This window comes from Aeromicrobium sp. 50.2.37, from assembly GCF_024655735.1.
Classification (GTDB): domain Bacteria; phylum Actinomycetota; class Actinomycetes; order Propionibacteriales; family Nocardioidaceae; genus Aeromicrobium.
In genome coordinates, this window is the sequence record NZ_JANLGG010000017.1 from 29,201 (window position 1) to 83,748 (window position 54,548).

Annotated in this window: 60 protein-coding genes and 1 riboswitch (1 of these 61 cut by a window edge); of the genes, 40 read left to right on the top strand and 20 right to left on the bottom strand. The window is 72.0% G+C overall.

Annotation, left to right across the window (positions count from 1 at the left end):
- Positions 1-175 precede the first annotated feature (175 nt).
- Positions 176-1,390 carry an acetyl-CoA C-acyltransferase gene (locus tag NUV38_RS10580; RefSeq protein ID WP_257729089.1) on the bottom strand — a complete coding sequence of 405 codons (1,215 nt, stop codon included), beginning with the start codon at positions 1,388-1,390 and terminating at the stop codon, positions 176-178.
- Positions 1,391-1,525: 135 nt separating this feature from the next.
- On the opposite strand from NUV38_RS10580, the gene NUV38_RS10585 reads away from it, so the two are divergent.
- The 13 genes from NUV38_RS10585 to NUV38_RS10645 all read left to right on the top strand — a co-directional run bounded on the left by NUV38_RS10585 (position 1,526) and on the right by NUV38_RS10645 (position 14,155).
- Positions 1,526-3,028 (top strand): AMP-binding protein, encoded by a 1,503-nt coding sequence (locus tag NUV38_RS10585; protein ID WP_257729090.1) that lies wholly within the window; start codon positions 1,526-1,528, stop codon positions 3,026-3,028.
- Positions 3,025-3,834, top strand: coding sequence for an SDR family oxidoreductase (locus NUV38_RS10590; RefSeq protein ID WP_257729091.1), 810 nt, complete (start codon positions 3,025-3,027; stop codon positions 3,832-3,834). The genes NUV38_RS10585 and NUV38_RS10590 overlap by 4 nt, the downstream gene beginning before the upstream one ends.
- The gene (locus NUV38_RS10595; RefSeq protein ID WP_257729092.1) at positions 3,831-4,484 is read left to right on the top strand and encodes an HAD family phosphatase; all 654 of its coding nucleotides are present in this window, start codon (positions 3,831-3,833) and stop codon (positions 4,482-4,484) included. Before NUV38_RS10590 ends, NUV38_RS10595 begins: the two co-directional genes overlap by 4 nt.
- Before the next feature lie 91 nt (positions 4,485-4,575).
- Positions 4,576-5,550: a sugar ABC transporter substrate-binding protein gene (locus NUV38_RS10600; protein ID WP_056556274.1), complete on the top strand. Its 975-nt coding sequence runs from the start codon at positions 4,576-4,578 to the stop codon at positions 5,548-5,550.
- 51 nt (positions 5,551-5,601) lie between these two features.
- Entirely contained in the window at positions 5,602-7,158 is a 1,557-nt protein-coding gene (locus NUV38_RS10605; protein ID WP_257729093.1) for a sugar ABC transporter ATP-binding protein, read from the top strand.
- A complete protein-coding gene (locus tag NUV38_RS10610; RefSeq protein WP_257729094.1) occupies positions 7,155-8,159 on the top strand; it encodes an ABC transporter permease in 1,005 nt (334 codons plus the stop codon). Before NUV38_RS10605 ends, NUV38_RS10610 begins: the two co-directional genes overlap by 4 nt.
- 54 nt (positions 8,160-8,213) lie before the next feature.
- A complete protein-coding gene (locus NUV38_RS10615; protein ID WP_257729095.1) occupies positions 8,214-9,029 on the top strand; it encodes an enoyl-CoA hydratase-related protein in 816 nt (271 codons plus the stop codon).
- Positions 9,029-10,264 carry an acyl-CoA dehydrogenase family protein gene (locus tag NUV38_RS10620; RefSeq protein ID WP_257729096.1) on the top strand — a complete coding sequence of 412 codons (1,236 nt, stop codon included), beginning with the start codon at positions 9,029-9,031 and terminating at the stop codon, positions 10,262-10,264. Before NUV38_RS10615 ends, NUV38_RS10620 begins: the two co-directional genes overlap by 1 nt.
- On the top strand, positions 10,261-11,043 hold the full coding sequence (locus tag NUV38_RS10625) for an SDR family oxidoreductase (RefSeq protein ID WP_056579817.1): 783 nt from the start codon (positions 10,261-10,263) through the stop codon (positions 11,041-11,043). Before NUV38_RS10620 ends, NUV38_RS10625 begins: the two co-directional genes overlap by 4 nt.
- Before the next feature lie 3 nt (positions 11,044-11,046).
- Positions 11,047-12,105, top strand: coding sequence for a phosphotransferase family protein (locus NUV38_RS10630; RefSeq protein ID WP_257729097.1), 1,059 nt, complete (start codon positions 11,047-11,049; stop codon positions 12,103-12,105).
- Positions 12,106-12,157: 52 nt separating this feature from the next.
- Positions 12,158-13,114, top strand: a complete 957-nt coding sequence (locus NUV38_RS10635; protein ID WP_257729098.1) for a cyclase family protein — start codon at positions 12,158-12,160, stop codon at positions 13,112-13,114.
- On the top strand, positions 13,111-13,419 hold the full coding sequence (locus tag NUV38_RS10640; RefSeq protein ID WP_257729099.1) for a putative quinol monooxygenase: 309 nt from the start codon (positions 13,111-13,113) through the stop codon (positions 13,417-13,419). The genes NUV38_RS10635 and NUV38_RS10640 overlap by 4 nt, the downstream gene beginning before the upstream one ends.
- A gap of 67 nt (positions 13,420-13,486) precedes the next feature.
- Complete coding sequence (locus NUV38_RS10645) at positions 13,487-14,155, top strand: TetR/AcrR family transcriptional regulator (RefSeq protein ID WP_257729100.1); 669 nt, start codon at positions 13,487-13,489, stop codon at positions 14,153-14,155.
- A 27-nt stretch (positions 14,156-14,182) separates the two neighbouring features.
- On the opposite strand, the gene NUV38_RS10650 is transcribed toward NUV38_RS10645, so the two are convergent.
- Positions 14,183-15,187 (bottom strand): NADP-dependent oxidoreductase, encoded by a 1,005-nt coding sequence (locus NUV38_RS10650; RefSeq protein WP_257729101.1) that lies wholly within the window; start codon positions 15,185-15,187, stop codon positions 14,183-14,185.
- Positions 15,188-15,189: 2 nt separating this feature from the next.
- Positions 15,190-15,714: a MaoC family dehydratase gene (locus NUV38_RS10655; RefSeq protein WP_257729102.1), complete on the bottom strand. Its 525-nt coding sequence runs from the start codon at positions 15,712-15,714 to the stop codon at positions 15,190-15,192.
- A gap of 57 nt (positions 15,715-15,771) precedes the next feature.
- Between NUV38_RS10655 and NUV38_RS10660 the strand changes: the two genes are divergently transcribed.
- The 10 genes from NUV38_RS10660 (at position 15,772) to NUV38_RS10705 (ending at position 26,459) form a co-directional block, all read left to right on the top strand.
- Positions 15,772-16,617, top strand: a complete 846-nt coding sequence (locus tag NUV38_RS10660) for an alpha/beta fold hydrolase (RefSeq protein WP_257729103.1) — start codon at positions 15,772-15,774, stop codon at positions 16,615-16,617.
- Positions 16,614-17,402, top strand: a complete 789-nt coding sequence (locus tag NUV38_RS10665; RefSeq protein WP_257729104.1) for an alpha/beta fold hydrolase — start codon at positions 16,614-16,616, stop codon at positions 17,400-17,402. The genes NUV38_RS10660 and NUV38_RS10665 overlap by 4 nt, the downstream gene beginning before the upstream one ends.
- A 90-nt stretch (positions 17,403-17,492) precedes the next feature.
- The gene (locus NUV38_RS10670; RefSeq protein ID WP_257729105.1) at positions 17,493-18,452 is read left to right on the top strand and encodes a phosphotriesterase; all 960 of its coding nucleotides are present in this window, start codon (positions 17,493-17,495) and stop codon (positions 18,450-18,452) included.
- A gap of 134 nt (positions 18,453-18,586) precedes the next feature.
- On the top strand, positions 18,587-19,786 hold the full coding sequence (locus tag NUV38_RS10675) for a diguanylate cyclase (RefSeq protein ID WP_257729106.1): 1,200 nt from the start codon (positions 18,587-18,589) through the stop codon (positions 19,784-19,786).
- Between the two features lie 85 nt (positions 19,787-19,871).
- Entirely contained in the window at positions 19,872-21,230 is a 1,359-nt protein-coding gene (locus NUV38_RS10680) for a hemolysin family protein (RefSeq protein ID WP_257729107.1), read from the top strand.
- The gene (locus NUV38_RS10685) at positions 21,227-22,636 is read left to right on the top strand and encodes an FAD-binding oxidoreductase (protein ID WP_257729108.1); all 1,410 of its coding nucleotides are present in this window, start codon (positions 21,227-21,229) and stop codon (positions 22,634-22,636) included. The genes NUV38_RS10680 and NUV38_RS10685 overlap by 4 nt, the downstream gene beginning before the upstream one ends.
- Before the next feature lie 93 nt (positions 22,637-22,729).
- Positions 22,730-24,025, top strand: a complete 1,296-nt coding sequence (locus NUV38_RS10690) for a glycosyltransferase family 4 protein (RefSeq protein ID WP_257729109.1) — start codon at positions 22,730-22,732, stop codon at positions 24,023-24,025.
- A gap of 1 nt (position 24,026) precedes the next feature.
- Positions 24,027-24,746, top strand: a complete 720-nt coding sequence (locus NUV38_RS10695) for a bifunctional 2-polyprenyl-6-hydroxyphenol methylase/3-demethylubiquinol 3-O-methyltransferase UbiG (RefSeq protein WP_257729110.1) — start codon at positions 24,027-24,029, stop codon at positions 24,744-24,746.
- 7 nt (positions 24,747-24,753) lie between these two features.
- Positions 24,754-25,836, top strand: a complete 1,083-nt coding sequence (locus NUV38_RS10700; RefSeq protein WP_257729111.1) for a prenyltransferase — start codon at positions 24,754-24,756, stop codon at positions 25,834-25,836.
- The gene (locus NUV38_RS10705; protein WP_257729112.1) at positions 25,833-26,459 is read left to right on the top strand and encodes a class I SAM-dependent methyltransferase; all 627 of its coding nucleotides are present in this window, start codon (positions 25,833-25,835) and stop codon (positions 26,457-26,459) included. The genes NUV38_RS10700 and NUV38_RS10705 overlap by 4 nt, the downstream gene beginning before the upstream one ends.
- A 109-nt stretch (positions 26,460-26,568) precedes the next feature.
- Here the strand turns inward: NUV38_RS10705 and NUV38_RS10710 are convergent, their stop codons facing one another.
- On the bottom strand, positions 26,569-28,287 hold the full coding sequence (locus NUV38_RS10710) for an ATP-dependent endonuclease (protein ID WP_257729113.1): 1,719 nt from the start codon (positions 28,285-28,287) through the stop codon (positions 26,569-26,571).
- 156 nt (positions 28,288-28,443) lie between these two features.
- On the opposite strand from NUV38_RS10710, the gene NUV38_RS10715 reads away from it, so the two are divergent.
- Positions 28,444-29,229, top strand: coding sequence for a TSUP family transporter (locus NUV38_RS10715; RefSeq protein WP_257729114.1), 786 nt, complete (start codon positions 28,444-28,446; stop codon positions 29,227-29,229).
- 137 nt (positions 29,230-29,366) lie between these two features.
- Here the strand turns inward: NUV38_RS10715 and ykgO are convergent, their stop codons facing one another.
- The 4 genes from ykgO to NUV38_RS10735 form a co-directional block, all read right to left on the bottom strand.
- Positions 29,367-29,489: a type B 50S ribosomal protein L36 gene (ykgO, locus tag NUV38_RS10720; protein WP_023645249.1), complete on the bottom strand. Its 123-nt coding sequence runs from the start codon at positions 29,487-29,489 to the stop codon at positions 29,367-29,369.
- Between the two features lie 81 nt (positions 29,490-29,570).
- Entirely contained in the window at positions 29,571-29,744 is a 174-nt protein-coding gene (gene rpmF / locus NUV38_RS10725) for a 50S ribosomal protein L32 (protein ID WP_257729115.1), read from the bottom strand.
- Between the two features lie 48 nt (positions 29,745-29,792).
- A complete protein-coding gene (locus NUV38_RS10730; RefSeq protein ID WP_257729116.1) occupies positions 29,793-30,923 on the bottom strand; it encodes a GTP-binding protein in 1,131 nt (376 codons plus the stop codon).
- Positions 30,920-31,183: a type B 50S ribosomal protein L31 gene (locus NUV38_RS10735; protein ID WP_257729117.1), complete on the bottom strand. Its 264-nt coding sequence runs from the start codon at positions 31,181-31,183 to the stop codon at positions 30,920-30,922. The genes NUV38_RS10730 and NUV38_RS10735 overlap by 4 nt, the downstream gene beginning before the upstream one ends.
- A 55-nt stretch (positions 31,184-31,238) precedes the next feature.
- Between NUV38_RS10735 and rpmB the strand changes: the two genes are divergently transcribed.
- The 3 genes from rpmB to rpsN are packed head-to-tail and all read left to right on the top strand — an operon-like array spanning position 31,239 to position 31,962.
- On the top strand, positions 31,239-31,475 hold the full coding sequence (gene rpmB, locus NUV38_RS10740; protein WP_257729118.1) for a 50S ribosomal protein L28: 237 nt from the start codon (positions 31,239-31,241) through the stop codon (positions 31,473-31,475).
- Complete coding sequence (gene rpmG, locus NUV38_RS10745; RefSeq protein WP_257729119.1) at positions 31,475-31,657, top strand: 50S ribosomal protein L33; 183 nt, start codon at positions 31,475-31,477, stop codon at positions 31,655-31,657. Before rpmB ends, rpmG begins: the two co-directional genes overlap by 1 nt.
- Positions 31,657-31,962: a 30S ribosomal protein S14 gene (gene rpsN, locus NUV38_RS10750; protein ID WP_257729120.1), complete on the top strand. Its 306-nt coding sequence runs from the start codon at positions 31,657-31,659 to the stop codon at positions 31,960-31,962. The genes rpmG and rpsN overlap by 1 nt, the downstream gene beginning before the upstream one ends.
- Position 31,963: 1 nt before the next feature.
- On the opposite strand, the gene NUV38_RS10755 is transcribed toward rpsN, so the two are convergent.
- The 3 genes from NUV38_RS10755 to NUV38_RS10765 are packed head-to-tail and all read right to left on the bottom strand — an operon-like array spanning position 31,964 to position 34,650.
- Complete coding sequence (locus NUV38_RS10755; RefSeq protein WP_257729121.1) at positions 31,964-32,857, bottom strand: glucosyl-3-phosphoglycerate synthase; 894 nt, start codon at positions 32,855-32,857, stop codon at positions 31,964-31,966.
- On the bottom strand, positions 32,850-33,716 hold the full coding sequence (folP, locus tag NUV38_RS10760; protein WP_257729122.1) for a dihydropteroate synthase: 867 nt from the start codon (positions 33,714-33,716) through the stop codon (positions 32,850-32,852). Before folP ends, NUV38_RS10755 begins: the two co-directional genes overlap by 8 nt.
- Before the next feature lie 37 nt (positions 33,717-33,753).
- Positions 33,754-34,650: a MerR family transcriptional regulator gene (locus NUV38_RS10765; RefSeq protein ID WP_257729123.1), complete on the bottom strand. Its 897-nt coding sequence runs from the start codon at positions 34,648-34,650 to the stop codon at positions 33,754-33,756.
- Between the two features lie 116 nt (positions 34,651-34,766).
- On the opposite strand from NUV38_RS10765, the gene NUV38_RS10770 reads away from it, so the two are divergent.
- Positions 34,767-35,057, top strand: coding sequence for a WhiB family transcriptional regulator (locus NUV38_RS10770; RefSeq protein WP_257729124.1), 291 nt, complete (start codon positions 34,767-34,769; stop codon positions 35,055-35,057).
- A gap of 124 nt (positions 35,058-35,181) precedes the next feature.
- On the opposite strand, the gene NUV38_RS10775 is transcribed toward NUV38_RS10770, so the two are convergent.
- Positions 35,182-36,333 carry an AI-2E family transporter gene (locus tag NUV38_RS10775; RefSeq protein ID WP_257729125.1) on the bottom strand — a complete coding sequence of 384 codons (1,152 nt, stop codon included), beginning with the start codon at positions 36,331-36,333 and terminating at the stop codon, positions 35,182-35,184.
- A complete protein-coding gene (locus NUV38_RS10780) occupies positions 36,330-37,040 on the bottom strand; it encodes a uracil-DNA glycosylase (protein WP_257729126.1) in 711 nt (236 codons plus the stop codon). The genes NUV38_RS10775 and NUV38_RS10780 overlap by 4 nt, the downstream gene beginning before the upstream one ends.
- A 99-nt stretch (positions 37,041-37,139) precedes the next feature.
- Between NUV38_RS10780 and NUV38_RS10785 the strand changes: the two genes are divergently transcribed.
- The gene (locus NUV38_RS10785; protein ID WP_257729127.1) at positions 37,140-38,348 is read left to right on the top strand and encodes an MFS transporter; all 1,209 of its coding nucleotides are present in this window, start codon (positions 37,140-37,142) and stop codon (positions 38,346-38,348) included.
- Between the two features lie 241 nt (positions 38,349-38,589).
- On the top strand, positions 38,590-39,735 hold the full coding sequence (locus NUV38_RS10790) for an ice-binding family protein (RefSeq protein WP_257729128.1): 1,146 nt from the start codon (positions 38,590-38,592) through the stop codon (positions 39,733-39,735).
- A 49-nt stretch (positions 39,736-39,784) separates the two neighbouring features.
- On the opposite strand, the gene NUV38_RS10795 is transcribed toward NUV38_RS10790, so the two are convergent.
- Both NUV38_RS10795 and NUV38_RS10800 read right to left on the bottom strand, forming a co-directional pair.
- Positions 39,785-41,254, bottom strand: coding sequence for an aspartate aminotransferase family protein (locus tag NUV38_RS10795; RefSeq protein WP_257729129.1), 1,470 nt, complete (start codon positions 41,252-41,254; stop codon positions 39,785-39,787).
- On the bottom strand, positions 41,247-42,578 hold the full coding sequence (locus NUV38_RS10800; protein ID WP_257729130.1) for an MFS transporter: 1,332 nt from the start codon (positions 42,576-42,578) through the stop codon (positions 41,247-41,249). The genes NUV38_RS10795 and NUV38_RS10800 overlap by 8 nt, the downstream gene beginning before the upstream one ends.
- 277 nt (positions 42,579-42,855) lie before the next feature.
- Here NUV38_RS10800 and NUV38_RS10805 point away from each other — a divergent pair, with 277 nt between their 5' ends.
- A complete protein-coding gene (locus NUV38_RS10805; RefSeq protein ID WP_257729131.1) occupies positions 42,856-43,566 on the top strand; it encodes a GAP family protein in 711 nt (236 codons plus the stop codon).
- A gap of 12 nt (positions 43,567-43,578) precedes the next feature.
- Here the strand turns inward: NUV38_RS10805 and NUV38_RS10810 are convergent, their stop codons facing one another.
- On the bottom strand, positions 43,579-45,036 hold the full coding sequence (locus tag NUV38_RS10810; RefSeq protein WP_257729132.1) for a trehalose-6-phosphate synthase: 1,458 nt from the start codon (positions 45,034-45,036) through the stop codon (positions 43,579-43,581).
- 86 nt (positions 45,037-45,122) lie between these two features.
- The gene (locus NUV38_RS10815; protein WP_257729133.1) at positions 45,123-46,184 is read right to left on the bottom strand and encodes a Gfo/Idh/MocA family protein; all 1,062 of its coding nucleotides are present in this window, start codon (positions 46,182-46,184) and stop codon (positions 45,123-45,125) included.
- A gap of 74 nt (positions 46,185-46,258) precedes the next feature.
- Between NUV38_RS10815 and NUV38_RS10820 the strand changes: the two genes are divergently transcribed.
- The 4 genes from NUV38_RS10820 to NUV38_RS10835 are packed head-to-tail and all read left to right on the top strand — an operon-like array spanning position 46,259 to position 48,454.
- Positions 46,259-46,555, top strand: a complete 297-nt coding sequence (locus tag NUV38_RS10820) for a DUF3263 domain-containing protein (RefSeq protein ID WP_257729134.1) — start codon at positions 46,259-46,261, stop codon at positions 46,553-46,555.
- Between the two features lie 34 nt (positions 46,556-46,589).
- Positions 46,590-47,129, top strand: coding sequence for a LytR C-terminal domain-containing protein (locus NUV38_RS10825; RefSeq protein ID WP_257729135.1), 540 nt, complete (start codon positions 46,590-46,592; stop codon positions 47,127-47,129).
- 30 nt (positions 47,130-47,159) lie between these two features.
- Positions 47,160-47,975: a trehalose-phosphatase gene (gene otsB / locus NUV38_RS10830; RefSeq protein ID WP_257729136.1), complete on the top strand. Its 816-nt coding sequence runs from the start codon at positions 47,160-47,162 to the stop codon at positions 47,973-47,975.
- A gap of 29 nt (positions 47,976-48,004) precedes the next feature.
- On the top strand, positions 48,005-48,454 hold the full coding sequence (locus NUV38_RS10835) for a hypothetical protein (protein WP_257729137.1): 450 nt from the start codon (positions 48,005-48,007) through the stop codon (positions 48,452-48,454).
- A gap of 7 nt (positions 48,455-48,461) precedes the next feature.
- On the opposite strand, the gene NUV38_RS10840 is transcribed toward NUV38_RS10835, so the two are convergent.
- Entirely contained in the window at positions 48,462-49,934 is a 1,473-nt protein-coding gene (locus tag NUV38_RS10840) for an MFS transporter (protein WP_257729138.1), read from the bottom strand.
- 91 nt (positions 49,935-50,025) lie between these two features.
- Here NUV38_RS10840 and NUV38_RS10845 point away from each other — a divergent pair, with 91 nt between their 5' ends.
- Entirely contained in the window at positions 50,026-50,610 is a 585-nt protein-coding gene (locus NUV38_RS10845; RefSeq protein WP_257729139.1) for a TetR/AcrR family transcriptional regulator, read from the top strand.
- Positions 50,611-50,652: 42 nt separating this feature from the next.
- On the opposite strand, the gene NUV38_RS10850 is transcribed toward NUV38_RS10845, so the two are convergent.
- Positions 50,653-51,027 carry a hypothetical protein gene (locus tag NUV38_RS10850; RefSeq protein WP_257729140.1) on the bottom strand — a complete coding sequence of 125 codons (375 nt, stop codon included), beginning with the start codon at positions 51,025-51,027 and terminating at the stop codon, positions 50,653-50,655.
- A gap of 216 nt (positions 51,028-51,243) precedes the next feature.
- A riboswitch (SAM riboswitch) is annotated at positions 51,244-51,369 on the top strand.
- A 118-nt stretch (positions 51,370-51,487) separates the two neighbouring features.
- Here NUV38_RS10850 and thrC point away from each other — a divergent pair.
- Both thrC and NUV38_RS10860 read left to right on the top strand, forming a co-directional pair.
- The gene (gene thrC, locus NUV38_RS10855) at positions 51,488-52,723 is read left to right on the top strand and encodes a threonine synthase (RefSeq protein ID WP_308219685.1); all 1,236 of its coding nucleotides are present in this window, start codon (positions 51,488-51,490) and stop codon (positions 52,721-52,723) included.
- Positions 52,724-52,771: 48 nt separating this feature from the next.
- Positions 52,772-53,053 carry a ubiquitin-like small modifier protein 1 gene (locus NUV38_RS10860; protein WP_257729141.1) on the top strand — a complete coding sequence of 94 codons (282 nt, stop codon included), beginning with the start codon at positions 52,772-52,774 and terminating at the stop codon, positions 53,051-53,053.
- A gap of 352 nt (positions 53,054-53,405) precedes the next feature.
- Here NUV38_RS10860 and NUV38_RS10865 read toward each other — a convergent pair whose 3' ends face one another.
- Positions 53,406-53,810, bottom strand: a complete 405-nt coding sequence (locus NUV38_RS10865; protein ID WP_055963566.1) for a DUF4870 domain-containing protein — start codon at positions 53,808-53,810, stop codon at positions 53,406-53,408.
- Between the two features lie 286 nt (positions 53,811-54,096).
- Here NUV38_RS10865 and NUV38_RS10870 point away from each other — a divergent pair, with 286 nt between their 5' ends.
- Together NUV38_RS10870 and NUV38_RS10875 are read left to right on the top strand one after the other, a co-directional pair.
- Complete coding sequence (locus NUV38_RS10870) at positions 54,097-54,297, top strand: cold shock domain-containing protein (protein ID WP_055963570.1); 201 nt, start codon at positions 54,097-54,099, stop codon at positions 54,295-54,297.
- A gap of 130 nt (positions 54,298-54,427) precedes the next feature.
- Positions 54,428-54,548: the start of a hypothetical protein gene (locus tag NUV38_RS10875; RefSeq protein ID WP_257729142.1), read on the top strand. 1,760 nt of this gene lie beyond the right edge of the window; 121 of the gene's 1,881 nt are visible here — the first part of the coding sequence; its start codon is at positions 54,428-54,430; its stop codon lies beyond the right edge, outside the window.

A 54,548-nucleotide genomic window follows, 5' to 3' on the forward strand; every position in this document is an offset into this window, starting at 1 on the left:
ATGTCGCGGGTTCGACTCCTGTCGGAGGCTCTGGTCGGAGCGTGGATATGGGTGCGCCCCACGTGTCATGAGGATGTCGCGGGTTCGACTCCTGTCGGAGGCTCTGGTCGGAGCGTGGATATGGGTGCGCCCCACGTGTCATGAGGAGGTCGCGGGTTCGACGCCCGCGGGCTGGCTACACCGCGACCTCGAAGAGGCCGGCAGCCCCCATCCCTCCGCCGACGCACATCGACACGACGACGTAGCGCGCACCGAGCCGGCGCCCCGCGAGGAGCGCGTGGCCCACGCCGCGTGCCCCGGTCATGCCGTAGGGGTGGCCGAGGGCGATGGCTCCGCCGTCGACGTTCATCCGGGCAGGATCGATGCCCAGGACGTCCCGGCAGTGGACGGCCTGCGAGGCGAAGGCCTCGTTGAGCTCCCACACCCCGATGTCGTCCACGGTGAGTCCGTGCTGCTCGAGCAGCCGGGGGACCGCCGTGACCGGACCGACGCCCATCTCGTCCGGCTCGCAGCCGGTCACCGCGATGCCGACGTAGTAGCCGAGCGGGGCGATGCCGCGGGCCTCGGCGAGCGCGGCGTCCATCAGCACGTTGGCCGAGGCGCCGTCGCTCAGCTGCGAGGCGTTGCCGGCCGTCACGGTCGGGTGGGCCGTGACCTCGCCAGGCTCGAGCACGGTGCGCAGGCCGGCGAGGCCCTCGGCGGTGGTGCCGGCGCGCACGCCCTCGTCCGCGGAGACCGTCTGCTCGACCTCGCTCGTCTCTCCCGAGGCCTTGTCGAGCACGAGCGTCCGCACGGTGATGGGAGCGATCTCGTCGTCGAAGTGACCGGCCGCCTGGGCAGCCGCCGCGCGCTGCACCGACTGCAGGCCCATCTCGTCCTGGCGCTCACGGCTCACGCCGTACCGCGCCGCCACGTTCTCGGCGGTGTGCAGCATCGGCATGTACAGGCCCGGCACGTGCTCACGCAGCCAGGGGTCGCCGGCGCGGTGGGTGTTCATGTGCTCGTTCTGGACCAGGGAGATCGACTCGACGCCGCCGCCGACGGCGACCCGCTGGCCGTCGACGAGGATCTGCTTCGCGGCGATGGCCACGGCCATGAGGCCGGACGAGCACTGTCGGTCGACGGTCGAGCCCGGCACCGTCACCGGCAGCCCGGCCCGCAGGGCCGCCTGGCGCGCGACGTTGAACCCGGACGATCCCTCGGGGAGGGCGCAGCCGAGGATCACGTCCTCGATCTCATCGGGTGAGACGCCGGCCCTCTCCACGGCGTGCGAGATCGCGTGGCCCGCCAGCTCCGCCGCCGGGGTGTTGTTGAAGGCGCCGCGGTACGCCTTTCCGATGGGGGTGCGGGCGGTCGAGACGATCGCGGCACGGGGGGCTGGACGGCTCACGGGAGCGCTCCTGGGATCGGTGGGAGGAGATTTTTCCGCAACCTACTTGAACCTGAACCCGGATTCAACTAGCGTCCATCGCGTGAGTCAGGTCACACCGATCCCGACCGAGGAAAGTGGCAGCGCATGGTGAACGTGGCAGCAGACGTCTGGTCCATCGCGGATCGCGACCCCGAGCGGGTCGCACTCCGTTCCCCGCGGGGAGGGCTCACCTACGGCGAGCTCAAGGAGGCCAGCGCCCGGTTCGCCGGCGCCGTCGTGGCGGCCGGGCTGCGACCGCTCGACCGGGTCGTGCTGATCGCCCCGAGCATCGTCGAGTTCCCGGTCGCCTACCTGGGACTGCACGCTGCCGGCATCAGCGTCATCACCATGAACACGATGGCGACGGGCCCGGAGATCGGCTACGTCCTCGACGACTCCGAGGCATCGCTCGTCATCGCCTGGCACGAGTGCCAGGACGCCGCCTCCGCCGCCGCCTCCGAGCGCGGCATCACGTTCTGGCGTCTCGACGACGGGGCTCGCCTCGACGCCGAGCCGGTGCCCGAGGCCCACGAGCACGCGCCGGACGACACGGCGATCATCCTCTACACGTCGGGCACCACCGGCCGCCCCAAGGGCGTGGAGCTCACGGCGACGAACCTGGTCGACACGACCGCGTCGTTCATGCCGGTGCTCAACCTGACGCCCGACGACCGCTTCGGCACCGGTCTCCCGCTCTTCCACGTCTACGGCCAGGCCGTCGTGATGAACACGGTGCTGGTGCAGGGGGCGTCGCTCTCGCTGCTCGCGCCGTTCGAGCCGACGCAGATGCTGGAGATGGTGCGCCGCGACCGCCTCACCGTGCTCGCCGGCGTGCCGACGATGTGGAACGCGATGCTGCACGCCGCCACCGACGAGTTCGGTCCGTCCGACTTCGAGCAGCTGCGGCTCGCGACCTCGGGCGGCGCCTCGTTGCCCGCCGAGGTCATGCGCGCGTTCTTCGACCGGTTCGGCTGCACGATCCTCGAGGGCTACGGACTCACCGAGTCCACCGGTGCCGCGACGTTCAACGACATCAACCGACCCCAGAAGGCCGGGACGGTGGGCCCCGCCCTGCCGGGGACGTCCATCGAGGTCCGCGCCGTCGACGGCGGTGTGCTCGCGGCCGGCGAGGTCGGCGAGGTCTTCCTGAAGGGGCCGACGATCATGAAGGGCTACCGGAACCGTCCCGACGCAACCGCCGCGGACCTGCGGGACGGCTGGCTCAAGACCGGTGACCTCGGGTCGCTCGACGACGACGGCTACCTCAGCATCGTCGACCGGGCGAAGGACCTGATCATCCGCGGCGGATACAACGTGTACCCGCGCGAGGTCGAGGAGGTGCTCTACGAGCACCCCGACATCGTCGAGGTCGCCGTCGTCGGCGTCCCGGACGACCACTTCGGCGAGGAGGTGGCGGCCGTGGTCTCGTTGCGCCCCGGCGCCCGGCTCACCGGGGAGGAGCTGCGGGCCTGGGCCAAGGTCCAGCTGTCCGCCTACAAGGTGCCCCGGCTCTACCAGTTCGTCGAGACCCTCCCGAAGGGCGCGACCGGCAAGATCCTCAAGCGGGAGATCGACCGGGACGCGATCCGGGTCGCTGCCGCGGAGGTGACCGCGTGAAGGTCCAGGGGCGGGTCGCCGTCGTGACCGGTGGCGCCGGCGGCATCGGCGCAGCCCTGGCCCAGCGGCTGCTGGAGCACGGTGCGAGCGTGGTGGTCACCGACCTCGACGACGTGCGGGTGAAGGACGTCGTGGAACGGCTCGACGCCGTCGCACCGGGTCGCGTGGCGGGAGTCGCGGGCGACTGCGCCGACGAGGAGGACATCCGCCGCGTCCTCGACCTCGCGGCCGAGCGCTTCGGGCCGGTCGACCTCTACGCCGCCAACGCCGGCGTGGGACTCGGTCAGGGACTCGAGGCCACCGAGGCCGAGTGGGACACCTCGATCGACGTGAACGTCCGGTCCCACGTGCGGGCCGCCCGTCTGCTCGTCCCGGCCTGGCTCGAGCGGGGGGAGGGCTACTTCCTCAGCACCGCGTCGGCGGCCGGTCTGGTCACGCAGATCGGCTCGGCCACCTACTCGGTCACCAAGCATGCCGCGGTCGCGTTCTCGGAGTGGCTCTCGGTGACGTACGGGTCGCGGGGCATCGCGGTGAGCTGCCTGTGCCCGATGGGGGTCAACACCGACATGCTCAACGGTGGCGCCGAGTCCGACGACGAGACCGCGCGCCGTGGCGCCAAGGCCGTCACGGAGGCGGGCGGGGTGCTGGAGCCGCTGGAGGTCGCCGACATCGTGCTCGAGGGCATCGACGCCGAGCGCTTCCTCATCCTCCCGCACCCGGAGGTGCTGGAGTACTTCCGGCGCAAGGGCTCGGACTACGACCGATGGATCGCCGGCATGCGTCGCTACCAGGAGTCGCTCGGATGAGCGTCGGGAGCGCTCGGCGCGCGGTGCTGTTCGACTTCGGCGGGGTGCTGACCTCGAGCGTCCTCGACGGCTTCGCCGCGTTCGGCCGCGAGGAGTGCGGCGACGAGACGCTCCCCATGCGCCTGTTCGCCGACGACCCCACCGCCCGGCAGCTGCTGGTCGACCACGAGGAGGGGCGCCTCGATCACGACCCGTTCGAGGCGGGGCTGGCCGAGCGTCTGCGGGCCCAGGGGGTCGAGGTCGAGACCGAGGGGCTCATCGGTCGGATGCAGGCGCGTCTCGTCCGCGACGAGGCGATGGTCGAGCTCGTTGCGACGCTGCGGGAGGACGGTGTGCCGATCGGCCTGGTGTCGAACTCGCTCGGACGCGACTGCTACGCGGGGTTCGACCTGCCCGCGATGTTCGACGCCGTGACCATCTCGGGGCAGGAAGGCGTGCGCAAGCCCTCGCGCCGCCTCTACGAGATCGGGTGCGAGCGCCTCGGCGTCGCACCCCACGAGGCCGTCATGGTCGACGACCTCGCCCAGAACATCGTCGCTGCCGAGCGTCTCGGGATGGCCGGCGTCGTGCACCGTGAGGCGGAGGAGACCGCGGCGCAGCTCTCGCAGCTGCTCGGGGTCGGGGCGAGGAGGACCTCCACCGCGCAGTGATCGGGGGATCGAGCAGCACCCCGGCGCGGCCGTCCGGTCGTTCCGACAGCACTGTCTGCCCACTCGGGCGGACCACCCTCAGGAGGAATCCATGAACGTTCGACGCTTCGGCATCGGTCTGGTCGTCACCGCGGCCCTGACCGTCACCGCTGCCTGTGGCAGCGGCGACTCGGGCGGGTCCGGCGACGGAGGCGACGACAGCTACTCGATCGGCATCGTCAAGTTCGCCTCCAGCGACCAGACGTCCGAGCAGGCCATCGCCTCCTTCCAGGCCTACGCCAAGAAGCAGGGCTGGGAGACTAGCGCGGTCGATCCGCAGGGGGCGGTGGACAAGGCCAACGGCGCGATGCAGGACTACGTCCAGAAGAAGGTCGACCTCATCGTCACGGCGGTCTTCGACAGCAACACCCTGACCGCCGGCGCCCAGGCGGCGAAGGCCGCAGGCATCCCGGTGGTCTCGATCTCCGGTGGCACGGCCGACGGCATCACCGCCAACCTCGACGCCGGTGTCTCCAACGGTGAGCCCGTCGCCAAGCAGCTCGTGGAGGACATGGGCGGCGCGGGCGACCTGCTCGTCCTGGGCTACAAGAGCGGCCTGCCGTGCATCGGTCGCGAGGAGGCCCTCGACACGGCGCTCAAGAGCACCGACATCGAGACCACGCGCAACGAGGTGCCGATCCCCGGCCAGGTCGAGGGCAGCACGCAGTTCACGCAGGCCTGGCTCGCCAAGCACCCGAAGGGCAGCGGCAAGCTCGCGGTCTGGGGATGCTTCGACGACCCGGCCCTCGGCGCGATCGCCGCGCTCAAGTCGGCCGGCCGTGACGACGTCCTCGTCTACGGCATCAACGGACAGCCGGGTGCCATCAACGCGATCGAGGCCGGCGACATGCGGGCCACCGTCTTCCTGCTGGCCGACCAGGCCGGTGAGGACTTCGCGAAGCTCGTCCCGGAGTTCGTGGAGGGCGGCGTCGACGCGGAGCCGCAGGAGGTTCCCCTCACCAACGTGCTGGTCACGACCGACACGATCGACGACTTCCTGGCCGAGTACCCCGACTCGACCAAGTAGTCCCGACCACGTCCTCCAGGGCCGGTGCCCTGGAACCCCAGAGGAGTGTGCATGAGCGAAGCAACAGCCCTCGACGACCGCGAGGTCGCCCCGGTGCCCGAGCCGACGTGCCTGGAGATGTCCGGCATCTCCAAGCAGTTCGGTGGGCACCAGGCCCTGGAGGACGTGTCCATCAGCCTGCGCCCCGGCCGGGTCCTCGCCCTGTGCGGGGCCAACGGGGCCGGGAAGTCGACCCTCGTCAGGATCCTGGCCGGTGCGGAGTCGGCCGACGCCGGCACGATCCGCGTCCACGGCGAGCAGGTCTCGATCCACGCGCCGCAGGACGCGACGCGGCTCGGTCTGAGCTTCATCCACCAGGAGCTCAACCTGGTCCCGAAGTTCACGGCCCTGCAGAACATGGCGATGGGTGCGGACCACCACCGCTCCGGCGTCATCGACCAGCGCGGCCTGCGCCGCAAGGCCCTGGCCGTCCAGGAGCGCATCGGCTACCGCGTCCCGCTCGACACGAGGGTCGAGGACCTCGCCGTCTCCGACCGCTGGATGGTCTCGCTCGGCCGCTCGCTCATGCGGGACGCGACCATCGTCGCGATGGACGAGCCGACGGCGTCGTTCACCCAGGAGGAGGCCGAGCGGCTCTACGGCATCATCGACGAGCTCACAGCAGACGGCGTCGGGATCCTCTACATCTCGCACCGTCTGGAGGAGGTGCTGCAGGTCGCCGACGACGTGACGGTGCTGCGCAACGGCCGACTGGTCGGGAGCTTCGCCGCGGCCGACCTGGACGTCCCCGCGCTCACCCGCCACATCGTCGGTCGCGACGTGGAGGAGGTCACCCACCGCGAGACGGAGGGTGACCCCACCCAGGCCCCGGAGCTCCTGCGGGTGCAGGGCCTGACCCGGTTGCCGCGGGTGCACGACGTCGACCTGACCCTGCACCGGGGCGAGATCCTCGGCGTGGCCGGCCTCGTCGGGGCAGGTCGCACCGAGCTGGCGCGCATGCTCATCGGGGCGGACCCCGTCGGCTCCGGCTCGATGACGCTCGACGGACGTCCCTACGCACCAGGCTCGCCCTTCGAGGCGATCCGTGCCGGTGTCGCGCTCGTGCCCGAGGAGCGTCGCTCCCAGGGCCTGATCCTGCGCAACTCCGTCAGCTCCAACCTCAACATGGCCTCGTTGCGCGACCCCGAGAAGCGGCTGGGCACGTTCAGCCCGCGCAGGGCTGCGCGCATCGCCCGCGACGCGGTGTCCCGGTTCGGCGTCAAGGCCGGCTCCGTGCACGAGAAGGTCGGTGAGCTCAGCGGCGGGAACCAGCAGAAGATCGTCGTCGGCAAGAACGTGCTCGCCGGCCCACGACTGCTGATCCTGGACGAGCCCACCGTCGGCGTCGACGTCGGCGCCCGCAGCGAGATCTACGACATCATCCGTGCGCTCGCCGCCGAGGGGACGTCGATCCTCATGATCTCCAGCGACTTCGAGGAGCTCGCCATCTGCGACCGCGTCGTCGTGATGCGCGAAGGAACCATCACCGCCACGGTGCCCGCCTCTCGGGCCACGAAGGACCGTCTCACCTCGCTCTGCTTCGGCTCGACAGAACAGGACCTCGCATGACCGTCACCGCCCTCGACCCCACGGCCGTCGTCGCCACCCCCTCCACCAGCACGCGCGTGTGGAAGTGGTTCGGCCGCTACGGCGCCCTCCTCGTCCTCGCCGTCCTGGTCGTCAGCACGAGCATCCTCGAGCCCGACACCTTCGCGACCTGGGACAACTTCATCAACATCCTGAACCAGAGCGCCCTGTCGGCGATCATCGCGATGGGTCTGACGTTCGCGCTGGTCACGGGGGAGTTCGACCTCAGCATCGGCAACGTCGCGAGCCTCTCGGGCGTCATCTGCCTGTCGGCGATGGTCGACCAGGAGATCGGGGTCGTCGCCGCGCTCGTGCTGGCCGTGGTGATCGGTGCCGCGGTCGGTCTCGCGAACGGTCTCGTGGTCACGTTGCTGAACGTGAACGCGCTCGTCGCGACCCTCGGCATCGGCACGGTCGCGGTCGGCATCAACTACGCCGTCGCCGGCGGCACACCGGTGGGACTGCCGGACCCGGCCGGCTTCATCCAGCTGACGCTCGGCCGCTTCCTGGGGATCCCGTACCCCGTGTTCATGATGCTCGGCCTGGCCGCCGTGCTGTGGTTCATCCTCAACCGGACCGTGCTCGGGCAGTCGATGCAGGCGGTCGGTGGCAACGCCGTCGCCGCCCAGCTCTCCGGCATCCGCGTCGACCGGGTGCGGGTCTTCGCCTTCGTCATCTGTGGCATCTGCGCCGGACTCACCGGCATCCTGCTGGCGTCGCGCACCGGCAGTGCGGCGGTCTCCGGTGGAGACAGCTACCTGCTCGCCGCGTTCGCTGCGGCCTTCTTCGGGTCCGCCGTCCTGCGCGACGGCGAGTTCCACGTCATCGGCACGCTGATCGGCGTCGTCACGGTCTCGGTGGGCTTCAACGCCATCGCCCTGGTCGGGCTCGAGACCTACTGGCAGTACCTGTTCCAGGGCCTGCTCCTGATCCTCGGTGTCGGCGTCGGCTCGCTGGCCCGCCGTCGAGCCTCGATGGCCTAGCGCGGACAGGACCGATTTTATGAACTTGAACTCAGATTCATGTAGGGTCGGAGCATGACGACGTCCCCGACGGAGCCGCGGTCCGAGCAGACCGTGCTCGCCGAGCGCAGGGGCGCGGTGCTCGTCCTCACCCTCCACCGGCCCGAGCGGCTCAACGCCTGGACCAACGCCATGGAGGACGAGTACTTCGCCGCGCTGCTCGCGGCCGACGAGGACCCCGAGGTGCGCGCGGTGGTGGTCACCGGTGCCGGTCGAGGCTTCTGTGCCGGCGCCGACATGGGCGACCTGGCGGGCGCGGCGGACGCCACCGACGCCGAGATCGACCGGCCGCTCCCGCGGCACCTGCCGCTCACCCTCCGCAAGCCGATCGTCGCAGCGGTCAACGGGGCGGCGGCCGGGCTCGGCATGGTCGAGACGCTCTACTGCGACGTGCGCTTCGCCTCGCCCGACGCGGTGTTCCTGACGGCCTTCTCGCGGCGCGGTCTCGTGGCCGAGTACGGGATGGCCTGGCTGCTCCAGCGCCTCGTCGGTCCCGGACGCGCGGCGGACCTGCTGCTCTCGGGCCGGCGGGTCGACGGCGAGGAGGCCCACCGCATCGGACTCGTCGAGCACCTCGTACCCGCCGACGAGCTGCTCGAGCGGGCCGTCGCCTACGCCGCCGACCTGACGACGTCCTGCTCCCCGTGGTCGATGGCCACGATCAAGTCCCAGCTGCTCCTCGACGCCGAGCGCAGCTTCGCCGAGTCGGTGGAGGCCGCCGACGCCCTGATGCGCGAGTCCTTCCGGGGCTCCGACATCGCCGAGGGCGTCGCGAGCTTCACCGAACGGCGCCCGCCGGTGTTCGCACCGCTACCTCGCAAGGAGATCTGATGGAGTTCGCACCGAGCCAGAGGTCCGTGGAGTACCAGGAGAAGCTCCTGGAGTTCATGGACGGCTACGTCTACCCCGCCGAGTCCGTGTACGCCGCCCAGATGGCGGAGTCGGGCAACGCCAACTTCCACCCGCCCATCCTCGAGGAGCTCAAGACCGAGGCCAAGAAGCGTGGCCTGTGGAACCTCTTCCACCCGCACGAGCGCGAGGACTGGGGATCCCCCGGCCTGAGCAACCTCGACTACGCGCCGCTCGCCGAGATCACCGGGCGCAGCCCCTACATCGCACCCGAGGCGATCAACTGCAACGCCCCGGACACGGGCAACATGGAGGTGCTCGAGCTCTTCGGCACCGACGAGCACAAGGAGAAGTGGCTCAAGCCCCTCCTCGCCGGCGAGATCAACTCGGCCTTCTGCATGACCGAGCCGGAGGTCGCGAGCTCGGACGCCACCAACGTGCAGCTGCGCATGGACGCCGACGGCGACGAGTACGTGCTCAACGGTCGCAAGTGGTTCGCCTCCAACGCGCTGCACGCCAACTGCAAGGTCCTGATCGTCATGGGCAAGACCGACGTCGAGGCCGCGACCCACCGCCAGCAGTCGATGATGGTCGTCCCGCTCGACACCCCCGGCATCACGATCGTGCGAGGGCTTCCCGTCTTCGGCTACATGGACCGCGAGGGTCACGCGGAGATCCTGTTCGAGGACGTCCGGGTGCCCAAGACCGCCCTGCTCGCCGGCGAGGGTGACGGCTTCATGATCAGCCAGGCCCGTCTGGGACCCGGTCGCATCCACCACTGCATGCGGTCGATCGGCATGGCCGAGCGTGCCCTGGACCTGATGATCGAGCGCGCGCAGAACCGGGTCACGTTCGGCGAGCCCGTGGCCAACCGGTCCAACATCCAGGACTGGATCGCCGAGGCGCGCATCGAGATCGAGATGATCCGACTGCTCACGTTCAAGACCGCGTGGCTCATGGACACGGTCGGCAACCAGAAGGCCCGGACCGAGATCGCCGCGATCAAGGTGGCCGCTCCGGCCGTCGCGCTCAAGATCATCGACCGCGCGATCCAGGTGCACGGCGGTGGCGGCATCACCGACGACTTCCCGCTCGCCAGCTTCTACGCCCACCAGCGCACGCTGCGTCTGGCCGACGGCCCGGACGAGGTGCACAAGCGCACGATCGCCCAGGTCGAGCTGCGCCGGATCAACGCCGACTGGAACAGGAAGAAGTGAGCGAGCCGCTCGCGGGTCGCACCGCGATCGTCACGGGCGCCTCGCGCGGCATCGGTCTCGCGGCCGCGGCGGCGCTGCACGACGCAGGCGCCAACGTGGTGCTCACGGCGCGGACGGAGGAGGCGGCCCGCGCGGCCGCCGACTCCGTCGGCCCGCGGGCGCTCGGGATCGGGGCCCACGCGACCGACGAGGACCTCGCCCGTGCCTGCGTGGAGCGGACGATGGAGGCGTTCGGCAGCGTCGACGTGCTGGTCAACAACGCCGGCACCAACCCGGCCTACGGCCCGGTGCTCGCCCAGGACCACGGCCGCTTCGCCAAGACGCTCGACGTGAACCTGTGGGCGCCGATCCTGTGGTCGCGCCTCGTGGTCGACGCGTGGATGGGCGAGCACGGCGGCTCGATCGTCAACACGGCCTCCATCGGCGGTCTGTCGGTCGGGCCCGACCTCGGGATCTACCACGTGTCGAAGGCCGCCCTCATCCACCTGACGAAGCAGCTGGCGATCGAGCTCGCACCGTCGATCCGCGTCAACGCCGTCGCGCCGGGTGTCGTGCGGACGAAGCTGGCCGAGGCGCTGTGGAAGGAGCACGAGGGTGCCGTGGTGGAGCGGACGCCGCTCGCCCGGATCGGCGAGCCCGACGACGTCGGGGCTGCCGTCCTGTTCCTCGCGTCGTCCGCGTCGTCCTGGATCACCGGCGAGACGCTCGTCATCGACGGCGGCCAGATGATCGGGTCCGGCGCGGCGGCCGATGCCCTCGCGGCGCGGGTCGAGGGCTGAGTCGTGCCCGGGACCGCGACCGACGTCGCGCTCGACCTGGACGTGCTCGCCGCCATGCTGCGTGCCGACGGCCACGAGGTGCAGGGACGCCTCGTGGCCGACCGGGTGGGTCGCGGCCAGTCGAACCTGACCTACCTCGTGCGCGACGAGCACGACGCTCGTTGGATCGTCCGTCGTCCACCGCGGGGCGAGCTGCTCGCCTCGGCGCACGACGTGCTGAGGGAGCACCGGATCCTTGCGGCGCTCGCGGACACCGAGGTGCCCGTCCCGCAGGTCCTGGGACGCTACGTCGACGACGCCCTCGCCGAGACCCCGGTGGTGGTCATGGAGCACGTCGACGGCCTCGTCGTCGACCGCGACGAGGTGGCCGAGGGGCTCGGCCTCTCGCTGCGGGCCGCGATCGGACCGTCGCTCGCCCGCACGCTCGCGGCGGTGCACGAGGTCGACGTCGACGAGGTGGGGCTGGGTGACCTGGCGAGCCGGTCGCCGTACGCGGCCCGCCAGCTCAAGCGCTGGTCCCGGCAGTGGGAGGCCTCGCGCACGCGGGACCTGCCCAGGCTCGAGGCCATGACCGAGCTCCTGCGCCGGCGCATGCCGGAGCAGTCCACGCACGGCGGGCGCGACGTCGCCCTCGTGCACGGGGACTTCCACCTGCGCAACGTGATCGTCGATCCGGTGCTGGGTGACGTGCGTGCCGTGCTCGACTGGGAGCTCAGCACCCTCGGCGACCCGCTCGCCGACATCGGCAGCCTGCTCGCCTACTGGCCGGAGGCCTCCGACGGTGCGACCCACGCGTTCGCCGCGTCGGCGCTGCCGGGCTTCTCCTCGCGCGAGCAGATCGCCCGGACCTACCTGGAGGCCTCGGGCCGCGAGCGGTCCGACCTCGACTACTGGCACGCCCTCGGTCTCTGGAAGATCGCCGTCATCGCCGAGGGCGTGATGCGCCGGGCCCTCGACGAGCCGAGCAACGCCGCCGACGGCGGCCCGCCCGTGCCGGAGGCCATCGACCAGCTGGTCGAGCGCGCCTGGGTCGTCGTCGAGACCGCCGGTCTCGACCGCTGACCAGCCCACCCATGATCCGACGCCACCCGATCCACGACCGAAGGAGCACGACATGACCGAGACCCCCTACGTGGGCGACTTCCTGAAGGACTCCCCGAGGAACTGGGGCAAGTGGGGGCCCGACGACGAGGTCGGCTCGTTGAACTACCTCACGAGTGCCGAGGTGCTCCGCGGCGTCGCCGAGGTCCGGTCGGGCGAGGTGTTCACGCTGCAGGTGCGGATGGGCGACCCGGGCGGCGACCCGGTGTGGCCCGGTCGCGAGAGCATCCAGCGCACGAACGTCATGGACGAGGGCTTCTTCCAGCGGGGCGAGGGCGTGGAGACACCGGGCGGCGCGCACTACTCCGACGACGTCGCGACGCTCTACCTGCAGGCGTCCACGCAGTACGACTCCCTCGGTCACGTCTGGTACGACGGCCAGATCTGGAACGGCTACGACGCCTCCACCACCGACGGTGCGATGGAGAAGGCGTCGATCCTGCCCATCGCCGAGCGCGGTGTGGTGGGGCGCGGCGTGCTGATCGACGTCGCGCGCCACCGGGGCAAGGCGGCGCTCGACAAGGGGGAGACGTTCACCCACGAGGACCTGCTGGAGATCGCTGCTGCGCAGGGCTGCACGATCGAGAAGCACGACGTCCTGGTCGTCCGCACCGGCTTCATCGGCTCCTTCTACCGCCAGAGCGCGGAGGAGTTCTACGACGGCTTCCTCGAGCCGGGCCTCACCTACAGCCCCGAGCTCGTCGAGTGGTTCCAGACGATGGAGATCCCGAACCTCGTGACGGACACGATCGCCAACGAGGTGACGCTGGAGCCCTCCAGCGGCGTCACGCTGCCGCTGCACAGCGCCCTCATGCGCAACCTGGGCGTCGCGTTCACGGAGATCGCGTGGCTGGAGGACCTCGCCGCCGCCTGTGCCGCGGACGAGCGCTGGACCTTCCTCTACACGGCCGCGCCGCTCAAGGTCGTCGGTGGCACCGGCGCTCCCGTGAACCCGGTGGTCGTCCGATGAGCGCGTTCGACGTCGTCGCGACGATCCAGGCGCAGGAGGGACGCGGTGACGAGCTCGCGGAGATCCTCCGGGCGTCGCTCGCGACGGTGCGCGGCGAGGAGGGCTGCCTGCGCTACGACCTGCACCGGGTGCGACGTCGACCGGACGAGCTCGTGATGCTCGAGCGGTGGTCCTCGGTCGAGGCGCTCAAGGTTCACGGGGCGGCCGAGCACTTCCAGGAGACCTCGGCCAGGCTGGCGCCCCTGCTCGCCGCGGCGCCGGTGGTCCGGGTGCTGGAGGCGGTCGACGTCGCGGACCCGTCATGAGCCCCGAGGGGCTGCGGACCGGTGACACCGGTTTGCACCGCCACGCCGTCGCCAGTAGAACAGCACCATGAGCGAGCAGCCCGCAGCGAGGAAGGACGTGGTCCCGGCCCTGGCGGACACCTCCGGCCTGAAGGAGCCGCCGACCACCCGCCGCGGTCTGCGCACCCGGGCGGCTCTCGTGGCGTCCGCGCGCACGGTGTTCGAGCGGGACGGCTTCCTCGCCTCGAGGCTGACGGACATCACCGCCGAGGCCAGCTGCTCGACGGGGACGTTCTACACCTACTTCAACAGCAAGGAAGAGATCTTCCTGGCCGTGATGGAGGCGGCGCGCGACGAGATGCTCCACCCGGGCATGCCCCACGTCGAGGAGGCCGACGACCCCGTCGCGGTCATCGAGGCGAGCAACCGCGCGTACTTCGAGACCTACAAGCGCAACGGTCGGCTGATGCGCCTGCAGGAGCAGGTCGCCACGATCGACGACGACTTCCGTCGGCGCCGCCTCGAGCGGGGCGAGGCGTTCGCCCGCCGCAACGCCAAGAGCATCCAGAAGCTCCAGGAGGACGGCCGGGTCGACGCCACGCTCGATCCGATGATGACGTCGCGGGCGCTCTCGGGCATGGTCAGCCGGCTGGCCTACTCGAGCTTCGCGCTGGGGGAGAACTGGTCGGTCGACGACCTCGTCGAGACCTCGACGCGGTTGTGGGCCAACGCCCTCGGGCTCACCGCCGAGCGCTGAGTCGGAGCGCCGGGTCACAGTGCTGGGTCAGAGCGCCAGCACCAGCTTGCCCGTGTTCGCACCGCTGAACAGCATCAGGAGGGTGTCGCCGAACGCGTCGATCCCGCCGCTCACCACGTGCTCGCGCGCGACCAGCGAGCCGTCGGCGATCATCGCAGCGATGCCGTCGACCGCCTCGTCGTACCGGTCCTCGTAGTCGAAGACGAGGAACCCGGCCATCGACGCGCGGTTCACCAGGAGCGACATGTAGTGCGCCGGTCCGGGGGCGGGCTCGGTGGCGTTGTACGTGGAGATCGCCCCGCAGATCGCGACGCGCGCGCCGAGACGCAGGGTGCGGAGCGCAGCGTCGAGGACCTCGCCGCCGACGTTGTCGAAGTAGACGTCGATCCCGTCGGGTGCGGCCTGACGCAGGGCGCGGTGCACGGCACCCTCGCGGTAGTCGACGGCGGCGTCGAAGCCGAGCTCCTCGGTCAGCCACGCGCACTTCTCGGGGCCACCGGCGATGCCGACCACGCGGCAGCCGCGAGCCTTCGCGAGCTGGCCGACGACCGAGCCGACCGCGCCGGCCGCACCGGAGACGACGACCGTCTCGCCCGGCTGGGCCCGAGCGACGTCGAAGAGGCCGAACCACGCCGTCATGCCCGGCATGCCCAGCGCGCCGAGCCAGGTCGCGGCCGGGGCCACGGTGAGGTCGACCTTGGTGAGGTCGGCCCCCGCGACGACCGCGTGGTCGGTCGCTCCGATCGTGCCCATCACGGTGTCGCCCGGCTCGAGGCCGTCCGCGCGCGAGGTGACGACCGTGCCGATGCCGAAGGCGCGCATGACCTCGCCGATCCCGACGGGTGGCACGTAGGACCGGACGTCGTTGAGCCAGCCGCGCATGGCCGGGTCGAGCGACAGGTGGGTCACGGCGACGTGCACCTCGCCGTCGGCGGGGTCGTCGAGCCGGTCGTCGGACACCTCCCAGGTGGACGCGTCGGGCAGGCCGACCGGGCGGGCGGCGAGGTGGACCCTGCGGGCGGTGATCGACACGCTCAGTCCTCGGTCGGGTACTCGGTGAACTGGCCGATGGACTGCGCGACGCAGATCGGCTTGTCGGACCCCTCGCGCTCGAAGGTCTGCACCGTGACGATGCGCGCGGCTCCGTTCCCGACGTCGTCGACCGAGACGATCTCGGCGTGCATGCGGATGCGCGAGTCGACGGGGTTGGGCGCGGGGAAGCGGACCTTCTCGTACCCGTAGTTGAGGCTGTGCGCGAAGCCGTCGAAGGCCATGAGGTCCTCCATGAACCGCGGCCCCATCGACAGGCTGTACAGGCCGTGCGCGATGGTCGACCCGAACGCGCTCTCCTTCGCACGCTCCGGGTCGACGTGGATCCACTGGTGGTCGCCGGTGAGGTCGGCGAAGGCGTCGATCCGGTCCTGCGTGACGTCGTGCCACGCGGTGGGGCCCAGGCGTGTCCCGACGAGGTCGACCAGGTCCTGGATGCTCGTGGGTCGGATGGGGGCGGTGGTCTCGGTCATGACGTCCTCCGGAGGGTCCAGCGTGATGGGGATCACGGTATGCACCGAAACGTACTTGAACCCGAAACCGGGTTCAAGTAGCGTGCAGGTAGCGTGACCGCCATCACACCCCAGGAGTCCGACATGCCCATGATCGACGTCAACGGCACCACCCTGCGCTACGAGGACGAGGGACCTCGCGGCGCGCACGCCGTGGTCATGAGCCCGTCGATGTTCTTCGACGTCCGCATGTTCCGGCACCAGGCCGAGGCGCTCGGCGACCGTTACCGAGTGGTGCGGTACGACCACCGCGGCCAGGGGGAGAGCGCTCGCGATGCACGCGAGAACCTCGACATGGACACGCTGTCCGAGGACGCGGCCGCCCTCATCGAGGCGCTCGACCTCGGGCGGGTGACCTTCGTCGGCAACTCGATGGGCGGCTTCGTCGGGCTCCGACTCGCGGCTCGCCGGCCCGACCTCCTGGCCTCCGCGGTGCTGATGGGCACGTCGGCCGACGTCGAGGAGCAGGCGGACGACATGGACGCCCTCGTCGACGTGCTGGCCGAGCAGGGCATCGAGCCGGTCCTCGACGGCGTCCTCCAGTTCATGATGGGTGACACGACGTTGACCGACCCGTCGCGCGCCGACGTGCTCGCCGAGGTCACCGCACTGCTGCGGAGCCGCACGCCCGAGTACGCCGACGCGGCCTGGCACATCGCCCACCGCACGCCGGTGCTCGACGAGCTCGGCGGGATCACCGTCCCGGTCGTGGTCGTCGCGGGCACCGAGGACCACACCTACCCGCCGCCGAAGTCGCAGCAGATCGTCGACCTGACACCGGGGGCGACCCTCGTGACCATGGAGCGCACGGGTCACGTGCACGCGCTGGAGAACCCGGTGGAGGTGACCGAGCTGCTCGAGCGGCACCTCGCGTCGCTGGACACGGCGGCCGTGTCGTGAGTGCGGCGCTGCACGTCGTCGACTCCGGCGAGACCGACCTGCCGGTCGCGCTCTGCCTGCACTCGCTGTTCCTCGACCACACGATGTTCGACACCTTCGCCGAGGCGGTGGAGGGTCGCCTCCGAGTCGTGCGGCCGGACTTCAGGGGTCAGGGATCCAGCCCCGCCGCCGACGCCACTGTGACGATGGAGCAGTGTGCCGACGACGTTCTGGACGTGGTCGACGCACTCGGCCTGACCCGCGTCCACGTCGTCGCACAGTCGATGGGCGGCGACGTCGCCGTCCGGGTCGCGGCACGACGTCCGGGGCTGGTCGACCGGCTGGTCCTGCTGGGGTCCTCGGTCCGTGCCGAGCCGCCCGAGCAGCTCGAGGCCTTCCGTCCGATCGCCGACGAGGTCGAGCGGGCGGGCTTCCAGGGCGACCTGCTCGAGATGATCATGCAGATCATGCTGGGCGAGTCCTGCCGCAACGACCCGGAGCGAGCAGCGCTGGTCGCGGAGTCGCGCGCCGCCTTCGCCGCGCTCCCGCCGACCCTCGTGCACGCCGTGCGCGGCGTGGTCGAGCGTCGCAGCGCCGTGGACCTGCTCCCGGAGGTGACGGCCACGACGCTCGTCGTCAGCGGGGGCGAGGACGTCGCGCGCCCGCCGGCATGGTCCCAGGAGGTCGTCGACGGCGTGCCGCACGGCGAGCTGTGGAGCCTGCCCGACGTGGGCCACAGCGTGATCCTCGAGCGGCCGGAGATCGTGATCCCGCGGGTCGTCGACTTCCTGACCGATCCGGCCTGAACCCCCGACCCCTGCCGTCGGCGTGACGCCGGACGGCCCGACCCAGACCGACACACCCCCCAAACCCGACCACGACAACCAGGAGCCTTGATGACGACCATCCCCACCGCCCGCGGCACCATCGACTCGAGCGAGCTCGGCAGGACGCTGGTGCACGAGCACGTCTTCGTCCTCAACACCGAGTACAACCAGAACTACCAGGACGACTGGGACGAGGAGGAGCGCATCCGGGACGCCGTCGAGAAGCTCACCGAGCTCAAGGGCGTCGGGATCGACTCGATCATGGACCCCACCGTCCTCGGGCTCGGTCGGTACATCCCGCGCATCCAGAAGATCGCCGCCCAGGTCGAGCTCAACATCGTCGTGGCCACGGGCCTGTACACGTACAACGACGTGCCTCACCAGTTCGAGCACCGCGGACCGGGGCTGCTGGTCGACGTGCCGGAGCCCCTGACCGAGATGTTCGTCAAGGACATCCGCGAGGGCATCGCCGGGACCGAGGTCCGCGCGGGCATCCTCAAGTGCGCCATCGAGCTCGCCGGGCTGACCCCGGGCGTCGAGCGCGTCATGCGCGCGGTCGGCCAGGCCCACGTCGAGACCGGCGCACCGATCACGGTGCACACCAACCCGGCCAACGAGTCGGGGCTCGTGGCGCAGCAGGTGCTGAAGGAGGAGGGCGTCGACCTGTCGAAGGTGATCATCGGCCACTCCGGCGACACCAACGACGTCGACTACCTCTGCAAGGTCGCCGACGCCGGGTCGATGCTCGGGATGGACCGGTTCGGCCTCGACCTGTTCAACCCGATGCAGGAGCGGATCGGCACCATCATCGAGCTCGTGCGGCGTGGCTACGTCGAGCACGTCACCCTGGCGCACGACGCGAACTGCTTCATCGACTACTTCAGCCCGGACGCCAAGGCCCACGCGGCCCCGAACTGGCACTTCCGCCACATCAGCGAGGACGTCATCCCGGCCCTGCTCGAGGGTGGGCTGACCGAGGCCGACATCGAGACGATCCTCGTGGCCAACCCGCGGCGCCACTTCGAGTGAGCCGCCGCGCGGACCGGTGACGTCGGCGTCGCCGGTCCGCGGGCGTGGCCGTGACCTCCCTGGAAGCACGGTCGTGCAGGCCGGTCCCTGTGCGAGGATGACCGGACCATCAGTGCCGACCGACCAGGGGCGACATGCTGGACCCGATCTCGTTGCGCGTCTCGTTCGCCATCGTGGCCGTCACCCTGCTCGCGCTCTTCTACTTCGTCGCCTACCGCTCCACCCGCTCGGCCTATGCCGGCTGGTGGTGCGCGGCGCTCGGCCTGTTCCTCGCCGGCTCGGCGGCCTACCTGCTCGACGGGACGTCGCAGCAGTGGTGGGCCAACCCGGCCGGCAACGTGTGCGTCGTCGCGGGTGCCGCGGCCGTGTGGTCGGGCGCGCGGGCGGTCGAGGGACGGTCGGTCAGCTGGTGGTTCGTCGGCGCCACGCTCGTGGGGCTGCTCGTCGCGTCGGCGCTGGACGACCCGGGCACCAACGAGTGGTCCGGCGCGCCGGTGTTCCTCGGCCTCATGACGATCTTCATCGCCCTGGCCTCGGTGGAGCTGTGGCAGTCGGGCCGCAGCGGGTCCTTCGGTCCGGGCCCCCGCGAGCGGATGTACCGGCCGATCCTGCGGTCGCTGGCGGTCATGTCGACCGGCCTGTCGACCTTCTACGGCCTGCGCCTCGTGGCCTTCCTGATGGTCGGCCAGGACGGACGCGCGTTCGCGGTCTACCTCGGTACCGAGGTCACGACCCTGGTCACCACGGTCATGCTCGCCACCGTCTCGTTCAGCATGACGGCGCTCAGCTACGCCGACGACACCCTCGAGCTGCAGGCCCGAGCCACCAGCGACGGCCTCACCGGCCTGCTGAACCGCGACGAGCTGGTGCGCCTGGTGGAACGACGCTGGCGCGGGCACCGTCGGCGCCAGGTCCACGGCGTGCTCGTCATGGCCGACCTCGACCACTTCAAGCAGATCAACGACACGTACGGCCACCCGGCGGGCGACGTGGCCCTGCAGATGTTCGCGGCGGCGTGCCGCAGCACGGTCGGTCGTGCCGACATCGTGGGGCGCTTCGGCGGCGAGGAGTTCGTCCTCTTCCTCGACGAGGCGACCGTCGAGGAGGCGCACGACGTCGTGCGGAGGATCACCGCCGCGCTGGAGGCCACGTCGCTCCCCGGCGGCGTGGTGCTGCCCACGGTCAGCTACGGCATGACCCTCGTCAGTCGTGGCGACGACCTCGCCGACGTCGTCGCCCGGGCCGACGGTGCCCTCTACGCGGCCAAGGACGCCGGTCGGGCGCGGGTGGTCGTGGCCGACGGCGCCACTGCGGACCGCACCACCGCGCCGTGATGGGGAGCCTCCCTAGAATGGTGCTCGTGGACCAACCTCCGAGTACCTGCCAGGCCCTCCTCCGCTGCGTCGCCAGGACGGCCTGATGGACACCGACACCCTGCTCAACCTCGGCCTCGTGATGGTCTTCGTGCTCGTCGGCGGGGTGTTCGCGGCCACGGAGCTGGCCCTCGTCTCCTTGCGCGAGAGCCAGCTGAACCAGCTGGAGAAGACCGGCTCGCGCGGATCGAAGGTCGCCACGCTCGCGCGCGACCCGAACACGTTCCTCGCGGCCGTGCAGATCGGCGTCACGGTGGCCGGCTTCCTGTCCGCCGCCTACGGCGCCTCGACCCTCGCGCCCGACGTCGCGCCGACCTTCGAGGCCCTGGGCCTGTCCGAGAACGCCGCGTCGAGCGTCGCGCTCGTGGCCATGACGCTGCTCATCGCCTACCTGTCCCTCGTCTTCGGCGAGCTCGTGCCCAAGCGGTTCGCGCTGCAGAAGTCGGCGCCCATCGCGCTGGCCGTCGCGCCGCCGCTCGCCCGGTTCGCCACGCTCATGCGACCGGTCATCTGGCTGCTGTCGAAGTCGACCAACATGGTCGTCCGTCTCCTCGGCGGCAACCCGAACGCCGCGGGCGAGGAGATGAGCGAGGACGAGCTGCGTGACCTCGTCGGCGCGCACGAGAGCCTCGAGGACGACGAGCGACAGATCCTGCAGGACGTGTTCACCGCCACCGACCGCACGCTGCGCGAGGTGATGCGCCCGCGCGGTGCCGTCGACTTCCTGGACGGCGGCATGAGCCTGGCCGAGGCCGCCGGCGAGGCGCTCGCCATGCCGCACTCCCGCTACCCCGTCACCCGGCGACGCTCGACCGACGACGTCATCGGCTTCGTGCACGTCCGCGACCTGCTGGCCGTGCCCGAGGAAGGCGGCGCCGGGTCCGTCGCCGACATCGTGCGCGAGATCCCCGTGCTGCCGAGCACCAACCGCATCCTCCCGGCCATGGCGCAGATGCGCAGCGAGGGCGTCCACATCGCGCTCGTGGTCGACGAGTACGGCGGTACCGACGGCATCGTCACGCTCGAGGACATCATCGAGGAGCTGGTGGGCGAGATCCGCGACGAGTACGACCTCGCCGAGGTGGCCGAGCTGCTGCACTCCTCCGACGGCGACGACATCGACGCCGCCATGCACCTCGACGACTTCGTGGAGCTGACGGGTCTGGAGCTGCCCGACGCCCACTACTCGACCGTCGCCGGTCTGGTGCTCGACCGCCTCGGTCACATCCCGGTCGAGGGGGAGGCCGTGGACCTCGACGGCTACCGGCTCACCGTCACCGCCGTGGAGGGGCGTCGCATCATGCGGCTCCACCTGGCCACGGTCACGGCGGGCGCCCCCGACCAGGACGCGGCGGTGGCGTCGAGCGAGCTGGAACCTGCCGACGGGTCGCCCGAGCGCCCATGACCCGGCACAGCACGGTCTTCGAACGGCAGCCTCCCCGCGAGGCGGCCATCGATGCCGCGCTGCGACCGAGCCGGCTTGGCTCCTACTGGCTCGAGGACGCCCCCGGAGCCGGCCACCCACAGCTCACGGCGTCGACCACGGCCGACCTCGTCGTCGTCGGCGGCGGGTACTGCGGCCTGTGGACCGCAGTGCTCGCGAAGCGCCGCGACCCGGGTCGACGCGTGGTCCTGCTCGAGGCCGAGACCATCGGCTGGGCGGCGTCGGGACGCAACGGCGGCTTCGTGGAGGCGAGCCTGACCCACGGCGAGGTCAACGGGCGGGCCCGGTGGCCCGACGAGTACGACACCCTGCACCGCCTCGGTCGCGAGAACCTCGACGCCCTGGAGCGTGACGTCCACGACCTCGGTCTCGACGTCCAGCTGGAGCGCACGGGCACGCTGTCCGTCGCCTACGAGCCGCACCAGGTGCGCTGGCTCGAGGAGGACGAGACCGGCGACTGGCTCGACGAGTCCGCCGTGCAGGCCGAGATCCACAGCCCGATCTACCGTGCCGGTCGCTGGGAGCGCGACGAGACCGCCCTCGTCCATCCGGCCCTGCTCGCGCACGAGCTCGCCCGCGTCGCCGTCGAGCTCGGCGTGGAGGTCTTCGAGCACTCCCGCGTGACGGGGCTGTCGTCCGGCCGCACGGGCGGGGTGCGGGTGCGGACCGGGCGTGCCGTGGTCCGCGCCGGTGCCGTGGCCCTCGCGACGAACGTGTTCCGGCCCCTCCTGCGGCGCACGCGCCTGTCCACCGTGCCGGTCTACGACTACGTCCTCATGACGGAGCCGCTCGACGCCGCGCAGAAGGCGTCGATCGGCTGGGACCGTCGCCAGGGCGTCGCCGACCTGGCGCACCAGTTCCACTACTCGCGGCTCAGCGCGGACGACCGGATCCTCTACGGCGGCTACGACGCCATCCACCGGCGCACGGTGAGCCCCGAGCACGAGGACCGCGACGCTTCCTACCGTCGGCTGGCCTCGCACTTCCTCACCACCTACCCGCAGCTCGAGGGCGTCGCGTTCACCCATCGATGGGCGGGTGCGATCGACACGTCCACCCGCTTCTGCGCCTTCCACGGCCTCGCCCGCCGCGGCCGCGTGGCCTACGCCTCCGGCTTCACGGGTCTCGGTGTCGGTGCCACCCGGTTCGCCGCGGAGGTCATGCTCGACCACCTCGCCGGTGACGACACCGAGCGCACCCGGCTCGCGATGGTGCGACGCCCGGCCGTGCCCTTCCCGCCCGAGCCGTTGGCCACGATCGGCATCGAGGCCACCCGCTGGTCGCTCGACCGCGCCGACCACCACGAGGGTCGCCGCAACCTGCTGCTGCGCACCCTCGACCGGCTCGGCCTCGGCTTCGACTCCTAGCGGGCACGACCGGCGGGGGCGGTCGGCGGCGATTCGGATACCGTTGGTCTCTCGACGGTCGCTGTCGGTGCGACGTCACAGGAAGGTGGTCACGTGCGCGTCGCCCTGTTGTCGTACCGCAGCAAGCAGCACGTGGGTGGCCAGGGCGTCTACGTCGAGCACCTCAGCCGGGGTCTCGTCGAGGCCGGGCACGACGTCGAGGTGATCTCCGGACAGCCCTACCCCGAGGGTCTCGACCCGAGGGTGCGCCTGACGAGGCTGCCGAGCCTGGGCATCTACGACGAGCCCGACCCGTTCAAGCCCCCGGCGCCCTGGACGCTGCGCAGCGTCCCCGACGTCGTCGAGTGGCTGCTCAGCGTCACCGGCGCCTTCGGCGAGCCGCTCTCGTTCACGTTGCGCGCCGACCGTCACCTCAAGGGCCGACTCGACGACTTCGACGTCGTGCACGACAACCAGAGCCTCGGCTGGGGACTGCTCGCCCTGCGCCGACGGCTCCCGCTCGTCGTCACGATCCACCACCCGATCAGCCGCGACCGCGTCGTCGAGCTCGAGGCTGCCCGCGGGTGGCGCAAGCTCTCGGTGGCGCGGTGGTACTCGTTCGTGGGCATGCAGGCCCGGGTCGCCCGGCGGCTGCCGTTCGTCGTGGGCGTCTCCACGGTGGCCACCGACGACACCGTCACCGACTTCGGCATCGACCCGGCCCGCATCCGCGTGGTGCCGCTCGGCGTCGACACCGAGACCTTCAGCCCCGTTCTCCGCCCCAGCCGATCGGAGGGGCCCGGCGCCCCCGCCGCGGTCGGGTCCCGCGTGCCCGGCCGCATCGTGGCGGTCGCCAGTGCCGACAAGCCGCTCAAGGGTGTCGCCCACCTCCTCGACGCCCTCGCCAAGGTGCGGGTCGAGCACCCCGACGTCGAGCTGCAGCTCGTCTCGAGCGTCGAGCCGGGCGGCGCCACGGACCGCCGCATCGACGCGCTCGACCTGCGCGACTGCGTGACCACCCACAGCGGCCTGGAGTCCGAGCAGATCGCCGAGCTCCTGCGCTCGGCCGAGATCATGTGCGTCCCCTCGCTCTACGAGGGCTTCTCGCTGCCGACGGTCGAGGCGCTCGCGAGCGGCACCGCGGTCGTCGCGAGCCGCGCGGGCGCCATCCCCGAGGTCGTGGGCGACGCCGAGGGCGGTGACCCGTGCGCGGTGCTCGTCGAGCCGGGCGACGCCGAGCAGCTGGCCGCCGCCGTCTCCTCCCTGCTCGACGACCCCGACCGCCGCGCGGCCCTGGGCGCCGCCGGCCGTGCCCGAGCGCTCGAGCGCTACAGCTGGACCTCGGTGGCCAAGGCCACCGCCGACGTCTACGACGAGGCGATCCGCAGGTTCGCCGGCAAGGAGCAGTGACGTGCTGACCGTCGACTTCGACCGCCTCCGGGTGGGCGCCCGCACCCGCTTCATCGACGTGGGTGCCGGCGCCGGCCGGCACAGCTACGAGGCGCTGCGCCGCGGTGCCGACGTGATCGCGTTCGACCTCGACGAGGTCGAGCTCAAGGGCGTCGACGAGATGTTCGAGGCGATGCGGGTCGAGGGGCAGGTGCCGAGGACCGGGCGCGGTGCCGTGCAGGCCGGGACCATCCTCGACATGCCCTACGCCGACGCCTCCTTCGACGTCGTGCTCGCCTCGGAGATCCTCGAGCACGTGCCCGAGGACGAGCAGGCCATCAGCGAGCTCGTGCGCATCCTGGCGCCCGGCGGCACGCTGGCCGTGACCGTCCCGCGCTTCTGGCCCGAGAAGGTCTGCTGGATGCTGTCGGACGAGTACCACGCCAACGAGGGCGGGCACATCCGCATCTACAAGGCCAGCGAGCTCGACGCGAAGCTGCGGGGTGAGGGCCTGGTGCACACGCACACCCACCACGCGCACGGCCTGCACGCGCCGTACTGGTGGATCAAGTGCGCCGTGGGCGTGGAGCGCGACCAGCACCCGGCCGTGCGCGCCTACCACCAGCTGCTCGTGTGGGACATGATGAAGGCGCCCCGCACGACCCGCGTGGCCGAGAAGCTCCTCGACCCGGTCCTGGGCAAGAGCGTGGCGCTGTACTACACCAAGCCGCTCGCGGCCTGAGGTCGCCGTGACCCCCGCCGTCACCGGATCGCCGGCCGTCCTCGCGCTCCCCGGTGTGCTCGACGCCGCCCAGGTGCAGGCCACGGCCGACACGATCGCGGCCGTGCAGACCCGCGACGGGGCGATCCCGTGGGAGGCCGACGGGCACCTCGACCCGTGGGACCACCTCCAGGCCGCCATGGGGCTCGCCGTCGCCGGACGCCGCGACGAGGCCGAGGCCGCCTACGCCTGGAGCCGCTCGCAGCAGCGACCCGACGGCACGTGGGCCACCAAGTACGCCGGGGGCGAGGTGGTCGAGCCGGCCACCGACGCCAACTTCACCGCGTACGTGGCCACGGCGGTCTGGCACCACTGGCGACTGACCGGCGACCGGTCCTTCGTGGGCTCCATGTGGCCGTCGGTGCGGAGTGCGCTCGACGCCGTGCTCGTCCTGCAGGACGACGCGGGTCCGGTCCGCTGGTCGCGCGGTGCCGACGGGTGCGTGGCCGACGAGGCCCTCGTCACCGGCAACGCCAGCATCCACCTGAGCCTGCGCTGCGGGGTGGCGCTCGCCGAGGTCGTGGGGGAGCGGGTGCCGCACTGGGAGGACGCCGCAGTGCGGCTGCGCCACGCCCTGGACCACCACCCGGACCGCTTCGCCGACAAGGCTCGGTTCTCGATGGACTGGTACTACCCCGTGCTGGGCGGGGCGCTGCCGCGCGCCGTCGCCCTGGCCCGCCTGGAGCGGCGCTGGGACGACTTCGTCGTGCCCGGCTTCGGTGCGCGCTGCGTCGACGACAGTCCCTGGGTCACCGGGGGTGAGACGTGCGAGCTCGTCCTGGCGCTCGACGCGGTGGGACGCGACGCGGACGCCCGGGCGCTCCTGGCCGACATCCAGGTCCTCCGCCGCGAGGACGCCACCTACTGGACCGGGTACGTCTATCCCGACGAGACCTACTGGCCGATCGAGCAGACCACCTGGACGGCGGGCACCGTGCTCCTCGCCGTCGACGCCCTGACCCGGACCACCCCGGCCAACGGGTTGTTCCGTGGCGAGGGCCTGCCGCTCCTGGCCGCCGACGAGGAGTGTGACCAGCCGTGCGTGGCATGAGCGCGTCGCCGCTGCCCGAGGAGCTGCAGGCCGTGGCCGACGACGTGCGGGGCTTCCTGCCCGACGACGAGGCCGACGCCCTGCGTGCCGCGGCCGCGGCCCACCTGCGCCCGGGTGGCGTGGCCGTGGAGATCGGCAGCTACTGCGGCAAGTCCGCGGTTCACCTCGGTCACGTCGCACGCGAGCGTGGTGCGCGACTCGTGACGCTCGACCACCATCGCGGCTCGGAGGAGCAGCAGGTCGGCTGGGAGTACCACGACGAGACGCTCGTCGGGGCCGACGGCCGGATGGACACCCTGCCGTTCCTGCGCGAGACCCTCGCGCGGGCCGGCCTCGAGGACGTCGTCGACGTGGTGGTGGCCCGCTCGCCCGACGTCGCGTCGTGGTGGGGCCGCGAGCTCGACCTCGTGTTCGTCGACGGCGGGCACACCGACGAGCACGCCCAGGGCGACTACGAGGGCTGGGCCCGGTGGGTGCGCCCCGGGGGTGCGCTCGTCGTCCACGACGTCTTCCCCGACCCCGCCGACGGCGGGCAGGCGCCCTACCGCATCTACCTGCGCGCCCTCGACGACGGCTTCACCGAGGTCGGCCACACGGGCTCCCTGCGCGTCCTGCAGCGCTGACGAAGGTGTCGGGCAGGCCCCTCGACAGGCTCGGGGAGCGCGGTGGTGGGGAGCGGGGCGGTCGCCGAGCGTGTCGAGGTGCGGTCGCCCGGGTCGGCCCGTCGACCGGTCAGAGCAGGGCGTTGAGCCGGTCGATGAGCTGCTGGAACCGCTTCCTCGTCTCGGCGTCGACCGTCGCGAGCGCCTGCGAGCGGTTCCGCAGCAGGTGGCCGGCGGGCTGGAAGCGGTCGTAGGCGCCGCCGACGACCGTCTCGGCCTGGTGCACGATGCGCCGCCGGGGCGGCTTGCGCAGGAACCGCTTGCCGGTGATCTTGCGGTGCGAGACCTTCGGTCCGCCGGACTCCTCCAGGAGCGTCACGTACCACCGGGAGTCGAAGAGGTCCTCGAGGTCGGCGTCGAGGGTGCCGGTGATGTCGGTGAGCGGGACGATGTGGTCGGCCGAGATCGCGCCCCGGTTCACCAGCTCCTCGACGGCCCCCCGCGCACCGGCCGGCCCGTCCATGAGCACCGTGGCGGAGACGGCCGTGGTGCCCAGGAGGGCGAGGATCGTCGGGATGCCGGAGGCGCCGCCGACGGGGGTCAGGTTCCAGCGCGGGTCGAGCGCACGTCCGCCCTCGGAGCGGAGCAGGTCGCCCATGACCGTCAGGTACGTGATGTCCGACGGTGACGAGACGAGCAGCTGGTGCGGGCCGCTGACCAGCTTGCGCGTGAGGTCCGCCCCGAGCGCCGCCAGCAGGGGCACCGTGGTCTCGGACCCGGCCCTCCACAGGTCGGAGCTGATCTTGCTGCCCTCGTCGCCGACGTTCTCCAGCACGCGGCAGCGGCTCAGGCGACCGGAGTCGATGAGGTAGGGCGAGTGGGTGGAGTAGACGACCTGGTGGAAGGGGCCGAGGTGCTCCTTGATGTAGCGCAGCAGGTCGGCCTGGGCGTTCGCGTGCAGGTTCATGCCGGGCTCGTCGAGCAGGATGACGCGACGGTCCTGGTCGGCGAACTCCGAGAACGCCGCGAGGAAGGAGAAGAACCAGATGAAGCCCTTGGAGCGCTCCGCCACGTTCAGGCTCATCCGCTGGCGGTCGTCGCGCACGCGGATGTGCAGCCACGGGTCGGGCGAGGAGATGCCCATCGTCTCCAGGTCGAGCTCGATCGACAGCTCGCGGTTCTGGCTCCAGTACTCCAGGAGCTGGTCCGACAGCCGCGCGGCGGCGGCCTCGAGCGCGGCCTTGCGGACCTCGTAGTCGTCCTCGTCGAACGAGGCGTCGGCCACGCCGGCCAGCTTCAGCAGCGCCAGCGCGGTGCGCTCGGAGGGGTAGAGGTCGGCCGAGTCCATCTCCTGCAGGCGCCGGATGGACACGCTGCCGGGGAGCACGTTGTGGTCGTCGAAGTACTGGAAGCCGGGCAGCATCGCGGTGAGCCGCGCGATGGCCTCGGGCGACGCCTCGAGCGGGGTGCCGTCCTCGTCGGACGCCCAGTGCAGCTCGTCGTCGCCGTACGAGCGGCTCACGAACAGCGGGGTCGTCGGCAGCAGGGCTCCCGCGCGCTCCAGGACCTGGCGGTCGTCGTAGTCGAGCTCGATCTCGAGGGTGACGGGGCGGACCTGGTCGATGAGCTCGCGGTCGCGACCGAGGTCGCGTCGGGGGTAGTCGCGTCGCGCCGTGAAGGCGGTGACGTGACCGCTCGGCAGCGGGTTGGCCCGGTACAGGGCCTGCAGCATGGCCGTCTTGCCCGACTCGTTCTTCCCGACGATGGTCGTGATGCCCTCGTCGAGCGCGAGCCGACCGGAGTCGTGGACCGACATGACCTTGCGAACGCGCGCAGCGATCAGTCGCATGGGGCCTACTTCCGTGGAGGGGCTCTGCCGGGACTCAGGCTACTGGTCCCGCTGGTGAGGAGTGTGCTCATCGCTCCTCATGACGAGACCGCGCTCGCCGCGCTCCGCGCCCGAGCCTGCCGAGGCGCCCGCGCCGGCCCTGCGTAGCCTGGCCCGGTGGACGAGCTGACCGGGGGAGTGCTGCTGTTCCTCGGGGTCGCGGCCTTCCTCGCCGGGTGGATCGACGCCGTCGTGGGTGGCGGCGGGCTGATCCAGCTGCCCGCCCTCATGGTGGCCTTCCCGCAGGCGGCCCCGGTCCAGCTGCTGGCCACCAACAAGATCGGCTCGATCGCCGGCACGACGACGTCGAGCATCACCTACCTGCGTCGCGTCCGGCTCGACCTGCGCACGGCCGCGCCCCTGGCGGGGGCCGCGTTCGTGGGCTCGTTGCTGGGTGCGGTCGTCGCCTCGTGGATCCCGCGCGCGGCCTTCAACCCGGCGATCCTCGTGGTCCTGGTCGTCGTCGGCGCGTTCACGGTGCTGCGACCCGACCTCGGCCAGGTGGCCGCCATCCGGTTCACCGGTCGGCGCCACTACGGCGCCGCCATGCTCGTCGGCGTCTCCATCGGGTTCTACGACGGCGCCCTCGGGCCCGGCACCGGATCGTTCCTCGTCTTCGCGCTCGTGGGGGTGCTCGGCTACGGGTTCCTGGAGGCCAGCGGCAAGGCGAAGCTGGCCAACTTCGCGACCAACCTGGCCGCGCTGGTCGTGTTCGTCCCGCAGGGTGCGGTCATCTGGAAGGTCGCCGCGGTGCTGATGGTGTGCAACGTGGCCGGCGGCTACCTCGGCGCCCGCCTCGCCGTGGCGCGCGGCAACCGCTTCATCCGCGTCGTGTTCATCGTGGTGGTGTCGGCGTTCGTCGTGCGCATCGGATGGGACACCTGGCAGCAGCTCCTCGGCTGACCGCCCCCGCCCGTCCCACCGGCCCCACGATTCCCATCACCTGATGGGAATCGCGAACCCACCGCGGTCCTGCCCCACTCACCATGGCGTGCACGCCATGGTGAGTGGGAGGGAACCGAGGTGAGTCCGTGGCGTCGTCAGCCCTGACGGGCCTTGAGGCGCGGGTTCTGCTTGTTGATCACGTAGGTGCGGCCGCGTCGGCGCACGACCTGCGAGCCGGGCTGGTTCTTGAGCGAGCGCAGGGAGTTGCGGACCTTCATGGTTCCTCCTGTGGGTGGGATGGGTTCGGGCCCCTCGACCCTTCGACAGGCTCAGGGGGCGCCGGGCTCGGGGGCGGTGGGTCAGAGGCGGTCGACGTCGACCAGGCCGCGGTGCAAGGCCCTGACGAGCCGGCGCGGCACGTGCATCGTGCGGCCCTCGACGGTGACGGGCACGAGGTCGGCGGGCGTCGCCTTCCACTGCGACCGCCGGTGACGGGTGTTGCTGCGCGAGGTCTTGCGCTTGGGGACGGCCATGGGGCTCCTTCGATCGGGGTGGTGGGCGGACCCGGTGACGAGTCCAGCTCAGGCGGCTCGGCGGACGTCGCCCAGCCAGGGCTCGAGGCCGTCGGAGGTGACCTCCCAGTACGGGCCGCGGTCCGCCAGCTCGGCGTCGCTGAGCAGGCAGTGCTCGAAGGCCTCCTGCACGTCGTCGGGGCTGCTGGCGAGCGGTCCCGAGGCCAGGCCGTGCACGACGATGCGGGTCAGGGGCGTGTCGGTTCCCCACGGGGAGGCCGTCCCGACGCTCAGCTGTCCGCCCGCGCCGTCCCACACGCAGACGTCGCTGGGGCGGCTCGGCAGCCAGAACGAACCGCGCGAGCGCCGGGGCCCGCCGCCGATCCTCTCGATGCTCTCGAGCAGGCGTCCGGGATGGAACGGGCGGTCGGAGCGGAGGTCGAGCGTCCACACGTGGGGGGAGCCGTGCAGCGGCAGCTCGTCGCGCCGCACGACGTCGACCCAGGCCTCCGTGACGTCGTGGCGGTGCGCTCCGGCCACGAGCGGTGTGGCGTCGAGCGCCGACGGGTCGTCGACGACGGTGACGCCCGGACGGACGAGAGCGTGCAGCAGGTCGAGCCCGGCGGGGTCGCACGGTCCGGTGAGTGCCACGGCGTCGGCGTACTCCACGATCGCGGCGGCCGTCTCGGCGACGCCGCGGGAGTCGTCCTCGCTGGTGTGCAGGTCGCGCTCGTGCAGCAGGTCGTCCCCGAGCAGGTCGGTGAGCACGGTCTGGCCGTCGAGCGCTGCGACGACGGCCGCCACGTGCACGTGCGGCGCAGCCTGCACGTAGGTCTCGATGACCCGGCAGGCCTGCAGGGCCTCGGCCGCCACCGGCAGGTGGGCGACCACCGCACCCCAGCGGCCGCTCGCCGCGAGCCGCTCCATGGTGGGCACGACGTCCTCGCGCAGGGCGCAGGCCACGCACGCGTGCTCCAGCTCGTGGACGTGCCGCTCCAGGACGCCGGTGCAGTCGCTGACCACGCGCACGAGCCGCTGGGACTCGACGTCGAGCACGTGGCGCACGACGACGGCCGAGGGGAGGTCGAACTGGAGGCCGACGGTGACGGCCTCCATGGCCACCTCGTCGACGCCGGTCACGAGCACGGCGGGGGTGGTGCGGGAGAGGACGCGCCGGCGTGCGCGGCCGACGGGGCTCACGCGTCGACCTGTCCGTAGCGCCGACGGAAGCGCTCGACGCGGCCCTCGGTGTCGACCACACGGCCGCGGCCGGTCCAGAACGGGTGGCTGGCGCTGGAGACCTCGACGTCGACCACGGGCAGGGTGCGGCCGTCGACGTCGACCGTCGGGTGGTCGGTCGGGAGGCGCTCGGGCAGGGTCGAGCGGGTCACGAGCAGGAGGTCGCCCGAGCGGTCGCGGAAGGCGACCTCGGTGTAGTGGGGGTGCTGGTTCTTCTTCACGTCACGCCTCCGGTAGTCTGATGAGAACGATTGTCATTCTACACAGGAGGTCGCCATGTCGCGAACCTGCCAGGTCACCGGGGCCACCCCGGGCTTCGGCCACCACGTGTCCCACTCCCATCGGCGCACCAAGCGGCGCTTCGACGTCAACGTCCAGAGGAAGCGCTACTGGGCGCCGACCCTCGGCCGGCACGTCACGCTCACGCTCAGCGCCCGAGGGATCAAGACCGTCGACGTGCGCGGCATCGACGCCGTGGTCGCCGACATCCTCGCGCGAGGGGAGAAGCTCTGATGGCGGGAACGTCGAGGGGGCGAGGCAGTGATGTCCGCCCGATCGTGAAGCTGCGATCCACCGCGGGGACGGGCACCACCTACGTCACGCGCAAGAACCGGCGCAACGACCCCGACCGGCTCGTGCTGAACAAGTACGACCCGAGGATCCGCAGGCACGTCGAGTTCAAGGAGGAGCGCTGATGGCCAAGCGCAGCAAGATCGTCGCCAACGAGCGACGCAAGGAGGTCGTCGAGCGCTACCGGGAACGTCGTGACGCCCTGCGCGCCGCGTCCCGGGACACGTCGCGGTCCATGGCCGAGCGCATGGAGGCCTCGCGTGCCCTGGCCGGGCTGCCGCGTGACTCCTCCCCGTCGCGGGTGCGCAACCGCGACCAGGTCGACGGCAGGCCGCGCGGCCACCTGCGGGTCGCCGGCCTCTCGCGCATCCGGTTCCGCGAGGGAGCGCACCGGGGCGAGCTGCCGGGCATCACCAAGTCGAGCTGGTAGCTCAGGCGCCGGGCGGGGGGAGCAGGCGCGTCTCCACCCGCTCGGCCTCCAGGGTCGCGGCGCCGTCGACGTCACGACCGGGCACCCAGCGCTCGTCGACCACGACGTGGCGGTCCTCGAGCACCAGGTCGAACGCGGCGCGCACCTGCAGGGCCATCCTGCCGAGGGCGTGCAGGTCCTGGTGGTCGTGCTCGCGGCGGCCCAGGTCGGCCTGGGCCGTCGCGTCGAGGCCGTGCTTGCGCATCGCCTGCAGCAGCATGCCGACGTCGACGCCGTAGCCGCTGACCACGGGCAGGTCGACGAACGCGTCGAGGGCGAACGCGCACTCCCCGGCGAGCGGCTGCACGAAGCCGGCCAGCTCGGGTGCGCGTCGCGCGATCTCGGGCCGCGCGGCCAGCTCGGTCACCCGTCCACCCCCGCCGTCGTGCGTCGGACGGTCGTAGAACGCCTTCACGAGCACGAGCGAGGGGTCGGTGAGCAGGGGGCCGACGAGGCGTGCCACGAAGGCGGGGTCGAAGCCGCGCACGTCGGCGTCGAGGAAGACGCCGACGTCGCTCGTCAGGTGGGCCATGCCGGTGCGCATGGCCGACCCCTTGCCGCCGTCGAACGTCGGATCGGGGTCCTCGGCGGTCACGACGACGGCACCGGCCTCGCGTGCTGCGGCGGCGGTGTCGTCGCTGGAGCGGGAGTCGACCACGACCACCTCGTCGACGAGCGGCACCAGGTCGCACCAGGCTGTGCGGACGCGTCGCACGATCTCGCCGATCGTCGCGGCCTCGTCGCGGGCGGGCAGCACCACGCCGACGCGGCGTCCACGCTTGGCCGCCACCAGGTCGCCGAGCGGCGCGGACGCGGCGTGGGTGTGGGTGGCGAACCAGGGCTGCAGGTCAGGCAAGGCCGCGCACCGCCCGGGTCGGCGGTCGCTCACCGCGCAGCGTGGCGGTCATCTCCAGCACGCGCCGAGTGGCCGTCACGTCGTGGGTGCGGAACATGGCGCACCCGGCGGCAGCGGTCAGGGCCGTGGCCGCGAGCGTGCCCTCCAGCCTGTCGTCGGGCCCGAGCCCGAGCGTCTCGCCCACGAAGTCCTTGCGCGACAGGGCCATGAGGACCGGCCAGCCGGTGGCGACGAGCGTGTCGGCGCGGCGCACCAGCTCGAGGCTGTGGAACGTGTTCTTGCCGAAGTCGTGGGTCGGGTCCACCAGCACGCCCTCGCGCGGGACGCCGGCCTCGACCGCGGCCTCCGCCGCCCGGGTGGTCGTGGCGACGACGTCGGCCACGACGTCGTCGTAGCGGACGCGGTGGGGCCGGGTGCGGGGGAGCGCCCCGCCCGTGTGGGAGCAGACGTAGCCGAGACCGTGCCGGGCGGCCACGGCCACGACGTCGGGGTCGTGCCCGGCCCACGTGTCGTTGAGCAGGTCGGCGCCGGCTGCTGCGGCGGCGTCGGCCACCTCGGCGCGCCACGTGTCGATGCTGATGACGACGTGGGGCGCGGTCTCGCGCACCGCCTCGATGAACGGGATGGTGCGCCGCACCTCCTCGGCCGCGTCGACCGCATCGCCCGGGCCGGCCTTCACGCCCCCGATGTCGACGACGTCGGCGCCGTCGTCGACCGCGCGTCGGACGGCGTCGAGCGCGACGGCGGGGTCGTACGTGGCGCCGCGGTCGTAGAAGGAGTCGGGCGTGCGGTTGACGATCGCCATCACGAGGGCCCGGTCCTGCACGACGCGGCGTCCGCGGAAGGTCAGGTCGGCCACGTCGTCAATCGTGTCAGAACGGTGGGAGGGGCGCCGGTCACGCGTCGACGGGGTGCAAGGCGATGGCGTTCTTCACGGCCGCGACGGCGTCGGCCAGGTCGGTTGCGACCTGGAGGTTGTCGACGCTCCACCCCGGCCCGCCGAGGATCAGCTCGGACTCGTCGCCGGCAGCGTCGACGACCGACGACAGGGCGCCCACGTCGAAGTGCACGATCGAGGCCCAGAGGAACACGGCCGCAGGTCGGAGTCGCAGGGTCATGGCCGAGATGGCGCTGAACGGCGTGCGCTGGCCGAGCATGTGGCAGCCGACGCCTTCCTCGGCGAGGGCGCACTGCAGGGCGAGCAGGGGCAGGACGTGGTGCTCGTCCTCGGCGCAGGCCAGCAGCACCGGGCGGTGGTCCTGGTGGCGGAGCCGTCGGGCGGCGAAGCGCGCCCGCAGGGCGGTGTGCAGCGCGTCGCTGACGAGGTGCTCGCCGTCGACGCCGATGTTGCCCTGGTACCACTCGTCGCCGATGCGGCGCATGCTCGGCGCGATGTGGTCGCTCCACGCGTGGAGGGTGCCGAGGTCCTCGAGCTTGCGGGTGAACAACGTGCGCAGGCCCTCGGCGTCGTACGCGCGGGTGGCGGCCACGATGGCGTCGCCGAAGTCGGCGGCGTCGCCGTCGACCTCGACCGGGTCGCCGCTGAGCGCGGCGCGCGCCGCGGCCGCGGGCCCGAGGCCACTGCTGATGAGCAGGTTCATGCGCTCCAGGCGCTCGACGTCGGTGGCGTCGTAGCGGCGGTGACCGCCGCCGCTCCGGGCGGTGGGGCCGAGCTCGTACCGACGCTCCCACGTGCGCAACGTGGAGGCGGGCACCCCGAGACGAGCCGCGACCTCACCGACGGACAGGAGGATCTCCTGCCGCTGTGCGGTGCTCGGATCGGGCGGTGTCATGCCTCCACTATAGAACTTGTTCACCCGCTTGCCAAGGTGAACAAGTTCGGGGTACGTTCTGAACAACCCCGAGATCGACCTCCGATCTCACTCCCCATGCAGCCAAGGAGCCCATCATGGCGAACCTCAAGAACCTGCCGCTTCCGCTGCAGGAGGTCTACGAGTGGCAGTACCAGGGCGCGTGCCAGGGCCTGGAGTCGGCGCGGTTCTTCTCGCCCGACGCCGAGCGCGGATCGCGGCGTCGTGACCGCGAGGCGGCGGCCAAGGCCGTCTGCGGCACCTGCCCCGTGATCACCGAGTGCCGCGAGCACGCCCTCGCCGCGCGTGAGCCCTACGGCGTGTGGGGCGGACTCACCGAGCACGAGCGCACCGCGATCCTGCAGCACTCCTCCAGCGTCTCCGCCTGACGCCCCCGCGCCCCGCACGCGGGCACGACCAGGCAGCACTGACGAGCCGACCCCACACTGCGGGGTCGGCTCTTCGGCGTCCTGGGGGCATTGACGGCACGGGGGCGCGCCGTCCACCGAGTCGTCAGTCGACGTCGTCGGCGACCTTGCCCTCGGCCAGCAGTGCCGCGGCGTGGGAGTCCTCGGGCGGAGCCTCGGGGTCCACGCCGTCGTCGATCTGCTCGTTGACGTAGCGCAGCAGCACGGCGGCGGTCGCCGCGACCGGCACGGCGAGGAACGCGCCCGTGATCCCGAACAGGGTGCCGCCGGCCGTGACCGACAGCAGCACGACCCCGGCGTGCAGGTTCATGTTCTTGCCCTGCAGCCAGGGCGACAGGACGTTTCCCTCGAGCTGCTGCACGCCGAGCACGATGAGCGCGGCGATCACGGCGGCCTTGAAGTCGTTCGTCACCAGCGTCACGAGCACCGCCAGGATGCCGCTGACGAAGGCGCCGACGATCGGGATATAGCCGCCGAAGAACGTGATCACCGCCAGCGGGATCGCGAGCGGCACGCCGAGGATCGCCAGGCCGATGCCGATGATGAGGGCGTCGATGAAGGCCACGAGGGTCTGGGTGCGGATGAACCCGCCCAGGGTGTTCCAGGTGCGGCCGAGCAGCTCGGTCGCGTGCTCGCCGGCCCGGCGGCCGCCCAGCGTGGCCAGCCACGGGAGGAAGCGGTGGCCGTCCTTGATGAAGAAGAACGTGAGCATCAGGACCAGCACCAGGTTGATCACGGCGTTCGTCGCGGCGCTCAACGTCGAGAAGATGCCCGAGCTGATGGCCGCGGCGCTCTCCTGCAGCTTGTCCTGCACGGCGCTGATGGCCCGGGTGATCTGGCCGTCGGAGAGCTGGAGCGGCCCGTCGGTGAGCCAGTCGCGCACCCGCTGCAGTCCGTCCGAGGCCTGCGACGCGATGGCCGGCGCCTGACCTGCGACCTGGGGCGTGAGCACGGCGAACGCACCGACGATCGCCGCGATGAATCCGAGCATGACCAGCGCCGCGGCCAGTCCGCTCGGCACCCTGTGACGACGCAGCCAGCTGACCGGGGGCGCCAGGACGGTGGCCACGAGCAGGGCCAGCGACAGCGGGAAGAACACCATCCAGAGGTGCCCGACGATCCAGCCGAGCACGTAGACGGCGGCGGCCAGCACCACGAGGCGCAGCCCCCACCGCTGGAGGACGGCGAACGCCTGGTCGATGACCACGGCGCGGTCGCGGACGGTCGGAGTGCTCATTCGTGAAGCGTAGGTGCAGCAGCCGGTGGGATCGGCGGGACCCGCCAGTCGACCGGGGTGCTGCCGAGCTCGTCGAGGTGCGCGTCGACGCGGCTGAACGGCCGCGAGCCGAAGAACCCGCGCGAGGCCGAGAGGGGGCTCGGGTGAGCGCTCGCGACCACGGGGGTGTCGCCCAGCAGGGGCTGCAGGTTCTGGGCGTCCCGCCCCCAGAGCACCGCGACGAGCGGTCGGTCGCGGGCCACGAGCGCCCGGATCGCCTGCTCCGTGACGCGCTCCCAGCCCATCCCGCGGTGGCTGGCCGGGGCGCCGGCGCCCACGGTCAGCACCCGGTTGAGGAGCAGGACACCCTGCTCGGACCACGCCGTCAGGTCGCCGTGGGTCGCGCGGGGGATGCCCAGGTCGGCCTCGAGCTCGGTGTAGATGTTGGCGAGGCTCCGGGGAAGGGGTCGCACGTCCGGGTGCACGGAGAAGGACAGGCCCATGGCGTGGCCGGGTGTCGGGTAGGGGTCCTGGCCGGCGACGAGCACCTTCACGTCGGCGAGCGGTTCCCGGAACGCCCGCAGGATCGCGTCGCCGTGGGGCAGCCACGGCCGGCCGGCGTCGGTCTCGGCTCTCAGGAGCTCGCCCATCCGGGCCACGTCGTCGGCGACCGGTGCCAGCGCCTCGGCCCAGTCGGGTGCGACGAGCTCGTGCAGCGGCCTGGGCATGGCTCCACCCTAGGCAGGATCGGGAGGTGGTCGCCCGTCCGGCGACCTCGTGAGGGCGATGGCGATCGGTGACGGGCGGGCCCTAGACTCTGGGGCGCAGTGTCAGCCATCACCGCGTACCGCACGCTGCTGCGGATCGTCGGGCCCGCCTACGTCGTCGTAGCCTTCCTCGGGCGAGTTCCGCTTGCCATGAGCCAGATGGGCACGCTGCTCCTCGTCAGCGGGGCCACGGGTCGCTACGCGCTCGGCGGTGCGGCCGCCGGTGCCCTCGCCGTGGCGAACGCCGTCGGTGCGCCGTTCTTCGGGTCGCTGGCGGACCGCATCGGTCAGCGTCCCGTCGTGCTCGCCCAGTCGTGGGCCGGAGGAGCAGGACTCGCGGCGATCGTGTGGACGACGCAGTCCGACGCGTCGCCTGCCGCCATCATCGTCGTGGCGGCCCTGGCCGGGTTGGCCACGCCCCAGATCGGTCCGCTGGCTCGCGTGCGGTGGCAGCCGATCACCCGTCGCGCCCCCGACCAGCGCCGGCTCATCGACGCTGCGTTCTCCTACGAGGGAGCGGCCGACGAGGTCTCCTTCGTGCTCGGCCCCGCCACGGTCGGGCTGCTGGCGGTCGTGGTGGCCCCGGGCGATGCGCTGCTGGTGGCTGCGGGTCTGCTGGTGGCCTTCGGGTCGTGGTTCGCGCTCCACCCCACCGCCGCACTCACCCGACCCGAGCCGGGCGCCGTCCGGTCCGACGCGCCCGTGATCACCGGGGTCCTGGTGGTGCTCGCTCTCGCCCAGATGCTGATCGGGATGCTGTTCGGAGCCACGCAGACGGGGTCGACCGTGCTGGCCACCGCCGCGGGCGAGCCCGGCCAGGCCGGTCTCATCCACGCGACGCTCGGCGTCGGCAGCGCGATCGCCGGCCTCGCGATCGCCGCCCTGCCCGAGCGCATCGGCTACCCGACGCGGATGGTCGCCTCCGCGTCCGCGCTGCTCGTCCTGTCGGTGCCCCTTCTCCTGGTGCAGACCATCGGACAGCTCGTCGCCGTGATCGCCCTGCTGGGCTTCGCGGTGGCGCCGTACATGATCAGCAACTTCGCGATGGCGGGATCGGTGGTCGAGCCCGAGCGCGTCGGGACCGCCATGACGCTGCTCGCCGGCGCCACGGGCATCGGGTACGCGCTCGGCTCGACGGTGGCGGGCCGACTCGCCGACCTCGGCGGTCACACCCCGGCCTTCGCGGTGACCGTCACCGCCACCGCACTGGCGTTGGTGCTGTCCCTCGCCTTCCGTGCACGGCGCGGTGGAGGCGCGGCGCGTCCCTGACGCCGTAGGTCCAACCCCCGGCGCAGCCACCGTCCGACCTCGTCCTGGGCCGGACCACCGCACCTGAGGTGCAGGTGGATGTGGGAGCAATGCTCGAGTTCGTCGTGCCGCCGGCCGGATCCGTGTGAGACTGAGGGTCCTCAGGAGACGAGGCGGCAGGGAGACCTGGCCACCAGCTCAGGGATGTGAGACGCCACCTGATGTTGCCCGACCATCGTGGTCGGCCTCAGGAGGAGCGCTCATGACCATGTTCTCTGCCGTTCGGCGCGATCCCAGGATCCCGATCGCCGTCGCCGGCACCGCCGCACTCGCCACGCTCGCGGTGTTCTACGGCTCCGGGCTCCCCGCCCAGGCCGCGGACGCCGGCACCCCGGTCGGCCTCGCGACGACGTCGCAGTTCGGCGTGCTGGCCGGCAGCGGCATCTCCAACGTCGGGGCCGGCACGACGGTCGAGGGTGACGTCGGGTCCTACGAGACCCCCGCGGTGACCGGGCTCCTCGAGACGCAGGTGGACGGCGAGATCCGTCGCAGCGACCTGAATCCGGGCGACGAGTCGATCATGATCACGGCGAAGGACGATCTCGTCGCCGCCTACCTCGACGCGGCGGACTCGAACGAGCTGGCCGAGCCGGACCTGGACGAGACCGAGCTCGGCGGCAAGACGTTGACGGCCGGCATCTACCAGAACGCGACACTCGGGCTCACGGGCACCCTGACCCTCGACGGTGGCAACGACGACGGCAGCGCCTCGGACTCGGTGTTCGTCATCAAGACGCGCAGCGGTGGGTCCGAAGGCTCGACCCTCATCACGGCCAGCGACAGCAGCGTCGTGCTGACCGGTGGTGCGCAGGCGTGCAACGTCTTCTGGCAGGTCGGGTCGTCCGCGACGTTCGGTGCCGGGACCGACTTCGTCGGCACCGTCATGGCCCTCACCTCGATCTCGGCCGAGAGCGGCGCGACCTTCGAGGGTCGTCTGCTCGCTCGCAACGGCGAGGTCACCCTGATCAACAACACCATCACCAGCCCCGGGTGCGAGCAGGCGGTCGACGACGACGCCGACGCCGACGCCGACGGCACGGACGCCGACGCCGACGGCACGGGCACCGACGTGGACGGCAGCGACACCGACGCCGACGGCACGGACACCGACGCCGGCGGCAGCGACGCCGACACGGCGGCCGGCGACGCCGACAGCGGCACGGACGCCGACGCGACCGGTGGGGGCTCCGCCGACAGCGACACCACGGGCGGCGGGACGACCGCGAGCCCCGACCTGCCCGACACCGGTGGACAGAGCCTGTGGGCCGTGCTGCTCGGTGCCACCAGCCTGGTGGCCGGGGCGGTCCTCGTCACGCGTCGGCGGTACCGGCCGACCCACGTCCGCTGACCCACCCCCTCGGCCGTGACGCGGTGGCCGGCGCGCAGCCGGTTCGACGTCAGCGGGTGAGGCGGTCCAGGAACGCGACGAGCAGGGCCTCGCGCAGGCGCGGGGGCGCGACGTCGAGCAGGGCGTTCACCGGCGCCATCTCCTGCGGCACGGACACCTCGCCGCTGCCGTCGCCGAGACCTGCGGTCTGCAGGAGCAGGTCGAAGGTCGCGTCGTCCAGCGTGGCCGGGTCGAGGGACTCGGCCACGGCGCGCAGCTCGGCGTCGACCGTCACCGGGCCGGCGGCGACCGCGTCGGCCGTCGCGGCGGCGAGGTCCGCCAGCAGCTGCGGCACCTGCGGAGCGGTGGCGGCGCACATGGTCAGGTGGAGCGTCGCCGGCTCGTCGCGCCAGGACATCTGCGGCTGGACGAACCAGCCGCGGGCGAGCATGCGGTCGCTCAGGGTGAACACGTCGAGCGCGTCGTCGGCGCCGACGCACAGCAGCGTCGAGTCCGGCGGCACCACCACGTGCAGGTGGTCGATGGCGGCGATGCCGTCGGCGAGCGCCCGGGTGGCGTCGACCGTCCGGCGCACGAGCCGGGCGTAGCCGTCGGCACCGAGGTAGCGGACCACGGCCCACGCCGCAGCCAAGGGACCGCCGGACTTGGTGGACTGCACGGTGGAGTTGAGCATCGTGTAGCCGGGCCAGTCGGCGCTCGCGTAGAACTGCGCCCGGCGGGGAGCAGGGTCGGCGAACAGCAGCAGCGAGACGCCCTTGGGTGCATAGGCGTACTTGTGCAGGTCCACCGAGACGCTGGTGACGCCGGGCACCGCCAGGTCCCACGCCGGGGCGTCGTCCACCCACGGGAGCACCCAGCCGCCGATGCAGGCGTCCACGTGCAGCCGCAGGCCTCGCGCCGACGTCTCCGCGGCGATCTCGGGGACGGGGTCGACGACGCCGTGGGCGTAGGAGGGTGCCGACACGGCCACGAGCACCACGCGGGCGCCGAGCCGGTCGATCGCCTCGACCATCGCGCCGACGTCGGCGCGGCGCGTCCGCGCGTCGACGTCGACCGCCACGAGCTCCACCCCGAAGTAGTGGGCGGCCTTGTGGAACGCGGCGTGGATGGTGGTGGGCACGACCATGGCGGGCTGGTCGACGGGCGAGGCGTCGCGCGCGGCCTTGACCGCGAGCAGGATCGACTCGGTGCCGCCCGACGTGACGGTGCCGACCGTCTCGGGGGGTCCGTGCAGCGCGTCCCGCGCGAAGGTCACGAGGTCGCGCTCCATGCGCAGCAGGCTCGGGAACGCGGTGGGGTCGAGCCCGTTCGTCGCGCCGTACATCGCGAGCGCCCGGCGGCCGAGCTCGTCCGCCTCGGCGATGCCCGAGTCGTAGACGTAGGCGAGGGTGCGGCCACCGTGCGTGGGCAGGTCGCCGGACCGCAGCTCCTCGAGCTCGGCGAGGACCTCGGCCGAGGTGCCGGGCCGGGGGCGGCTGTGGCCTGCCGCAGCGGGCGATCCTGGTTCTTCGCTAGCCATGGTGGAGCTCCTCGTCGAGGCGGTAGCGACGCAGCAGCAGGAGGCTGAGCGCGATGATCGCGGCGGGGACCAGCGAGAACCCCAGGGTGATCGCGGTGAGCGCCGAGTCGGGCTGCGCGACGTCCTGCCCGCCGGTCGACGACACGTACCCGCCGACGGCGAGCACCAGGGCGAACAGGCCCGGCCCGAGCGCGAGGCCGAGGGTCTCGCCCGCGGTCCAGACGCCGGTGTACACGCCGACGCGGTTCTGCCCGCTGCGGCGGGCGTCGCGGGCCGCGACGTCGGGCAGCATGGCCATGGGGAACACCTGGGCGCCGGCGTAGCCGATGCCCACCAGGGCGGCGGCGGGGTAGACGACGAGGGCCGTGGCGTCGCGGGCGGCGAGCAGGCCGAGAGCTCCGACGACGAGCAGCAGCGTGGCGACGGTGTACCCGGCACGCTTGCCGCGCCGGGCGAACAGCCGCTCCCAGAGCGGGGTGACGAGCAGGGCCGGGCCCACGAACGAGGCGAACAGGAACGTCGAGGCGGCGGCGGAGTCGAACAGCTCGTCCGCCACGTAGGCGACGCCGGCGAGCATGGCGCCGATGCCGAGGGCCTGGAGCACGAAGCAGCCGAGCAGCGCACGGAAGTCGCGGTCGCCGGACACGAGGGCGAGCTGCTCGCGCAGGCCGCCTGACGGTGGCGCGACGTCGAGCTGGGGCGCGTCGCGGGTGCCGCGCCACGCTCCGACGACGCCGAGCACCAGCAGCACCGCGACGTAGACGCCCATGACGCGGTACCCCGCGGCGTCGGAGTCGCCGTCGCCCACGGCGTCGACCACCATCGGAGCCGTGGCGCCGGAGAGCAGGATCGCGAGCGCCAGCACCGCGACCCGCCACGTCATCAGGCGCGTGCGCTCGGTGTAGTCCGACGTCATCTCCGCGGGCATCGCCACGTACGGCACCTGGAAGAACGCGTACGCACTCGCACAGCCCAGGAACATCACCACGACCCAGGCGCCGGCCAGCACCGTGGGCTCGGTGGGCCCGGCGAACATCAGCGCGAAGAACACCGCCAGCAGCAGCCCGCCCCGCAGCAGGAAGGGCCGACGTCGGCCCTGGGGGTGCGACGAGGCGTCACTGATGCGCCCGGCGATCGGGTTGAGCACCACGTCCCACGCCTTCGGGAGGAAGACGATCACCGCGGCGACGACGGCGGCGATGCCGAGCGTGTCGGTGAGGTACGGCAGGAGCAGCAGCCCCGGGACCGTGCCGAAGGTGCCCGTCGCCACGCTGCCGAGCGCGTAGCCGCGCCGGACCCGCGGGGGCAGGGGCGTCGACGTCATGAGCGTCACGGTAGGCGAGGCCGGGGCCACCGGCGGCCCCGCGGCGTCTCGGCGATTCCCAGGTCGACCTGGGAATCCGGCACGGAGCACGGGTTCCTCACGGATGCCCGGGTCGCTCTCCGTGCGGGTGTGAGATCTTCGTGCCTCAGATCATCCGTGCAGGGCGCGCGGACTCGGCTCGCGCGGCGGGAGGGCGGGCGAGATGACGTGACGCGACGCGATGTGGCACGGTCGGCGTGGGACGGACGCGCGACCTGGCGCGCGGGAGGGGGAACGCATGACGTGGGCGGAGCTCGCGGGCCTGGCCGGCCTCGCGCTGGTCGACAGCACCAGCTTCGGCACGCTGCTCATCCCGCTCTGGATGCTGCTCGCGCCACGGGTGCGGCCGGGCCGGGTGCTGCTGTTCCTCGGCACCGTCGTGGTCTTCTACTACGCGGTCGGGGCCCTGCTGCTCCTCGGCATCGACGTCGCGGTGGACGCGGCGTCCGACGTCGGCGGGGCCCTCGCGGACAACCGGCCGCTCACGATCGCCCAGCTCGTGGTGGGCGTGGGGCTGTTCCTCTGGAGCTTCCGCATCGAGAGGAAGGCCAAGGAGCAGGAGGGGCCGAGCCCTCGGGCTCGACGGTGGCGTGCGGCGCTGCAGGGCGACGGCGTCCCCGTGCGCACGACCATGGGCATCGCGCTGGTGGCCACGGTGCTCGAGGTCGCGACGATGCTCCCGTACCTGGCCGCCATGGGGCTGCTCTCGCGTGCCGACGTCGACCGTCCCGTCCAGCTGCTCGTGCTCGTGGGCTACGTGCTCGTCATGGTGCTGCCGGCCCTCGTCCTCCTGGTGCTCCGGGTCGCGGCCTCCCGACTGGTGGAGCCGTGGCTCGAGCGGGTCGACGCCTGGATGTCGGCGCGCACGGGCTCGATGATGAGCTGGGTGGTCGGCATCGTCGGCTTCTTCGTGGCGGCCGACGCGCTGCAGCGGCTCACCGGCGGGTAGACCGCCGGACCGTCAGCGCCGACGCGTGCTCGTCTCGGGGTTGCTCCGCGCGGGCCGGGGCGTCTTGTCGTGCGTGCGCCGGACGTTGCGCAGGTCGTCGAGGAAGCTGTTGGCCCAGGTGTCGATGTCGTTCTCGACCACCTGCTTGCGCATGGCCTTCATGCGGCGTTGTCGCTCCTTCTCGGGCGCCTGCATGGCCTCGACCAGGGCCTCCTTGAGGCCGTTGATGTCGTACGGGTTGACCCGGTAGGCGTGCCGCAGCTCGGCCGCCGCGCCGGCGAACTCGCTGAGCACCAGCGCGCCATCGTCATCGTAGCGGCAGGCCACGTACTCCTTGGCCACCAGATTCATGCCGTCACGCAGCGGCGTCACGACCATGACGTCGGCGGCCCGGTAGAGCGCGGCCATCTCCTCGCGCGGGTACGACGCGTGCAGGTAGGTGATCGGCTGGGCGCCGATGCGGCCGACGTCGCCGTTGATGCGACCGACCAGGCGGTCGATGTCGTCGCGCAGGATCTTGTACTGGCCCACGCGCTCGCGCGACGGCGTGGCCACCTGCACGAACACCGCGTCCTCGACGTCGACGGACCCCTCGGTGATGAGCTCGCCGAAGGCACGGAGCCGCTGCCGCAGACCCTTGGTGTAGTCGAGGCGGTCGATGCCGAGCAGCACGCAGCGCGGGTTGCCGAGGCTCTCGCGGATCTCCTCGGCGCGGGCCGCCACCTCCGGACGTCGCGCCATCTCCTCGAAGCCGGCGGAGTCGATGGAGATCGGGTAGGCGCGGGCCGTCACGATCCGGCCGTCGTCGAGGTAGACCGTGTCGCGATGGGTCTTGTTGCCGACGCGCTGCCGCACGAGCCGCACGAAGTTCTGGGCCGCGCCGGGCAGCTGGAAGCCGACGAGGTCGGCGCCGAGCAGGCCCTCGAGGATCGAGCGACGCCACGGCAGCTGCTGGAACAGCTCGTTCGGCGGGAACGGGATGTGCAGGAAGAAGCCGATGCGCAGGTCGGGGCGGAGCTCGCGGAGCATCTGCGGCACGAGCTGCAGCTGGTAGTCCTGCACCCACACCACGGCGTTCCTGCGCGCGACCTTCGCGGCCCGCTTGGCGAAGCGTCGGTTCACCTCGACGTAGGAGTCCCACCACTCGCGGTGGAACTCCGGCGGGGCGACGACGTCGTGGTAGAGCGGCCAGAGCGTGCCGTTGGAGAAGCCCTCGTAGTACTCCTCGTACTCCTGGCTCGTGAGGTGCACCGGGACGAGCGTGATGCCGTCGTGCTCGAACGTCCGCAGCTTCTCGTCGGGAGCGCCGTGCCACCCGATCCAGGCTCCGCCGTTGCGGCGCATCACGGGCTCGAGCGCGGTGACCAGGCCGCCGGGGGAGGTGCGCCAGGTGGTGCTGCCGTCGGGCTGGACCACCCGGTCCACGGGCAACCGGTTGGCGATCACCACGAAGTCCGCCGTTGCCGCCATGGCTCCACCCTAGGCGAGCGGCGGGACCGCGCCCGTCGACCGCGCCGGTGGGGCCGGGCCGGTCAGCGCCGGCCGGGCCGGGCCGGTCAGCGGTGGGCGTCCGTGCCGATCTGCTCGAGGATCGTGTCCATCAGCTCCTGGATCTGCAGGGTGGCCTCGAGCGGCAGCAGCGCCGACGCGGTCCGTCCGGCCCGCAGGCAGGCCGCGACCTCCTCGGCCTCGTGGGCGTACCCGCGTCCGGTGACGGGCACGTCGATCCGCTCGCGGTCGTCGCCACGCACGAGCGTGAAGGACGTGGGGTGGTGGAAGCGCCCCTCGATCTCGATCCGGCCGTCCGTGCCGGCGATCGATGCGGTGCTGTCGGACTGAGCCAGCTGCGTCCACGCGATGCTCGAGACGGGCCGGTGGCCACCGGGCCCTCGTGCCTCGTGCACCAACGTGGCCCCTCCGGCCACGTCGAAGCCGCGCGCGTGCAGTGCGCCGGCGGCGGTGACGGTGTGCGGGTGGCCGAGCATCACGTGGGCGAAGGTGAGCGGGTAGATGCCGATGTCCAGCAGTGCGCTGGCCCCGAGCTCGGGGTCCCACAGGCGCGTGACGTCCGGGCTGGCCGCGAACCCGAGGGCCGCCCTGAGCTCGCCGACCTCCCCGATCGCGCCGGAGTCCACGAGACGCTTCACCTCACGGATGACCGGGTTCGTACGCATCCACATCGCCTCGGCCAGGAACAGCCCCGTCTCGCGCGCGCGGGCGACGAGCTCGCGCCCGCTCGCCACGTCCAGCGTCATGGCCTTCTCGCACAGCACCGGCTTGCCGGCGTCGAGGCACAGCAGGGCGTCCTCGAGGTGGCGGCTGTGCGGGCTCGCGACGTAGACGACGTCGACGTCGGGGTCGGCCACGAGCTCGTCGTAGCTCCCGTACGCGCGGGCCGTCGACGTGGCGTGCTCGTCGAGGAAGGCCTGGGCCCGCGTCCGGTCGCGCGAGCCCGCGGCCACCACCTCGTGGTCGGGCAGCAGGGCCAGGTCCCGTGCGAAGCTGCCGGCGACGCGTCCGGTGGCGAGGATGCCCCAGCGCAGCGGGCGGTCGGCGGGGACGGCCGCGGTGGCCTGCGGCTCACTGCTGGACTGGGTCGTGCTGGATGTCTCGGCCATGCCTCCACGCATACCAGAGCAGCAGTCCGCCGAAGCGAATGACACCACTGTCATTCCTGGGTTAGGGTGACGCCATGAGCGCAGTGGAGCAGTCGAGCCACGACCCGGCACGTCCGGGCAGCACGTTGACCGAGCGCGACCTCGAGATGCTGTCGATGGAGCGCCTGTGGTGGCAGTTCGCCGGGGCCAAGGAGCAGGCCATCCGCGAGAAGTTCGACATGTCCGCCACGCGGTACTACCAGCTGCTGAACGCCCTCATCGACAGCGACGACGCCCTCGCCTTCGACCCGCTGCTGGTCAAGCGCCTGCGTCGTCTGCGCGCTCAGCGTCAGCGCAGTCGCTCGGCGCGCCGCCTCGGCATCGATCTCTGAGTCGCGGTCGCGGGTGTCCGACCACCGCCGCACGGTGACCCGCCGGGCTCTCGTGCTGCCCACCTGGGCGCTGCTCGCGGTCGGCGGGGTCGTCGTGCTGGCTGGAGCCTGGCTCGCCTGGCTTGTGGTCACCGGCCCCGACGACGACGGCGCCCCGGTCGCGTCGGCCAGCTCGAGCCCGGCTGCTTCCGAGCCGTCCGCCACCCCCACGCCGGAGCCCACCGGGACGACCGAGCCGGAGCCCAGCGAGACGCCGGAGCCCGAGCCCACCGAGACCAGCGAGCCCGAGCCCGCGGTCGACCGGACGTCGGTCCAGGTGTCCGTCCTCAACGCCTCGCGCACCCAGGGCCTGGCGCGCACGGTCGGGCAGCGGGTCACCGCCGAGGGCTGGACCGTCGGCGCGGTGGGCAACTGGCGCGGCTACTCCGCGGCCAACACCGTGCACTACCCGCAGGGCCGCGAGGCGCAGGCGAGGCAGCTGGCCGACGACCTCGGCATCCAGGCCGTGGCCCCGATCGTCAACGGGATGAGCGGCCAGCGGCTCACGATCGTGCTGGTCGGTCCCGTCTCCTGAGCCGCGCCCCGCGGCTGCCATGATGCTCGGGTGCCCGCGGCAGACCACCCCACGCCCGACGTCCCGGCGTCGCTGCTCGTCGACCCTCGACAGATCCTGCTCGGGCTGGACTTCGACGGCACCCTCGCGCACGTCGTCGACGACCCGACCCGGGCCTTCGCGCACCCCGACGCCGTCACGGCCGTCGCCCGCCTGGGCCACGTGCTGGGGCAGGTCGCGATCGTCACCGGACGCCCGGTCGACCAGGCGCTGACCCTGAGCGGGTTCCGTGGGCTTCCGGGCCTCGAGCGGCTCGTGATCTGCGGCCAGTACGGCGCCGAGCGGTGGGACGCCGAGGACGACGTGCTCGAGCGTCCCGACCGGCCGGACTCCGTGGAGCGGCTGGCGGCGATGCTCCCTCGGTGGCTCGCCGACCACGACGCGGGTCACGTGCGCATCGAGGACAAGGGCCTGGCGGTGGCGATCCACACGCGGGGCATCGACGCGGACCTCATCCACGAGCTCGACGGGCCGCTCCGGGCGCTCGCCGCGGACCTGGACCTCGAGGTCGAACCGGGCCGTCAGGTGCTCGAGCTGCGTGGTCACGCGACCGACAAGGGGGTCGCGCTGCGCGACCTCGTGGAGTCGACCGGCCTGCGGCGGGTCGTCTACGTCGGCGACGACCTGGGCGACCTGCCGGCCTTCGAGGCGGTGGAGCACCTGCGCCACAGCGGTGGCGACGGCGTCCTGGTGGCGTCGGCGTCGGGCGAGCAGGACGCCCTCGTGAGTCGCTCCGACGTGGTGCTGCCCGGCCCCGACGGCGTCGCCGCGTGGCTCACGGCCTGGGCCGACGCCCTCGACGGGTGAGTCGAGATGGCGTGCCGTCACCCAGTCCGATGAGCCCGCTCCCGCCGCACACGGTGTGGACGCGCGTCCGGACGGTGCTGAACTGGGCCAACCTGAGCACGCCGGCCGGCCTCGCGGTCGCGCGGCTGGGCGGTGCCACGATCGAGCGGAACGGGCGCGGCACCTACCTGGCGGGCGGCTACCGCTGGCGCTTCCCGGTGGCGAGTGCCTTCACGCTCGGCTCCGTGGTGGTGAGCACCCACGACCACGTCTGGCTGCGCGACCGGCCCCGGCTCCTGCAGCACGAGGACCGGCACGTCACCCAGTACGCCTGGCTGGTCGGTCCGGTCATGGTGCCGCTCTACCTGCTGGCGGCCGGGTTCTCCTGGGCGGTGGCGGGCGACCACTCGTCCTACAACCCGTTCGAGCGGCTCGCGGGCCTGGACGACGGCGGATACCCGCCCGTGACGACGCGGCGTCGGCGTCGGCACGGGCGGTGAGCCGGACTCAGGCCGCAGACGGGTCCGGTCGACCCGGGACGAACAGCGCGGCGACCAGGGCCACTCCGACGGCGCCGGCGGCGGCGAGCAACGACGGGCCGATCGCCCCGTCGTAGCCCTGGGGCGAGATCGAGCCCCCGGCACCCTGGAAGACGGCGACGATGACCGCGATCCCGAGCGCCACGCCGAACTCGCGGACGGTGTTGTTGGCCGAGCTGGCGATCGCGAGGTCGTCGTCGGGCAGCCCGTCGAGCACGGCGGTCGACATGGGAGCGAACGTCAGGCCCATGCCGACGCCGGCCAGGACCAGCGGGACCACCAGGTCCCCGTAGCCCGACCAGCTCTCGACGACCGACGCGAACCACACGAGGGACGCGGTCTGCAGGGAGAGCCCGACGACCAGCAGCGACCGGGCGCCCAGACGGGGGACGAGGGCCCCGGCGATCGGGGCGACCACCATGGGTGCGGCGGTCCAGGGGAGCGTGCGCAGGCCGGCCTCGAGCGGCGAGTAGCCCTGTACGACCTGCAGGTACTGCGACAGCAGGAACACGCTGCCGAACATGCCGAGGCTGAACATGAGGCCGATGACGTTCGCCGCGCTGAAGGCGCGGCGGCGGAACAGGCGCAGCGGCAGGACGGCGTCGTCACCCGGGCGGGTGGAGCGGTCGAGTCGCGCGGCCCACGTCAGGTACCCGAGCGCGAGGATCGAGGCGGCCACGAGCGTGCCGACGACACCGGCGGACGACCAGCCGTCGTCGTTGCCGTGGACGATGCCCCAGACCCCCGCGAAGACCGCGCCGCCGAGCAGGAGCGTGCCCACGACGTCGGTGCGGCCGGGTGCGGAGCTGCGCGACTCCGGGGTGGCGAGCAGGAGCAGCGGCACGGCGACCAGGGCCACGGGGACGTTGATCCAGAAGATGGCCTGCCAGCTGAGCCCCTCGACCACGGCACCGCCGATCACGGGGCCGACGGCCACACCCAGCCCGGCCACGCCGCTCCAGATGCCGATCGCCGCGGCCCTCGCCGCGGGGGGCACGGCGGCGACGAGGAGCGTCAGCGACAGCGGCACGATCGCCGCGGCGCCGACGCCCTGGAGGGCCCGTGCCGCGATGAGTGCCTCGGCCGACCCGCTCAGCGCGGCGGCCACGGAGCCGAGCGTGAAGACGCCGATGCCGGCCAGCATCACGCGTCGTCGTCCGAGGCGGTCGCCCACGGCGGCCAGCGCGAGCATGAACGTCGCGAACGGCAGCGTGTAGGCGTTCATGAACCACGACAGCTGGGTGTCGGTGGCGCCCAGGTCGGACTGCACGACCGGCAGGGCGCTCGTCATGACCAGGTTGTCGAGGGTGGCCATGAACATCGGCAACGAGGCCGCCGTGAGGGCGAGCGCCGTGCGTCGGCGTGCGGACGAGCGGCTCGCCGAGGGCGGGCTCGTGGGCGGCGGGGCCGAGGCCGGGGAGTCGAGGGTGTCGGTGGTCATGGGCGTGCTCCTGGGGAGGATGCCGGGTCTGGAAGGCATCGAATGATTACTTGCGGACGACTGTAAGTAATCGAGTGATAACCTGTCAACCATGACCCCCCGGATGAGTGCCGACGCCCGCCGCGAGCTCGTGCTCGAGGCCGCCACCCGCGCCTTCGCCCGGACGGGCTACGCCGGCACCAGTACCGACGCGGTGGCGAAGGAGGCCGGCGTCTCGCAGCCCTACGTCGTGCGGATCTTCGGCACCAAGCTCGAGCTGTTCGTGGAGGTGTTCGACCGCGCGACGCGTCGCATCATCGACGCCTTCGAGCACGTCATCGCCACGCAGGTCATCGACCCCGACTCCGAGGAGGGCCTCTCGCCGCTCGGCCAGGCCTACGCCGACCTGGTCCTGCGCGACCGCGACGCCCTGCAGCTCATGGTCCACGGGTTCGCCGCCGCCACCGACCCCGAGATCGGGGCGTTCGCGCGGTCGCGCATGACCGAGATCTTCCAGGTCGTCCGTGGCGCCGGGATCGACGACGACCGGGCCCGCGACTTCGTGGCCCACGGCATGCTCATCAACGTGATGCTGGCCATCGGCGCCCCGGAGCACGTGGCGGGCGACCCCGCGCTGCTGGCCCTCACCGACTGCGTGTTCGGCGACGTCGCCGACTCGCTCACCGAGGCCTCGTAGGCCTGCTCGTGGGCCGAGCTCGGGTCCACGGGATCGCCCGGTTCACCGAGCGTCGTGGCCCCCTCGCCGTCCTGCGCTCCAGCGCAGGCTGAGCTGCACGTCGGCGAGGCCCTCGAAGCGGGTCTCGACCTCGGCCACGCACACCGCGACCTCGGTGGGGTCGTCGTGCTCGTGGCACTCCGCCGTCGACTCCGACAGCGTCGGCGGGTGCTCGCTGCTGCCGTCCAGCCGGAACACGCTGAAGCCGTTGTCGGCATCACCCTCGACGGCCACGATCGTGTGACCCGGCAGGTGGAGCCGGCCGGGCGGCGGGTCGGCGAGAGCGGCACTGCTCAGCAGTCCGGCGGTGACGGCGAGCGTCGGCGCGGCGACGAGCAGGGTGAGGCGGGTGCGGCGCGAGTCGGTGGTGAGCGACATGGTGGGGTCCTCCGGGGTCGGCGCCGGACGGTCCGGCGCGGTCGACGGGACATGGCGCCGGTGGCCGGCGCGGCGCCCAGCCGCGCGACGGCTGTGGACGACTGCGGAGGGTGTGCTCGCCTGCGGCGCGATCTGTGGACGCCCGCTCCGTGGACACCCGCGTCTCGCATCGCGGACCAATTGGACACATGGTGAGACGCCTGCCTACGCTGGACCTGCTCATCCAGAGGGGTACAGGGACACGGCCCGACGACGCCCCAGCAACCAGCTCCACCGTCCGTCCAGGACACCGGAGCCAGGTGCTCATTCCGTCCCGACCAGAGAGGTCGGGAAAGATGACCAGGAGGCTTTCGTGAGCATCACCACCGCCCCGTCCACCACGTCCGCGGCGCCCGGCGCCGCCCCGTCCGAGGTGGCCCAGTCCGAGGTCGAGCAGTCCGAGGTCACCCAGCGCGGTGCGCTGCGCGACGGCGCCTTCGGGTCCGCCACCGGGCTGGTCTGCCGCGAGTGCGGCGCCACGCGACCGCTCGGCCCGCACTACGCCTGCGACGACTGTTTCGGTCCGCTCGAGGTCGACTACGACTTCGGCACCGTCACGCGCGAGCAGATCGAGAGCGGCCCGCGCAACATCTGGCGCTACAAGGCACTCCTGCCGGTGCCCGACGACATCGAGTCCAGCCCAAACACCGAGCCCGGCTTCACCCGGCTGCTCGAGGCGCGCAACCTCGCCGGCGAGCTGGGGCTCACGAAGCTCTGGGTCAAGGACGACAGCACCAACCCCACCAACTCCTTCAAGGACCGCGTCGTCGCGTGCGCCCTGAGCGCGGCCACCGAGCTGGGCGCGAAGGTCTTCGCGTGCCCGTCGACCGGCAACCTCGCGAACGCCGTGGCCGCCGCCGGGGCCCGCGCCGGCATCCGCACGGTCGTGTTCATCCCGAGCAACCTCGAGACGCCCAAGCAGGTGAACTCGGCCGTCTTCACCGACAACCTCGTCGCCGTCGAGGGCAACTACGACGACGTCAACAAGCTCGCCAGCGAGATCGCCGGCGAGGAGGACGGCTGGGCGTTCGTCAACGTCAACGTGCGACCGTTCTACGCCGAGGGCTCCAAGACGCTGGGCTACGAGATCGCCGAGCAGCTGGGCTGGCGCCTGCCCGACCAGATCGTCATCCCGGTGGCCTCCGGCTCGCAGCTGACCAAGGTGCACAAGGCGTTCAAGGAGCTCATCGACCTCGGCCTCGTCGAGGACAAGCCCTACAAGGTCTTCGGCGCCCAGGCGCAGGGCTGCAACCCGGTGGCCACGGCGTTCGCCGAGGGCCACGACGCGATCCGCCCGGTCAAGCCCGACACGATCGCCAAGTCCCTCGCCATCGGCAACCCCGCCGACGGCATCTACGTGCTCGACATCGCGCGGGCCACCGGCGGCGCCGTCGAGCAGGTCAGCGACGACGAGATCCGCGATGCGATCGTGCTCCTGGCGCGCACCGAGGGCATCTTCACCGAGACCGCCGGCGGCACGACGCTGGCCGTCCTGAAGAAGCTCGTCGAGACCGGGCAGCTCGACCCGGACCTCGAGACGGTGTTCATCAACACCGGTCACGGTCTCAAGACCCTCGACGCCGTCTCGGGCCGCGTCGGCCCGGCCGCGACGATCGCCCCCACGTACGACGCGTTCGTCGCCTCCGGCCTCGCCTGAGCCGACGACCGCTCCCGCCCCTCACCCCTCGATCGACTGGAGACCACCGTGTCCGTGTCCGTCCGCATCCCCACCATCCTGCGCAGCTACACCGGCGACTCCTCCAAGGTCGAGGCCGAGGGCGCGACGCTCGCCGAGGTGCTCGACTCGCTGGAGTCGTCCTACGCCGGCATCAAGGCCCGCATCGTCGACGAGGACGGCAAGCTCCGCCGATTCGTGAACGTGTACGTGGCCGAGGAGGACGTGCGCTTCGCCCAGGGCCTCGAGACCCCGGTGAAGGACGGCGCGCAGATCAGCATCATCCCCGCGGTCGCCGGCGGCTGCGCCTGATCCCGAGGGCGCCCCGCGCCCGAGCGGATCTGGCGGGTCGAGTGGTCTCTCGGCGAAGCCGATCCCGCTGTATCGAGACCTGGTGAGGGGTCGGACCCGGCCGTCGTGTGCGGCAACGCCGAGCCGTTGCCGGGTGGTCTCGATACGCCGTCCCGAGCTCCTCCGTCGCCGGACCGGCTACTCGACCAGCGGTCGACGTAGCCGAGGGTCGACGCGACGTCGACGCACCGCAGCCGCAGGGGCGAACAGGCGCAGGGAAACCTCACGCCCGCACGGAGAACAAGCCGTGCGGGCGTGAGGAACTCGTGCGTGGCCGGAGATTCCCAGGTCGACCTGGGAATCTCCAGCCGCGTCAGCGGACGAAGCGGGGGGTGAGGGGCGGGTTCCACCACTCGCCGTTGCTGGCGCGCACCGCGCCGACGACGTGCAGCACCACGGCCCAGACGATGACGATCCCGTACGTGACGAAGCCGATCAGCACGAGCATGAGGGGCAGCGAGAGCAGCAGCAGGATGCCCGTGGTGATCTGGACGTTGAGCGAGTTGGCCGCCTGGCGGCGGGCGTACTCGCCCCGGTCCTTGTAGACCAGGTAGATGACGAGGGACGCGACGAAGCCGAGGGTGCCCGCGCTCAGCACGAGGGCGGCCGCCGGCACGGCGTGCACGATGACGCCGATGCTCCGCTGGGTGTCGTCGGACAGGGGCTCGCCCTGCCCGGTGCCCTGGCCGGGCGCGGGCTCGTGGGGGTAGGCGGTCATGAGAGTCCAGCTCCTCGATCGGTGTCGGTGTGTGCCTCCACTGAAGCACGCCGACCGAGCCGCGCACCCCGTTCCCGGGGTGCGGCCAGGGTGCGGTCAGGGTCGATCGGGGTCCATCCCGAGGGTGGTCTCCACGGCCGGGAAGTCGGTCGGGAGGACGCCCGGCGAGGCGCTGGGTGACCAGCGGGTGAACCGCGCTCTTCTGCGGCGCGACCGGCGCGTATAGGCTCGGCGTCAGATCGGTCCGGGCAGGTGGTTCGATCGCGTCACCAGGTGGGAGTTCGTCATGGTGCAGGGCACCGTCAAGTGGTTCAACGCCGACAAGGGCTACGGCTTCATCGAGGTCGAGGGCCAGGGTGACGTCTTCGTCCACTGGTCCAAGATCAAGTCCGACGGCTACAAGACGCTCGAGGACGGCCAGGCGGTCGAGCTCGAGGTGGTCGACGGCCCCAAGGGTCGCGAGGCCCAGGAGGTCGTCGGGCACTGACCCGGTGACGGGTGCCGTCGCTGCCCGTCGTGACCACGCGCACCAGTGGCTTGTCCACGTCGAGCACCCGGGTGTGACGCACCTCATCTGACACTTGCGGTGTCACATGGCGCGCTGACATACTCCCGGAATGTTCCCCGCCATCCTCGTCGCCGCAGAGCCTGCCCCCGTGGGCGGAGCGGCCCTCGACCAGGTCATCGGACTGAGCGTCGGGGCCGGCCTCGTGACCGCGGTCCTCGTCGCCATCGCCT

Excerpts from the sequence above, each read along its gene's own strand:
- NUV38_RS10810 (WP_257729132.1), bottom strand. The coding sequence starts at position 45,036 with ATGGCGGCAACGGCGGACTTCGTGGTGATCGCCAACCGGTTGCCCGTG.
- NUV38_RS10635 (WP_257729098.1), top strand. The coding sequence starts at position 12,158 with ATGACCGAGACCCCCTACGTGGGCGACTTCCTGAAGGACTCCCCGAGG.
- NUV38_RS10685 (WP_257729108.1), top strand. The coding sequence starts at position 21,227 with ATGACCCGGCACAGCACGGTCTTCGAACGGCAGCCTCCCCGCGAGGCG.
- rpsN (WP_257729120.1), top strand. The coding sequence starts at position 31,657 with ATGGCCAAGCGCAGCAAGATCGTCGCCAACGAGCGACGCAAGGAGGTC.
- NUV38_RS10610 (WP_257729094.1), top strand. The coding sequence starts at position 7,155 with ATGACCGTCACCGCCCTCGACCCCACGGCCGTCGTCGCCACCCCCTCC.
- NUV38_RS10815 (WP_257729133.1), bottom strand. The coding sequence starts at position 46,184 with ATGGCCGAGACATCCAGCACGACCCAGTCCAGCAGTGAGCCGCAGGCC.
- NUV38_RS10770 (WP_257729124.1), top strand. The coding sequence starts at position 34,767 with ATGGCGAACCTCAAGAACCTGCCGCTTCCGCTGCAGGAGGTCTACGAG.
- NUV38_RS10805 (WP_257729131.1), top strand. The coding sequence starts at position 42,856 with ATGACGTGGGCGGAGCTCGCGGGCCTGGCCGGCCTCGCGCTGGTCGAC.
- NUV38_RS10850 (WP_257729140.1), bottom strand. The coding sequence starts at position 51,027 with ATGTCGCTCACCACCGACTCGCGCCGCACCCGCCTCACCCTGCTCGTC.
- NUV38_RS10840 (WP_257729138.1), bottom strand. The coding sequence starts at position 49,934 with ATGACCACCGACACCCTCGACTCCCCGGCCTCGGCCCCGCCGCCCACG.
- NUV38_RS10640 (WP_257729099.1), top strand. The coding sequence starts at position 13,111 with ATGAGCGCGTTCGACGTCGTCGCGACGATCCAGGCGCAGGAGGGACGC.
- NUV38_RS10705 (WP_257729112.1), top strand. The coding sequence starts at position 25,833 with ATGAGCGCGTCGCCGCTGCCCGAGGAGCTGCAGGCCGTGGCCGACGAC.
- NUV38_RS10600 (WP_056556274.1), top strand. The coding sequence starts at position 4,576 with ATGAACGTTCGACGCTTCGGCATCGGTCTGGTCGTCACCGCGGCCCTG.
- NUV38_RS10865 (WP_055963566.1), bottom strand. The coding sequence starts at position 53,810 with ATGACCGCCTACCCCCACGAGCCCGCGCCCGGCCAGGGCACCGGGCAG.
- NUV38_RS10820 (WP_257729134.1), top strand. The coding sequence starts at position 46,259 with ATGAGCGCAGTGGAGCAGTCGAGCCACGACCCGGCACGTCCGGGCAGC.
- NUV38_RS10790 (WP_257729128.1), top strand. The coding sequence starts at position 38,590 with ATGACCATGTTCTCTGCCGTTCGGCGCGATCCCAGGATCCCGATCGCC.
- NUV38_RS10800 (WP_257729130.1), bottom strand. The coding sequence starts at position 42,578 with ATGACGTCGACGCCCCTGCCCCCGCGGGTCCGGCGCGGCTACGCGCTC.
- NUV38_RS10670 (WP_257729105.1), top strand. The coding sequence starts at position 17,493 with ATGACGACCATCCCCACCGCCCGCGGCACCATCGACTCGAGCGAGCTC.
- rpmF (WP_257729115.1), bottom strand. The coding sequence starts at position 29,744 with ATGGCCGTCCCCAAGCGCAAGACCTCGCGCAGCAACACCCGTCACCGG.
- NUV38_RS10675 (WP_257729106.1), top strand. The coding sequence starts at position 18,587 with ATGCTGGACCCGATCTCGTTGCGCGTCTCGTTCGCCATCGTGGCCGTC.
- NUV38_RS10645 (WP_257729100.1), top strand. The coding sequence starts at position 13,487 with ATGAGCGAGCAGCCCGCAGCGAGGAAGGACGTGGTCCCGGCCCTGGCG.
- NUV38_RS10615 (WP_257729095.1), top strand. The coding sequence starts at position 8,214 with ATGACGACGTCCCCGACGGAGCCGCGGTCCGAGCAGACCGTGCTCGCC.
- NUV38_RS10710 (WP_257729113.1), bottom strand. The coding sequence starts at position 28,287 with ATGCGACTGATCGCTGCGCGCGTTCGCAAGGTCATGTCGGTCCACGAC.
- NUV38_RS10870 (WP_055963570.1), top strand. The coding sequence starts at position 54,097 with ATGGTGCAGGGCACCGTCAAGTGGTTCAACGCCGACAAGGGCTACGGC.
- NUV38_RS10765 (WP_257729123.1), bottom strand. The coding sequence starts at position 34,650 with ATGACACCGCCCGATCCGAGCACCGCACAGCGGCAGGAGATCCTCCTG.
- rpmG (WP_257729119.1), top strand. The coding sequence starts at position 31,475 with ATGGCGGGAACGTCGAGGGGGCGAGGCAGTGATGTCCGCCCGATCGTG.
- NUV38_RS10795 (WP_257729129.1), bottom strand. The coding sequence starts at position 41,254 with ATGGCTAGCGAAGAACCAGGATCGCCCGCTGCGGCAGGCCACAGCCGC.
- NUV38_RS10845 (WP_257729139.1), top strand. The coding sequence starts at position 50,026 with ATGACCCCCCGGATGAGTGCCGACGCCCGCCGCGAGCTCGTGCTCGAG.
- NUV38_RS10620 (WP_257729096.1), top strand. The coding sequence starts at position 9,029 with ATGGAGTTCGCACCGAGCCAGAGGTCCGTGGAGTACCAGGAGAAGCTC.
- NUV38_RS10835 (WP_257729137.1), top strand. The coding sequence starts at position 48,005 with ATGAGCCCGCTCCCGCCGCACACGGTGTGGACGCGCGTCCGGACGGTG.
- NUV38_RS10605 (WP_257729093.1), top strand. The coding sequence starts at position 5,602 with ATGAGCGAAGCAACAGCCCTCGACGACCGCGAGGTCGCCCCGGTGCCC.
- NUV38_RS10775 (WP_257729125.1), bottom strand. The coding sequence starts at position 36,333 with ATGAGCACTCCGACCGTCCGCGACCGCGCCGTGGTCATCGACCAGGCG.
- rpmB (WP_257729118.1), top strand. The coding sequence starts at position 31,239 with ATGTCGCGAACCTGCCAGGTCACCGGGGCCACCCCGGGCTTCGGCCAC.
- NUV38_RS10780 (WP_257729126.1), bottom strand. The coding sequence starts at position 37,040 with ATGCCCAGGCCGCTGCACGAGCTCGTCGCACCCGACTGGGCCGAGGCG.
- ykgO (WP_023645249.1), bottom strand. The coding sequence starts at position 29,489 with ATGAAGGTCCGCAACTCCCTGCGCTCGCTCAAGAACCAGCCCGGCTCG.
- NUV38_RS10595 (WP_257729092.1), top strand. The coding sequence starts at position 3,831 with ATGAGCGTCGGGAGCGCTCGGCGCGCGGTGCTGTTCGACTTCGGCGGG.
- NUV38_RS10680 (WP_257729107.1), top strand. The coding sequence starts at position 19,872 with ATGGACACCGACACCCTGCTCAACCTCGGCCTCGTGATGGTCTTCGTG.